Below are 56,702 nucleotides of genomic sequence, written 5' to 3'. Positions count from 1 at the left end.
GTCTCGGTGTCGAGGCTCAGCCCGACCAGCTGCCCCGGGCCGCTGCGGAGCCACGCCTCGAACGGCGCCCACTCGGTTTTGACGACCGGAATGGTGAAGAGCGCCCCCATGCTCGCCCGCACCGCCTCGACCGAGAACGGATCGACCGACTCGCCGATCAGGATCAGCCCGCCCGCACCGACGGCATCGCCGGTCCGCAGGATCGTGCCGAGATTCCCTGGATCCCGCAGTCGCTCGGCAACCAGCCAGATCCCCGCACTGGTCCGGTCCAGATCCTCGAGTGCCGCGTCGAACTCATCGAACACGCCGACCACTGCCTGCGGATTGTCCTTGCCCGACAGCTTCGACAGGATGTCCGGCGTCGTCTGGATCGATTCGCCGCCCGCCTCCTCGACATCCATCGACAGCGCATGGACCAGCGGGTGGTTGGCACTCGCCGCAGAGTAGAAGAGCGTGCGGGGCAGCCGGCCGGTCTCGCGAGCCTCGGTCAAGATCCGCAATCCCTCCGCAAGGAACTGGCGTGCAGCCTTGCGATGTCGCTTGTCGCGAAGATCGCGGACATATTTGATCAACGGGTTCGAAAAGGCGGTAATTTCGCGAGGCATTTATCGGCCCTTCGGCGCGCGGAAACAGGGGAGGTTGGTCAGCACGCGCCGCTCATGCCCGCCGCAACCCGGCGCGGCAAGCGCTGCGGGGAAGGGGGCTCAATCCTCGCCGAACTTGGCTTCGACAAGCTCGACCAGCCGGGCAACGGTTTCATCCGCGCCATCGCCGGTCGCCGATATGACGATCGAGTCGCCCATCGCGGCCCCGAGCATCATCAGCCCCATAATCGACGTTCCCGTCACGCTGCCCGCGCCGTCCTTTTCAACCAGCACGTCGCAAGGTTGCGAGGAGGCAAGCGTGACAAATTTTGCGCTGGCCCGGGCATGCAATCCTCGGCGGTTGGTGATCAGGACCGTGCGCGCGACCGCGGTCACGCTGCCGCCTCGCCGAGAACCTCGGATGCGACGGAAATATATTTCCGGCCGGCTTCGCGGGCGGCAGCGACCGCCGCCACGACCGTCATCGCCTTGCGCGCCGACCCCAGACGGATCAGCATCGGTAGGTTCATTCCCGCGATCACCTCCACCCGGCCCCGCTCCATCAGGGAGATGGCAAGATTGGACGGGGTACCGCCGAACAGGTCTGTCAGCACGATCACGCCGCGCCCCGCATCGACTTCGGCGATCGCCGTCGCGATATCCGCGCGGCGTTCCTCCATATCGTCATCCGGGCCGATCGCGATTGCCGCGACACGTTCCTGCGGGCCGACGACATGGACCATTGCGGTCACGAACTCGTCGGCGAGCCGCCCGTGGGTCACCAAAACTAGGCCGATCATATCAGACGCTTCATACTCATAAGCCGACCGGTGGTCCCTCAAGCGAGTCCTGCGGCGCGGCCCCCAGGTCGCGATGGTTTACCGTGGGCGAAAAACCCTCTGCGCGCAACCGTCCGGCGATCCGTTCGGCGACATGAACCGATCGGTGTCTCCCTCCGGTACACCCGATCGCAACGCTGACATAGGACTTGCCCTCCGCTTTGTAGCGCGGCAGCAACAGGAGCAGCAGATCCTCGATGCGGCTGACAGCGGCTTCATAGGCCGGATCGGCCATGACATATTGCGCAACCTCCGCATCCAGTCCGGTCCCAGGACGCAGCTGCGGATCCCAATGCGGATTTCGCAAAAACCGCATGTCGAAGACGAGGTCAGCGTTGCGCGGTAGCCCGCGCGCGAAGCCGAACGACTGGATCGACAGCGTCGGAGCACCCTGATCGTCCTGCGCGAAGCTGTGGCGGATCTGTTGCGCCAGTTCGTTGGCCGCCAATGTCGTCGTGTCGATCAACCTGTTCGCCCAGTCGCGCAGCGGCCGCAGCATTTCACGCTCGCGCGCGATCCCGTCGCCCGCGGGGCGATCGGGGGCTAGCGGATGCCGCCGCCGCGTCTCGGAATAGCGTCGCTCGAGTTCTACCCCCGAACAGTCGAGAAACAGCGTCCCGATTTCCAGACCGTGCCGATCGCGCAGATCGCGGATACGCCCGATGATGCGATCGGCATCAAAATCGCGCGTTTGCGAGCCAATACCAATCGCCAGGGGGGTGGAATCATCCATTTGTCCCTGTGCGCGCGGCGTATCCAGCAGCCGATCGAGCAGCAGGAGCGGCAGGTTGTCGACGATCTCCCAGCCCAGATCCTCAAGCGTCTTGAGAACGGTCGATTTGCCCGCGCCCGACATGCCGGTGATCAGCAGGATCGGCTTTGATTGGCGCGTCATGCGGCGAGAATTCCGTGTGTCAGAGCCAGTTCAACCTTCAGTGGAGCGGACGCCTGGCGTGGTTCGAGCAGGAGGACCGGGATATCGACACCAGCGATCCGCCGCGCCTCAAGTTCGGGCATCCGCGGAACCTGTCCTCCTAGCCGTACGAGCAGGGCGATGGGTATGTCGACAACATAGGGCATGGCGATAATGCCCAGACCCCGAACCTCGATCTGGCCAGCGATGGAAGCGGGCGCGTGCGCCAGCAGCCGGGTCCCCGACCGCACGACGATGGTCTGGTCGTCACTGACCAGCATTGCGCCGCGGTCGATAAGGCGAAGGGCGAGGTCGGACTTGCCGATGCCGGAAGGTCCTTCCAGCAGGACGCCCTGGCCGCCGATCGAGACGGTCGTCGCATGCAGGCGATCGGACGAGAGGACAGACAGAACTAGAGCTCCCTCATCGTGCATATAGCGGCAGATGGATTACGAACCGGGCACCGCCCAGCCGATCCTCGCGCGATTCGACGGTGATCGTGCCCTGATGCCCCTCGACGATGGTGCGCGCAATGGCGAGCCCCAATCCGGAGTGACGGCCGAAGGCTTCGCCGTCAGGTCTGACCGAGTGGAAGCGGCGAAAGATCGCATCGCGTGCGTCTGGAGGGACGCCCGGGCCCTCATCCTCGACACGAAGGACGACCTCGTAAGCGCCGCGGATTGCGGACAACGTGATCAGGCCACGGTCTGGCGAGAAAGACAACGCGTTGTCAATCAAGTTCTCGATCACGCGCTCTAGCCGGGCGCCTTCGCCGAGCACAACGAATGGGCCATCGTCGCTGCGATCGAAGCGAAAGCGGATATCACGTTCGACGTCGCGAGCGAGGCGCTGCGACAGCAAGCCGTCGATCAGGCTGACCATGTCGATCGGTTCGAACTTTGCCCGGCTGAGCTGTGCGTCGAGTCGCGACGCGTCGGAGATGTCGGAGATCAGCCGATCTAGTCGATGGACATCATCTCGCACGATCGCCATCAGCTGCTCCTGGAGGGCGGGATCCTGCACGCGTGACAGCCCTTCTACCGCAGACCGTAACGACGCCAGCGGGTTCTTCATTTCATGCGTAACATCGGCAGCGAAGGCTTCGGTCGCGTCGATGCGAGCCCGGAGCGCCAGGCTCATGTCCGACAGCGCGCGGGCGAGCATCCCCAATTCATCCCGGCGCGACGGCAGCCGAGGGACAACGACCTCGCGCGCGCGTCCGAGCCGTACCCGCACCGCCGCCCGAGCAAGACGGCGCAGGGGCCGGACGATGGTTCGTGCGAGGAACAGCGACAGCAGCACGGACACGATCGAGACCAGCAACAGCACCATGCTCAGGCGGAAGCGTTCGATACGCACGGTGCGCGTGATGTCGCGCGCGTTCACCGTCGTCATCACGACGCCGCCGCCCGGCACGCGGGCCGCAGCCGTTATCACCGGGGTGCGGTCGGGCGCGCGCCAGACCGTCGTGGAGATGCCATGCCGCAGCCGCACGTCCTCTACATCGGGCCAGCGTTGGCGCGGGCCGCGTTCGCGGTAAAGCGGTGCGCGGGGCGCCATCACGACCACGTCGATGACCGCGTCGAGAAAGCGCGCCGCATCCTGCCCCCAGTCTTCCTTGTCCGGGTCGTGCAGCACGAAACTGCGCAGCCCCAGTGCGCGACTGTCCTTGATGATCTGCCCGTCGCGGTCGAAGACCCGGATCTGCGAGCCCGTATCCTGCGCCAGCCGAACGATGAGCGGCTCACGCAGCGCCGGATCGACTGCGGCGATTGCCTCACCAATCAGCCGCGCCTCGCGTGCGGCCTGCGCGACGCGGCTGTCGACGATCCGGCTGCGATAGGAATCGAGGTAGAAAAAGCCGCCTGCGAGCAGCAGGAGCGCAAAGATATTGACGGCGAGGATGCGCCGCGTGAGCGAGATCTGACCCGACCAGCGTAATGTCAGATCGCGACCGTCATCCTCGGTTCGATCGCCCACGTCGTCGCCCGGATCGCTCCGTCCCATGCTAATCTTCGGAGAACCGATAGCCTGCCCCATACAGCGTTTCGATCGCGTCGAAATCTGGATCGACCTGTCGGAACTTGCGACGAAGCCGCTTTATGTGGCTGTCGATCGTCCGGTCGTCGACATAGATGTCGTCCTGATAGGCGGCGTCCATCAACTGGTTGCGCGTCTTGACGATACCCGGCCGCTGCGCGAGCGTTTCGAGGATCATGAATTCCGTCACCGTCAGCGTCACGGGCTCGCCTGCCCATAAGGTCCGGTGGCGCGCCGGGTCCATGCTGAGCCGTCCCCGGTCGAGCGGCCCGGCCGCCTCGGCCTCCGTCTCCGTGCCAGGCGACCGGGTCAGTTCCGCGCGCCGCAGGATCGCCCGGACCCGCGCAATCAGCAACCGCTGCGAGAAGGGCTTCGCGATATAGTCGTCCGCCCCCATCGCAAGACCAAGCGCCTCGTCGAGCTCGTCGTCCTTGCTGGTCAGGAAGATGACAGGAATCTGGCTCTTTTCGCGCAGCCGCCGCAACAGTTCCAGACCATCCATACGGGGCATCTTGATGTCGAAGATTGCCAGGTCGGGGGGATTGTCCGTCAAGGCCTTCAGCGCGGTCTCGCCATCCGAATAGACCCGCGTGACAAACCCTTCGGTCTGAAGGGCGATCGACACGGACGTCAGGATGTTTCGGTCGTCATCGACGAGCGCGATCGTTGCCGTCATGGTCTGGCTGTCATCTTCTTGGCGCCCGCCGGGATAAATCTCGGGCTGCGTAGGGCAAAGTGCTAGCGTACTCAACCGGGGTACACCAGACCGCGGCGTGAGTTGCACGCCCTCCGGTCGAATTGACCCGGATCACAGGCCCGCCTAGATCGAGCCTCAACGATATACATACGTATGCGCAAGTGTCTTATGGAGAGATGCCGTGTCTGATTTGCGAACCCCTGCCTCAGGGCTCGATGCGCAGGGAATTGAAACACATGCGGAGGTGCACTGGAATCTGGTGACCGCGCAGCTGGTCGAAGCCGCGCTCGACCGGGGTGAGGGGCGTCTGTCCGCCGACGGGCCCCTGGTCGTCGAAACGGGCGCCCATACCGGACGTTCGGCTCAGGACAAGTTCATCGTCCGCGACGCGGAAACCGACGCGACCGTCTGGTGGGGCAAGAGCAACAAGCCGATGGCTCCGGCGCACTTTGCCGCACTGAAGGCAGATTTCTACGCCGCGCTGGCGCAGAAGAATACGCTGTTCGTTCAGGACCTATATGGCGGATCGCAACCCGATCACCGGGTGAATGTTCGCGTCGTCACGGAACTCGCCTGGCACAATCTCTTCATCCGGACGATGCTTGTCCGTCCGGAAGCGGCAGCGCTGAAAGGCTTTCAAGCCGACTATACGATCATCGATCTGCCCAGCTTCCAGGCCGATCCTGCGCGGCATGGCTGCCGCAGCGAAACCGTCATCGCCGTCAATTTCACCGATCGGCTTATCCTGATCGGGGGTACGAAATATGCCGGGGAAATGAAAAAGTCGGTCTTCGGCCTTCTCAACTACCTCCTGCCGCCGGCCGGCGTGATGCCGATGCATTGTTCGGCAAACATGGGCGCAAACGGCGATACCGCGGTGTTTTTCGGGCTTTCTGGCACCGGCAAGACGACATTGAGTGCCGACGCCAGCCGAACGCTGATCGGCGACGATGAACATGGCTGGTCCGATACCGCCGTCTTTAACTTCGAAGGTGGCTGCTACGCCAAGATGATCCGTCTGTCGGCCGATGCCGAACCCGAGATCTTCGCGACGACGAAGCGGTTCGGAACGGTTCTCGAGAATGTCGTGATGGATCCCACGACGCGCCTGCTGGATCTTGACGATCACACGCTGGCGGAGAATAGCAGGGGTGCTTATCCGATCGACTTCATTCCAAACAGCTCGGCGGAAAATATGGGTCCGGTTCCACGGAACATCGTGATGCTGACCGCCGATGCCTATGGTGTGCTCCCACCTATAGCTAAACTGACCCCGGATCAGGCAATGTATCATTTCCTGTCGGGCTATACGGCGCGCGTCGCCGGCACGGAAATCGGCGTGACCGAGCCCGATGCGACGTTCTCGACGTGTTTCGGCGCTCCGTTCATGCCGCGGCATCCCTCGGTTTATGGTAATCTCCTGAAGGCGCGGATTGCCCGCGGCGGGGTCGACTGCTGGCTGGTGAATACGGGTTGGACCGGGGGCAAATATGGCGTCGGCAGCCGGATGCCGATCAAGGCGACGCGTGCGCTGCTCAACGCCGCGCTGGACGGAAGTCTGAAGACTGCCGAATACCGGACGGACCCGAACTTCGGGTTTCAGGTTCCGGTGAGCGTACAAGGCGTCGACGATGCCATCCTCGATCCGCGGACGACATGGGCAGATACCGATGCCTATGACGCAACAGCGGCTAAGCTGGTCGATCTATTCGTCGAGAATTTCGCGCAGTTCTCGGATCACGTCGATGCCAGTGTGATGCAGGCGGCGCCGAAAGTGACCGAAGCCGCGTAACCGAATGCGCAGCCTGATAGAACTGCGCGTGCCGGATCGGGATTCGGCGTTGAGCCATTCCTGGTCCGGCCATTGAAATTGAACGGACCATCCGAGACGTTGCGACAATCGTCTACTGAGGTTCCACAGCCACCGCGCCGTCCATCACCGCGACAATCCTGACCCGCGTGCCGACCGCCGCGTCGGGCCCGCGTGCGGGCCAGCTGCCGTCACCGACGAGAACACGGCCTTGGCCACCAACGAGCGCCGTCTCGACGATCACGATCTGGCCGATCAATCGCGCCGCGCGGTCGTTCAACAGTGGATCCCCGCCCTCGACCGGATAGTCACGATACCATCGTTTGCCGATCGTGACCGCGACCACACTCCAGACCGCGAAGGCGCCAAGCTGTACGGCGACCGGCAGGTCCGGCAGCGCGAACGCCATCACCCCGGTGAACGCTGCGGCGATCGCCAGAAAGACCAGGAAAACCCCCGGAACAGCCAGTTCCGCGATCCCCAACACCAGCGCAGCGATCAGCCATGCGACGGCCGGTCCGATCCCATACATCAGCTTTTCGGCACCTCGTTGGCGTTCGACAGTTCAAATGGTCCCTTAGGCGCGGGCTTCGCTTGCGAGGTGGTCGGCGGCACCGTGTCGCGCAGGGCATCCTTCGCAATCTCGCCAATGCCACCCAGCGTTCCCATCAACTGGGTCGCCTCGACGGGAAACAGGATTGTCTTCGCATTGGGCGAGGTGGCGAATTTGCCGATTGCTTCGACATATTTCTGCGCAATGAAATAGTTGATCGCCTGGGCACCGCCCTCTTCGATCGCCTGCGACACCGCCCGGGTGGCCGACGCTTCGGCAACGGCCGCGCGCTCGCGGGCCTCGGCATCGCGAAAGGCCGATTCCTTGCGGCCCTCCGACTCCAGGATCCGTGCCTGCTTCTGGCCCTCTGCCCGAAGGATTTCTGAGGCGCGTGCCCCTTCCGCGTCGAGGATGTTCGCGCGCTTCTCGCGCTCGGCTTTCATCTGGCGGCCCATGGCGTTGACGATGTCTGCTGGCGGACGAATGTCCTTGATCTCCACCCGGGTGATCTTGACGCCCCACGGCGTCGTTGCGTGGTCGACGACGCTCAACAATCGCGCATTGATCTCGTCGCGCTTGCTCAACGTCTCGTCGAGATCCATCGAGCCCATAACGGTGCGAAGATTGGTCGTCGTGAGCTGCAGCAGCGCCTGATACAGGTCGGACACTTCATAGGCGGCCTTGGCCGAATCCAGCACCTGGAAGAACACGACCCCGTCGGTCGATATCATCGCATTGTCCTTGGTGATGATCTCCTGCCCGGGAATATCGATCACCTGTTCCATCATGTTCACCTTCCGCCCTACGCGGTAGAAAAACGCCGGATAGAAATTGAAACCGGGCCGCGCGACGGTTGTGAATCTGCCGAAATGCTCGATCGTGTACTGATAGCCCTGACGTACGATCTTGATACTGGTCATCAAATAGAACAGCACCAGCGCCACTGCGAGCCCGGCGACAATCAACCCCATCGGAATATCCCCCATGCGTGTAGTGCTTGGCTATAGCACGGCGTGCGCAGAGGGGCCTAGCCGTGCGCGCCCGCTTTGGTTACATGGCGCGCCACCCCACACCCAGGATCGGCAGCTTTCATGGATATCCGCCTCGGCCTCACTTTCGACGACGTCCTTCTGTATCCGGGGGAATCGGACGTGCTGCCAAGCCAGGCGGACACGCGGACCCAGGTAACGCGGGGCATAGCCCTCAACATTCCGATCCTGTCCTCCGCAATGGACACCGTGACCGAAGCGGACATGGCGATCGTCATGGCGCAGCTCGGCGGTATCGGCGTGCTGCACCGTAACCTGACGATCGAGGAACAGGTTGTCGCGGTCCGTCAGGTCAAGCGGTTCGAATCGGGGATGGTGGTCAACCCGATCACGATCAAGCCGACCGCCACTCTGGGCGAGGCGCAGGCGTTGATGGCCGGCCATCGGATCAGCGGCATTCCGGTCGTCGAGTCGGATGGCAAGCTGGTCGGGATCCTGACCAATCGCGATGTTCGCTTCGCCGGGAACCCGCAGCAGCCGGTCAGCGAGCTCATGACGCACGAGAATCTTGCAACCGTGTCGACCGAGGTCGGCAAGGAGGAAGCGCGCCGGCTGCTGCACCAGCGTCGCATCGAAAAGCTGCTGGTCGTCGATGCCGAGTATCGTTGCGTCGGCCTCATCACGGTCAAGGATATCGAAAAGGCCGTCATGTTCCCCGATGCGACCAAGGACGAAGCGGGCCGCCTGCGTGTCGCAGCGGCGACGACCGTCGGCGACAAGGGCTTCGATCGCACGGAACAGCTGGTCGACGCCGGATGCGACCTGATCGTCATCGACACGGCCCATGGGCATAACCGCGACGTGGGACGTGCGGTGGAGCGGGTCAAGAAACTGTCCAACTCGGTCCAGGTCGTTGCCGGCAACGTCGCGACGGGCGACGCCACCCGCGCGCTGATCGACGCGGGCGCGGACGGCATCAAGGTCGGCATCGGCCCCGGGTCGATCTGCACCACGCGGGTGGTCGCCGGCGTCGGTGTGCCGCAGTTGACGGCCGTGATGGATTGCGCCGAGGCCGGTCACAAGGCCGGCGTACCGGTGATCGCGGATGGCGGTATCCGCACGTCGGGCGACATGGCCAAGGCGCTGGCTGCAGGCGCATCGACCGTGATGATCGGGTCGCTGCTCGCCGGGACGGACGAGGCGCCGGGCGAAACCTTCCTCTACCAGGGCCGCGCGTATAAATCTTATCGTGGCATGGGTTCGGTCGGCGCTATGGGGCGCGGGTCTGCGGATCGCTACTTCCAGGGCGATATCAAGGACCAGCTGAAGCTGGTTCCCGAGGGCATCGAAGGGCAGGTTGCGTATAAGGGTCCGGCACGCGACGTCGTCCACCAGCTCGTCGGCGGGATCAAGGCAGCGATGGGCTATACCGGGTCGGCGACGATTCCGGATCTGCAGGCACGCGCGGAATTCGTCCAGATCACCGGTGCCGGCCTGATGGAGAGCCATGTCCACGACGTCACGATCACGCGCGAGGCCCCGAACTACCCGACGCGCTAGCATCGACGCCTCCCGATGCCGCAACGGGATCGGGAGGGCCCGCCGGCCGGGAATGTGGCGAGCGGATACCTGAAATCATTCCCTTCTGCGTCCGGGAGGGGGTAGGGGCAGGGGATGATGATGATCCCCTACCAAATCACTACCCGATATTGCGCAGTCCCGGGAGGCCGGCCTTGACCCCGTCGGCACGGACCCAGGCCGCGATCGAACTGCTTGACCAGATCATCGCCGCTGCCCGGGAGAGCGGCGCGGCAGCCGACACGCTCATCGCCCGCTACTTCGCCACGCGTCGCTATGCGGGGTCGAAGGACCGTCGCGCCGTGCGTGAGCTCGTCTATGCGGCGATCCGCAAGGCAGGGGATCGGCCTGAGGACGGTCGTGCCGCGATGCTGCTGGTCGCTGATGCCGACCCCGCGCTGGCCGCGACCTTCGACGGCTCTACCCATGCACCAGCGCCGATCGGCAAGGACGAACCGCGCGCACGCGCCGGCGTCGCGCCGCAATGGCTGACCAAGGCGTTGCGGGCATCGGGACTCGACGGCGCGGCGCTCACCGATCTTGCCGGGCGTGCGACGCTCGACCTACGCGTCAACACACTCATCGCGGATCGTCCCGCCGTGCTCGCCGCATTGCCCGAGGCTGAGGCGACACCGCACGCTCCCGACGGCATCCGGCTGCCGACCGGCACGAATGTCGAGGCATTGCCGCTGTTCAATGAGGGGGCGCTGGAAGTCCAGGACGAGGGCAGCCAGATCGTTGGGCTCGCGATGCAGGCCAAGCCCGGCCAAAGGATCGTCGACCTGTGCGCAGGCGCTGGCGGCAAGACGCTCGCGCTTGCCGCGATGATGGCGAACACGGGTACCGTCCTTGCCTGCGATACCGATCGTAACCGGCTGTCACGGCTGGCGCCGCGCGCGACGCGTGCGGGGGCCGTGATCATCGAGACGCAGTTGCTCAACCCGACCCGTGAGATCGAGGCGTTGAGCGAATGGGCAGGCCGTGCGGACGGCGTGCTCGTTGATGCGCCTTGTTCGGGAACAGGCACGTGGCGACGCAATCCCGAGGCGCGCTGGCGCCTGACGCCCGACCGCGTGTCCAGATTGCAGTCGACCCAACAGCAGGTCCTGTCGGTCGCGGCAACGCTAGTGAAACCGGGCGGTGCATTGGTATATATCGTCTGTTCGCTGCTCGATGCAGAAGGCACGGACCAGGTTGCGTGGTTCCTGGGCGCGCATCCCGGCTGGACGACCGCGCCGCTGTCGTTGCCCGCAGGCGCTGTCCACGGCCACGGGGTTCGCCTCGAGCCCGGCCGCGACGGCACCGACGGATTTTTTGTCGCGCGCCTTATCAGCCCATGCTAGCCAAATCCGCTGTGCCCCGCCTGGAGACCATCATGCGTTTTTCGACCGTTGCCGTTGCCGCCGCGCTGACGGTCGTGTCCGTATCGACGTCGCTGAGCGGCCAACGGCCCGATACGCAGATTGATGCGCGGTCGTTGCAACTGCTCGCACAGGGGCGCAGCCTGAAGGCGGCCGGCAATCTCGACGGTGCGACCGACATGCTCGAAACCGCGGTCGCGGTGGATCCGCGCAATCGCGCGGCATTCGTCGAACTGGGCAGGGTCGCAGAGGCACGCGAACTGCCGGGCAAGGCGATCCGCCTTTACCGCGAGGCGCTGCTGCTCGAGCCCAACGACGTCACCGCGTTGCAGGGGCAGGGCAGTGCGTTGGTGATGAAGGGCGCGGTCGTCCGGGCCCGCGACAACCTTGCCAAGATCCGCACCATCTGCAAGGGTCAGTGCCCTGAAGCCGTGCAGCTTGCCGCGATCATCGCCAAGGGGCCGCCGATCACGACCGCGCAGGTCGTAAAGCCCACGACCCCCGCCAAGGACTGAGCGGGACGACCTCAGCCGCTGACGGTGAGCGGCCGTGTCTTCGCGGCGCGCGCCAGTGCCACAAAATCCAGCACCGACAAGGTCTCCGCGCGTCGCGTCCCATCGATCCCGATCCGCTCCAGCGCATCGAGAGCGCCAGGCACCGACTTCAGGCTCTGGCGGAGCATCTTGCGGCGTTGTCCAAAAGCGGCGCCGGTCAGCCGTTCGAGCAGGGCGAAGTCGACACCCTCGGGCGCAGCCTGTGGCGTGATGTGGACGACCGCGGACATGACCTTGGGTGGCGGCGTGAAGGCCGACCTGTGGACCGGCATCGCGATCCGCGACGCGCTTCGCCATTGTGCCAGCACCGCCAGACGTCCGTAATGGTCGCTATTGGTGGTCGCGACAATCCGTTCAGCGACCTCCTTCTGGAACATCAGCGTCAGCGACTGCCACCATGGCACCCAGTCCGCCGACAGCCAGCCGACCAGCAAGGCGGTACCGACATTATAGGGCAGGTTGGAGACGATGTGTGGCTTTGTCTTGAACAACGCCGGTGCGTCGATCACCAGCGCATCGCCCTCGATGACCGTCAACTGCCCCGGGAACGCCTCGCCCAGTTCGGCCAGCGCCGGGATACAGCGGTGATCCCGCTCGATCGCCGTCACGCGCGCACCCGCCGCAAGCAGGGCGCGGGTCAGTCCACCGGGACCTGGGCCGACTTCGAGGACTTCAGCGTCGTGCAGGTCACCCGGCACAGCGGCGATGCGCGACAGCAGTTGCCCGTCGAACAGGAAATTCTGCCCCAGCGCCTTGCTGGCGTTAAGGCCGTGCCGCGCGATCACCTCGCGCAGCGGGGGGAGGACCGTTGCCGGGGCGATCATCGACTTTCGGCGCTTTGCGCGGCACGCCGATCGGATGCCTGGCCGGCCATCGCGATCGCCGCAATCATGGCACCCGGTTCGGCAAGGTCCTTACCGGCGATCGAGAATGCCGTGCCGTGATCAGGCGAGGTGCGCACGATCGGCAGCCCGAGCGTGATGTTGACGCCTTCGTCGAAATGGATGGTCTTGAGCGGCACGAGCGCCTGGTCGTGATAGCAGCAGAGTGCCGCGTCATAGGTCGCGCGCGCGCGCGGGTGGAACAAGGTATCTGCCGCAAAAGGCCCGGTCGCGTCGATGCCCTCCGCGCGCAGCAGGTCGATCGCTGGGGCGATGATATCAATCTCCTCACGGCCGAGCGCGCCCTGTTCGCCCGCATGCGGATTAAACCCGGCAAAGGCGAGCCTTGGAGCCGCAATCCCGAAATTGCGCGTCAAGCCGCGCGCCGTCGCCCGCCCTTTTGCGACGATCAGATCGACCGACAGCAGGGACGCGACGTCGCCGAGCGGTACATGCGTCGTGATCGGCACGACACGGAGCGACGGGCCGGCGAGCATCATCACGGCATTCTCGCCCGCGACGCCGAACCGTTCAGCGACGAACTCCGTCTGCCCGGGATGGGTGAAGCCAATCGCATAAAGCTTTGCCTTCGATACCGGCCCCGTGACCAGTGCGCGTGCTGCTCCGGTCTTGACCAGTCCCACCGCAAGCTCGAGCGCGTGCAAGGCGCAACGGGCGCCCTCGACATCCGGATTCCCTGGCACGATCTCGCCCGCGTCTTCGACGCTCAGCACCGGCAGCGCGCCTGCGAATACCGTGGCCGTTTCGGTAGGATCCGCGATCCGGACCACGGGCCCGGACCAGACCCGCTCGATCGCCCGGATGTCGCCGATCGCAACGAAAGGAGGCAGGTCGTGCGCAACACGCGCGGCCCAAGCCTTGGCGATGATTTCAGGTCCGATCCCCGCAGGATCGCCCATCGAGACGGCGAGGGGGCGCGACTGCGGCATGCCAGGATCAGCGATATTCGACGACGGCGTCACGACGCAGATCGCGCAGCTTCTGCTGGGCGCGCAGATTGACGCGCTGTTGCTCGAGCTGTCCCTGGATCTGTTCCGAACTTGGCAGATTGCCTGACTGCGGATCGTCGCGTCCGCACAGGACGAGGGCACGTACGCCCTGTTCGGCTGACCCGAATGGCGGGCTCGATTCGCCGACCTGCAACTTGAGCATCACTTCCTGAAGCTGCGGCGGGAGATCGCGGATCCGGACCGTGTCATTGTCGACAACGTCGGCGCCGATGCCCGCGGCGACCTTTTCGACGGTGCCACACCCACGCAGATCCTTTGTAGCTCTTGCAAACGCCTCGGCACGGGCTGCGGCCTGCGCCTGCGAGGTATTAGGGGGGAAGCGCAACGTCAGCTGCTTCAGGCTGAGCCGCGCGTCGCGTGGGTCGGCGGTCAGCACCTGGCGCTTGTCGGTCAGGTACAGAATGGAATAGCCGCCCGACACCTCGATCGGACCGGCGACCTGGCCGACCTGCATCGACTGCGTCGCCTGGGCGAGCTCCGGCGGCAGCGTCGATGCACGAACCCAGCCGAGATCGCCGCCGACCGCGCGGGTTGACGCCTCAGAGAATTGCCGCGCATAGGTTTCGAACGGCTGCGTGCCCTTCTGGATTTCCTGGATCAACTGGCGGGCATTGGCATAGACCTGTTGCCCGTTCGTCGCATTCCCGGCGAGATAGATTTCCTTCAGGTTGAACTCGTCCGTACCCTTGGCCGCCTCGAGGCGGTCGATGATGCCTTTGACCTCCTCGTCACCGACGTTGACGAAGGGCTCGACACGCCGCCGCAGATAGCGTTGCCAGGCCAGTTCGCCTTCGATCTGACGCTTGAGCGAGCGATCCGACGAGCCGGTCTGCCGCAGATAGGCCGCCATGGTGGCAGGGGTCCGGTTGAACCGCTTCGACACCGCGTCATAGCTCTGCGTCAGTTCGGCGGGCGTGATCGTGATGTCGGCGGTCTTTGCCTCCTGGATCTGCAGCGTCTCGTCGATCAGCTGCCGTAGGACCTGGAGCTTCAACCGGTCGCGGTCTTCGGGGGAGAGCTTGGCGCCCTCATTGGCCATCGCGATCAACGCAACGCGCTGATCGACGTCGGTGCCGGTGATCACGGAGTCGTTGACGATCGCCGTCGGCTTGCGGACGTTCGGATCAACCTTGCCGAAGATCTGAAGGTTGGTCGGCAGATTCAGCCCGGTATTGTCGGGCACGCTCTGATCGGACACGGTCTGGCCGGATCCTCCAGCGGGCGCGGGCGTTGGCGCGGTCTGGGCAATGGCGCTTGCGGTCAGTGCGGCAAGGACCACAGCGCCGATTACGCGGCCACCACGCGCCGTCAGTCGAACATCATGCTTCAAGGTGTCGGTATCCCATCATCGCGTATCATCGCACGTGCCGCGCGGCCTACCCTGGCTTAGCTGAATGCGGGCTTAGCGGCCAAGATTGGTGAAGGCCAGCGTCAGCAGGAAACTGTTCCCCTTCCGCGCATCACCGGTATCGTTGTACGTCCGCCGCCACGTCGCGCCAAGCCGCAGGCAATCATCTTCGTACTGAACGCCGACACGGTGGCGGATCGGGCTGAAACCGTCGCTGACGGACAGCGGATCTTCCGACTTGTTTGTCAAATCGACGACCCCCGATCCAAAGGCGGACCAGAACCGGGCAAACTGGACACGGCCGGCGACGCGGATCTCCTCGCGGTCGCGCAAATCCTCGATCGCGGCGTCGATGTTGCGGTTCAGCTTGAGATAGCCGACGAGGACATAGGTTGCGCGCGACCCGATCGTGGCGTCGACTTCGTTGCGGCGGATCGCCAGGCTGTCCTTGTCGAGCCGGTAGCGGTGCACCACCGAGACAAAGTCGCGGAATCGCAATTCGCTGCGGCCTACAATATCGGAGAACCGGTCGCTGAGCCCGGTACCGTCGGGCAGGATCGTCGGCCGCGTACCCAGGCGATAGCTCTGTCCGATATTCGTCGTGAAGGCGATCCCCGGAAGGTCGAGCGCCCATTCGCCGCCATAGGTGGCGCGCGAGGAATCCTCGAACCGGTCATACCCAGCAAAGCGGTTCAGTGCGAACAGGTTGGTATCGTCGAGGTCGACGGCGCGCGAATCCTCGTTGGGAATGCGCGTGTTGGCAATGCTCGGTGCGGCGACGAGCTGGACACGCGGCGTGAACCGCTGCGTGCCGCCGAGGAACGTGCCGATGAACGGCCATTTCACGTCGACGGCCGCTGCGCCAATCGCCCGCTTGTGAAACCCTTCGAGTCCGCGATAACTGACGATCGAGGTCGCGTCCGTGTTGTTCGTGTTATAGGCGTCGGCGCGGGCGAATGCCGTGAAGGTGACTTCCTGACCCCAGTTCGTCAGGCGCCGAAGATCCCATTGCGCGCTGGCGAACGCGCGCTGCGTGTCCTGCCCGTCGGTGCGTGTCAGCGCGAGCGTGTTGAGCTGGAGCTGGACGCGGCCCCCGACCAGTCCATCGTCGAAGCGCTTGCGATAGTCGATCTCGGGAAGCGCGATCGGCTGCTGACCCTGGCTGTCATTGACGCGCAGCGTTTGGACGTACCAGCCGGTCAGCGCGAAATAGCTGCTGTCGTCGATCCGCTCGAGGCTGGCCGTGCTGCGCAACCGGTCGTCGCGCGAGATGTCGTAGCGCCGCAGGAACGTCCGGTCGGTCGTCAGGCGGAGCGAGCCGCTGACACTCCAGTTGGGCGTCAGCTGATAGCGTGCCATGCCGTCAAGATAGCCGCGGAACGCCATGCTGGTGTCCGCTGAATTTGCCGTGGTCAGATCGTCGCTCCGGCGGCTTTCGGTCGCATAGGCGCGCAGGCTGAACGCGCCCCTGGTGCTCAGCGCGGAATAGTCTGCCTGGAGCATCGGCAGGACGCTGGTGTAGAGATGCGGCGTGACGACCAAGCCCTGGTTGGGCGCAAGCTTCAAATAATAGGGAATGCTGACTTCGAAACCGTTGACCCGGCTATAGCCGCCATTGGGCGATAGCAGCCCGCTGTCGCTGCCCCCGCCGACGGGATTCGAGAATTTGGGTAGCGGCAGGCTGGGAAGTCCGAACAGGTGCAGGCGCGCGCCGGCGTAATAGATCCGCTTGCGATTGGGTTGATAGGTGACGCTGACCGCGGTTATCTTCCACGTTGGCTCCTTGGGGCAACCGGCCGAGTTGACGACGGCGCAAGGCGTATACGCGGCACTGCGCAGTTCGACCGTGCCATCGGCCTCGCGCGTCCCCTGCTTGGCGGCCAGCCTGCCGCCCTGTTCGAGAACGACGAGCATGTTGTCGACGACGCCGTCTTTCAGCGAGTCGGTCAGCTCGATCGAGTCGCCATAGGCAATGTCGCCCTGGGGGTTGGTGACCGCGATATTACCTGTCGCAAGAACCTTGCCCGTCTTGCGGTTCCACACCACCTTGTCGGCGCGCAGCCGATCGCCCTGGCGGAACATGCGGACCTCGCCAGTTGCCGTGACGATGTCGGCGTCAGTGTCATATTCAAGACCGCTGGCGCTGAACTGCACCTGATCCGGATCCGTTGGGGTCGACGATGTCGGCGTTTCCGGTAGGGGCGGCGCTGCCGGACGCGCCTGGAGATCCTGCGCGCGCGCGGACGCTGGCAGCAGTCCCGATGCGAGCAAGGCGAGCGACAGGGCGCAACCCGCCATAAGGTCGATACGCAACACGATCCGAACCAACCCCTTTTGGAACTGCGGCCGGTCGCCGCCATACCGCGCCGCCTATCGCATCGTCCGCGCGTTGCTGCAATCGCCGTGCGTCGGATCACGGCTATCCACAGGCTTGATCGGCCGCGACCTTGCTTTGCCGGCCTCGCAGCATCAGCTTAGGGGCATCTAGCCCAGTCTATTCAATGTTCTTCGAGGTCCCCATGCAGATCGATTTCACCCCCGTCGCCAAGCCCGATGCGGCCATTCTCGCCGTGCCCGTTGCCAAGGACGCATTGTCCACGACGCGATGGACCGCGATCGGTGACGGCGTCGAGGCGGTCGCAATGCAGGCGGCGGCCGCTGCCCGCTTCACCGGCGAAGCGGGGGCGATCATTGAGGTCTTCGTGCCGGTCGCGGACGCTGTTCGCCAAGTCCTGTTCGTTGGCGTCGGCGCAGGCGGCGATGCGGATTGGGGGAAAGCGGGCGGTGCGGTCACCGCGCGCCTGCTGACGTCGGGCGCCACCGCGGTGACGATCGACCTGGGTGCCGCCTCGACGCCCCCGAGTGCTGCGGCTGCCGCCCGGTTCGCCGCAGCGGCCCTGCAGCGCGCATGGCGTTACGACACGTATCGCACCAAGCTTGCCGAGACGTCGAAGCCCAGCTTGACGACATTCACGATCGCCGGTGCGCCCGAAGGCACCGACGCGGCATGGGCCGAGCAGGCCGCGGTGAGTGGTGGCATGGACCTGACGCGGTGGCTCGTCACGTCGCCGCCGAACATTGTCTACCCCGAGAGCTTTGTCGAGAAGGTGACGAAGGACGTCGAAGGGCTGGGGCTCGAAATCACCGTCCTCGACGAAGCGCAGATGGCGGAACTCGGCATGGGTTCGCTGCTGAGCGTCAGCCAGGGCTCGCGCCGCGAGGCCCGCCTGCTGGCGCTGAAGTGGAACGGAGCCGCTTCCGACGTCCCGACGCTTGCCCTTGTCGGCAAGGGCGTGACGTTCGACTCGGGTGGTATCTCCATCAAGCCGGGCGCGGGCATGGAAGACATGAAGTGGGACATGGGCGGGGCAGGGGCCGTCGCCGGCGCCATGAAGGCGCTGGCGGCGCGCAAGGCCAAGGCCAATGTGGTCGGCGTGATGGGGCTGGTCGAGAACATGCCCGATGGCGCGGCGCTGCGGCCTAGTGACGTCATCACGTCGATGTCGGGCCAGACGATCGAAGTCCTGAACACCGATGCCGAAGGACGGCTGGTGCTTTGCGACTGCGTAACCTGGGTGCAGAAGATGCATCAGCCTGCGACGATCGTCGATCTCGCGACGCTGACGGGTGCGATGATCGTCGCGCTTGGCACCGAGAATGGCGGCATCTTCGCCAATGACGACGCGCTGGCGGACCAGTTGCTTGCGGCTGGTACGGCCAGCGGCGACACGCTGTGGCGCTTCCCGCTGTCGCCCGCCTATGACAAGCTGATCGACTCCCCGATCGCGGACATGAAGAATGTCGGCCCGCGCGGCGCAGGGTCGATCACTGCGGCGCAGTTCATAAAGCGCTTCGTCGACGAAGGCGTGAAATGGGCGCATCTCGACATCGCCGGCATGGTTTGGTCCGACAAGCCGGGAACCCACCACGACAAGGGCGCGACCGGATATGGTGTGCGCCTGCTCGACCGGTTCGTTGCCGACAATTTCGAAGGCTGAACGGCACCTATACCGTCATCCCGGCAGAGGTCGGGATGACGGGGTGCACTTGGGTGGCAGTCTGATTTCGGGGGAGCAACACAATGCAGGTCGATTTCTACCACCTGACCAGCCCGCTCGACCGTGTCCTGCCGCGGATCGCCGAGCGCGTCGTGCAGACCGGCGGTCGCCTGTTGATCGTCGCCGAACCCGAGGCGCAGCGTGTCGCGCTCGATCGGCTCCTCTGGTCCTATGCGCCGGAGAGCTTCCTGCCGCATGCGCATATCGGCGCAGGTGACGACGCGGCACAGCCCATCCTTATTGCCAGCGACGTGACGACGGCCAACGCCGCGCGCAACGTCGCGATCGTCGATGGTCGCTGGCGGGACGCGGCGCTCGATTTCGAGCGAGTTTTTCATGTTTTTGACGAAGAGGCGATTCGCGAGGCGCGGCTGGCTTGGAAGGCGCTGGGTAATCGTGACGGTGTCGAGCGTCGGTACTGGAAACAGAACGATGCCGGCCGCTGGGAACAGGCTGCCTGAAATTGGACGGCATAGGCGTTGCCTTGGGGCCGATCCGCGCCTAAGCGCCGCGCATCCAATTCCCGCCAACACAGGAGCCCGTGACCATCATGGCCGCGAACCGTACCTTTTCGATCATCAAGCCCGATGCCACCCGCCGCAACCTGACCGGTGCGGTCACCAAGATGCTCGAGGAAGCCGGCCTGCGCGTCGTCGCGTCGAAGCGCATCCAGATGACCCGCGAGCAGGCCGAAGGCTTCTACGCGGTGCACAAGGAGCGTCCCTTCTTTGGTGAGCTCGTGTCGTTCATGATCTCGGGCCCCGTCGTCGTCCAGGTTCTCGAGGGCGAGAACGCGATGCAGCGCAACCGCGACATCATGGGTGCGACCAACCCGGCGAACGCCGAGCCCGGCACGATACGCAAGGAACTCGCCGAGTCGATCGAAGCGAATAGCGTTCATGGTTCGGATTCGGACGAGAATGCCGAGATCGAGATCGCCTATTTCTTCAAGCCCGAAGAAATCGTCGGCTGATGCTCTGGCGGCTGCGACGCGCGACGGTTGGCGATGCGCCCGCCCTCTCGCTCGTCGGAGCCGCCTCGTTTCTCGACGCCTACGCAACAGCCTTTGCGGGGGTCGACATCGTCGATCATTGTACCCGGAACAACAGCGTCGCGGTCTTCGAGGCATGGCTCGACGATCCGGCAACGATCGTGACGCTCGCCGAATATGAGCCGGGCCATGCCCCGATCGGCTATTCCGTACTCACGAAGCCTGCATTTCCTATCGACACCGGCCCTCGCGATATCGAACTGCGCCGCATCTATCTCATGAAGCAGGCGCACGGATTAGGTCTCGGCGCCGCGTTGATGGACCGGGCGCTCGCTGACGCGGCCGAGCGCGATTACGCCCGTGTGTTATTGGGTGTGTGGGGCTTGAACGCCCGCGCCCGCGCATTTTACGAACGCCAGCATTTCTCCGTGATCGGCACTCGGCCCTTCAGGATCGGGACGACACCGTACACCGATCCGGTCTACGCCCGCGAAATTTGACGGTCTCAGGGGCAGCGTGGCTCGCTAGCGTTGTTGGCGTGTCCATAACGCGTCCAGCTTTGCCTGATCGCCACCACGTTGCCTGAGCTTCAGGCCTTCCAGTTTCAGTGACCGGCCAAACGAGAACATGCCGGCTTCCGTACGCCAGATCACGTCGTAGATCCCGCTTGCCGAGCCCGAGACGTCGCCATCGGTATAGGTGACCGCAATGAGGACCGGCAGCCGCCCGGTCTGATCGTCCTCGCCCCCATCGGTGGCTTTCAGCAAGGCCTTTTTGAACCAGTCACGCTGGATCTGATCCGTCAGGGCATCCTTGCGCTCGACGCTCAGCGCCGAGGGGAACGCGATCGTCGCCGTCTGGATGTCGTGCTTGTCGTCGCGCAGCAACATCAGCGAATCGCCATCCTCCGCCGCGACGGCACGAATTTCGAAGCGTCGGCTTTCGCGCTGTTCGCTGGCACGCGCGCTCGCCTTCTCGGCCTTGTCCGCGTTGCGTTCGGACCAGTTGCTCCAGAGCGTGAGTGCCGCGATGAGCACACCGGCGACCGCAAGGACCTCTGCCAGCGTTACCCAGCGGCGGCGCGTTTCGGCGGCTTCACGCCGTTCGGTCGGTGTTTCGCGGCTCATCAGATGTCTGTTTTCGGCAGGGCGTTCATCGTTTCACGAACTCGGCAAGCGTCTTGGGGTATAGCGCATGTTCCGCGGCCAGCACGCGATCTGCCAGCGCGTCGGCGTCGTCGCCTGGCAGAATCGGGACTTCGGCCTGACCCAGCACGACGCCGCCATCGAGTTCCTCGGTAACCAGATGGACCGAGCATCCTCCCGTGGCATCGCCCGCCGCGATCGCCCTAGCATGCGTGTCGAGCCCCTTGTATTTGGGGAGCAACGAGGGATGGATATTGACGATCCGATCGCGCCATGCGGCGACGAATTCGTCGGAGAGCAGCCGCATATAGCCGGCCAGCGCGATGACCTCGACCGCGGCGTCCCGGAGCGCCCGATCGATCGCCGCCTCATAAGCCGGTTTGCCCAGCCCGCGGGGAGACAGCGCAAACGTCGCTATCCCCTCGGCCTTTGCCCATGCGATGCCGGCCGCCTCCGGCTTGTCGGACGCGACGAGCACCACCTCATAAGGGCAGTTCGCAGCGCGCGACGCCTCAATTAGCGCGATCATGTTCGATCCGCGCCCCGATAGGAGCACGCCGACGCGCATTCTGTCAGCCATGAGTCGCGGTCCAGTCGGCGCGCGCGCTCCACGTGCCCGCCGAACCGCGCACGGTGCAGCCATGTGTCCCCGCCTCGATCCGCCCGATCGGGAATACCGTCTCGCCCGCGGCTTCCAGCGCAGCGGTGATCATTGTCACATCGTTAGCGTCGACGATAGCGACCATGCCGACGCCGCAATTGAAGGTCCGTGCCATCTCCTCGGGTTCGATAGCACCCTGCGCCTGAAGGAAGGCCATGAGCCGGGACTGCTCCCAGGCATCTGCATCGACGATCGCATGAACGCCTTGCGGCAGAACCCGTGGAATGTTTTCGAGCAAGCCACCGCCCGTGATATGCGCGAGGCCCTTGATGCGGCGCTCACGCAGAAGTGGCAGGAGGCCGGCGACGTAGATCCGAGTCGGCGCCATCAGATGGTCGATCAGCAGCTTGTCCTGATCGAACAGCGCCGGCCGGTCGAGTTTCCACCCGCGGTCGCTGGCGAGCCGGCGGACGAGCGAAAAGCCGTTCGAATGCACCCCTGACGACGCCAGCCCGAGCATGACGTCGCCTGCCGCGATATCGCGGCCGGTCAGCATGTTGGTCCGCTCGACCGCGCCGACGCAGAAGCCGGCAAGATCATAGTCGCCGTCCGCGTACATGCCCGGCATCTCCGCGGTTTCGCCGCCGATCAGCGCACAGCCGGCCGTCTTGCAACCCTCGGCGATCGACGCGACGACGCGCTCTGCAACTTCAGCGTCGAGTTTGCCGCTGGCATAATAATCCAGGAAAAACAGCGGCTCGGCGCCCTGGACGATCAGGTCGTTGACGCACATCGCGACGAGATCGATGCCGACGCCGTCATGTCGGTTCCATTCGATCGCCAGCTTCAGCTTGGTGCCCACACCATCGTTCGCCGCGACCAGCAAAGGGTCGACGAAGCCCGCCGCCTTCAGGTCGAACAGGCCACCAAAGCCGCCGAGATCGGCATCGGCGCCGGGGCGTCGCGTCGAGCGGGCAAGCGGTGCAATCGCGCGCACCAGCGCGTTGCCGGCGGCGATCGAGACCCCCGCTTGAGCGTAGGTATAGGGCGTGGCGGAGTCTGGCGTATCGGTCATGATCGGTGCTGCTAGCCACATCGCGCTTGGATTTCCACGTCTGCTTCGCCAAAAGGCCCGCGTGATGCGTATCCGTGCCCTTCCCACCGCGCTTGCCGGCGCCGCGCTGCTGCTTGGCGGCGGGGCCGTGCTCGCACAGATCGAGGGCGGCAGCCGCGGCGCAGCGCCCGTCGATAGCGGGAGTGCGTACGAGGTCAGCGGCGTCATTGTCGACGTCGCGGGCCCGTCCGCCGATGCTGCCCGCTATGGCGGCTGGCGACTGGCGCAGCGCAAGGCCTGGGTGCAATTGTCGAATCGGCTGGGCGGGGGCGGCGCGCTGGTGTCCGACGGCACGCTCGATTCGCTGGTTTCGGGTATCGTCGTCGAGAACGAACAGATCGGGCCGCAGCGTTATGTCGCCAAGCTCGGCGTCCTGTTCGATCGTACCCGGGCGGGATCGCTGCTGGGCATCTCGAGTTATGCGGATCGTTCGCAACCCATGCTTGTGATACCCGTCCAATGGTCGGGTGGCGTTGGACAGGTCTTCGAACAGCGGACGGAATGGCAGCAGGCCTGGGCACGCTACCGGACGGGCAACAGCAGCATCGACTATGTCCGCCCGTCGGGGTCGGGTCCCGACGCGCTACTGTTGAACGTCGGTCAGACGCAGCGGCCCGGCCGCGGATGGTGGCGGACGATCATCGATCAATATGGCGCCAGCGACATTCTCGTTCCGGTCGTCACGCTCTATCGCCAATGGCCGGGTGGTCCGGTCATCGGAGTGTTCGAAGCACGTCATGGCCCCGACAATGCGCTGATCGGCCGTTTCACGCTGCGTGTCGGTACCCCTGACGGGCTGCCGCAGCTTATGGACACCGGCGTCAAGCGGATCGACGACCTGTACCAGCAGGCGCGGCGGAACGGCACGCTGCGGGTTGATTACAGTCTTTCGCCGCCACCCGCGCCCGATCCGATTGCGAGCGAAACCGCCCCCGTCGACGAAACGGCCGATGCCAATACGGCCGTCCTGACGGGTGGCACCGGCCTGTCGATAACCGTTCAGTTCGATACGCCCGCAGCGGCGGCGGTTACCTCGACGGAGGCGGCGCTGCGGGCGATTCCCGGCGTCCGGTCGGCCGCGACCACCAGCCTCGCACTCGGCGGCGTGTCGCTGATGCGTGTCGCCTATGATGGCGATCCGGCAGCGCTCAAGGCGGCGCTCGAAGCGCGCGGCTATCAGGTGTTCGGCTCGGGCCAGACCATCCGGATCCGCCGGACCGCACAACTTCTTCCGCCGGACCTGCCCGCGGACAATGCGACGACAGGGTGAGCGCGGATCGAATGACTCAAATTGCGCTGCCGCTCGGTTGGCCGGCGGATCCCCGTGACGACGCCTTCCTCGTAACCCCTTCAAATGTCCGTGCGGCGCAGACGCTGGAGCATTGGGCGACCTGGCCGGTGATGACCGCCATCCTGACCGGTCCGCGAAAGTCGGGCCGCAGCCTGCTCGCGCGGATCTTCGCGGCCAAGAGTGGCGGGACGATCATCGACGACGCAGAACGCGTACCCGAGACACAGCTTTTCCACGCCTGGAACCAGGCCCAGGAAGAGCAAAAACCTTTACTCATTGTCGCTGACGCGGCGCCGCCCGAATGGAAGGTCAAGCTTCCCGACCTGCGATCGCGCCTTGCTGCGAGCCCGATCGCGGCGATCGGTGCACCCGACGACGAGCTCATGCGCCTGTTGCTTGCGCATCTGTTCGAGCGCCGCAACGTCGATGCACGGCCCGATCTCATCGACTGGCTCGCGTCGCGAATCGAGCGTAGTCATATTACCGTCACGCGAACCGTCGATGCGCTGGATCAGGAAACCATGGAACGCCGCAAGCGCTTGTCCATTAATCTTGCACGCACCACGCTGACCGAGGCTGGCCTGATCCTACGACCGCAACTTGCCCTTGATCTGCCGCTTTTTACGTCACCTTAAGACCCCAGAGGATCGATGAACCGTCCAGCGCATATCGTCCGCCAAGCGGAAGACGACGACGATCCCATCGGCGCTCAGCCGAACGACCGATTTTTCAACCGTGAGCTTTCCTGGCTCGCGTTCAATCGGCGCGTGATCGAGGAGGCGTGCAATCCGGCGCATCCGTTGCTCGAACGGCTTAGATTTCTCTCTATTTCGGGATCCAATCTCGACGAGTTCTTCATGGTGCGTGTCGCCGGACTGAAGGGTCAGCAGACGCAGGACGTCGATCGTCGCTCGGCCGACGGCTTGACCGCCGGGCAGCAGCTGACCGCGATCATCCGCGAAGCGGACGCGCTGATGGAGAGCCAGCAGGCGGTCTGGGGTGATCTTCGTCTGCTGCTCGACGAGGCGGGGCTGTTTGTCCTGCGCCGCGATGCCGTAGAGGGCGAAGCCGATGACTGGCTCGAAACACATTTCCGCGAGCAGATCTTTCCGATCCTGACCCCGCAGGCGCTCGACCCCGCCCATCCGTTCCCATTCATCCCGAACCGGGGCCTGTCGGTAATCTTCGACCTCGTCCGTCGGTCAGACAACGAACCAGTCCGCGAACTGGTCATGTTGCCGCACACCATGACGCGCTTCGTGCGGTTGCCTGGCGAGCCCGCGCGCTACGTCGCGATCGAGACGCTGCTCAAGCGGTTCGCGCCCGTACTGTTCCCTGGCTATGAGGTTCTTGCCGCCGCGAGCTTCCGCGTCCTGCGCGACAGTGACATGGAGATCGAGGAGGAGGCGGAGGACCTTGTCCGTTACTTTGCCAACGCGATCAAACGCCGCCGCCGGGGCCGGGTAATCCGGCTCGAGCTGGAAACCGGGATACCGGACGTGCTGGCAGCCGTGCTCAAGGATGAACTGGGCGGTGCCGAGGCGATCATCACCGAAAGCGGCAATCTGCTGGGCATCGTCGATCTCGACGGACTGGTCGAGGAGGATCGCCCCGATTTGAAATTCCCGCCCTTCACGCCGCGCTTTCCGGAGCGGATCCGTGAATTTGGCGGTGACTGTTTCGCAGCGATCAAGGCCAAGGACATCGTCGTCCACCACCCCTATGAAACGTTCGAGGTGGTGCTCGCTTTCCTGAAGCAGGCGGCAAACGATCCCGACGTGGTGGCCATCAAGCAGACGCTCTACCGCGCCGGCAAGCAGCCGGCCGTCATCAACGCGCTGATCACGGCCGCCGAGGCCGGAAAGTCTGTCACCGCGGTGGTCGAACTCAAAGCACGGTTCGACGAGGAGCAGAACATGGTCTGGGCCTCCGCGCTGGAACGCGCAGGGGTGCAGGTCGTCTATGGATTTATCGACTGGAAGACCCATGCAAAGGTCTCCCTGGTCGTCCGCCGAGAGGGGCAGGCGTTCCGGACCTACTGCCATTTCGGTACCGGCAATTATCACCCCGTCACAGCCAAGATCTACACTGACCTCAGCTTCTTTACCGCCGACGCGGCGGTCGGACGCGATGCCGCGCAGATGTTCAACTACATCACTGGCTATGTCGAACCGACGGACATGGCCCGTGTCAGCCTGAGCCCGCGGGACCTCCGGAGGAATCTGATGACCCTGATCGACGTTGAGATCGCCAATGCGCGCGCGGGGCGACCGGCAGGGGTCTGGGCGAAGATGAACTCGCTGGTCGACCCTGCGGTGATCGAAAAGCTGTACGAGGCGAGCGGGGCAGGGGTCGAAATCGACCTCATCATCCGCGGCATCTGCTGTCTCCGACCGGGTGTGCCCGGCCTGTCCGAAACGATCCGCGTCAAATCGGTGATCGGCCGGTTTCTCGAACACAGCCGGATCTGGGCTTTCGGAAACGGGAAGGCTTTGCCGAACGACGGAGCGAAGCTGTTCATCTCGTCCGCCGACTGGATGCCGCGTAATTTCGATCGGCGCGTCGAATATATGCTGCCGATCCTCAACCCGACGGTGCACGACCAGATCCTCGACCAGGTGATGGTCGCCAATCTCATCGACAACGAGCAAAGCTGGGAGCTAGGACCCGACGGCGATTATTCGCGCGTCGATCCCGGCGATCGTCCGTTCAACCTGCATCGGTATTTCATGACCAATCCGTCTCTTTCCGGCCGTGGTGCATCGCTTGCCACGAGCGCGACCGTGCCGACGCTTTCGCTCCGTCGACAGCGATGAGCGTTACCAACCTCCTGTTCGGCACCGCGACGCCAAAGGTTGAGGTCGACGACCATCCGCGCACCGGGATCATCGACATTGGATCGAACTCGATCCGGCTCGTCGTCTATCAGGGACCGCCCAGACTGCCGGCGATCCGGTTCAACGAGAAGGTGCTGGCGGGCCTCGGCCGCGGATTGGCGGCGACGGGCACGATCGAAAAGTCAGCACTCAAGACCGCTAAGGTAGCACTCGCGCGGTTTGCCGCGGTCGCGCGCGAGATGGAGTGTTCGACGCTGCGGACGGTCGCGACGGCAGCGGTTCGCGATGCCCGGAACGGTGGTGACCTCATCGCCGCGGCAGAGGAGTTGGGGCTCAAGGTCGAGACGTTGTCGGGCGGACAGGAGGCGAGCGCTGCTGGCTATGGCGTGCTGTCTGCGATCCCTGAGGCGGATGGCATCGTCGGCGATCTCGGCGGCGGCAGCCTCGAACTCGTACGCGTCCGCCGTGGCAAGATTGAGGACAGCGTCTCGTTCCCGCTCGGCGTGCTGCGTATCGGACCGATGCGGGCGAAACGCGGCAAAGTGCTAGAGCGCCATGTTGCGCGGCTCGTGCGCGACGCCGGCTGGGCCGCACGCGGGCAGGGGCTGCCACTGTATCTTGTCGGCGGATCATGGCGCGCGCTGGCGCGGCTCGATATGGAGTTGTCCGACTATCCGCTGCCGATCATCCATCAATATCCGATGACCGCGGCGACCGTGACGCGGCTCAGCCGCACCATCCCGCAATTGTCCAAGCCACGCCTAAAAGCCATTCCGGGCCTGTCGTCCGGGCGGATCGCGACGCTCGGCGATGCCGCCGCGTTGCTCGGCATTCTCATGCGCCAGCTCGGCAGCAAGACGACGATCGTCTCCGCCTATGGCCTTCGTGAAGGGCTGCTCTACGGCGACCTTAAGCCGGCGGCGCGGGCCCTCGACCCCCTGATCGAAGCCGCCCGCGAGGAGGGGCGACTGCTCGGCCGCTTTCCCGAACATGGTGATCTGCTCGATCGCTGGATCGCGCCGTTGTTCGTTACCGAGCCCCCGGCGGTGGCGCGCTTGCGCCACACCGCCTGCCTCCTCGCCGATGTAGGTTGGCGCGCCAATCCGGAATTTCGGGCCGAGCGCGGGGTCGAGGTCGCGCTACACGGCAATTGGGTCGCGATCGACGCACCGGGTCGCGGTATGCTCGCCCAAGCCCTGTATACCAGCCTTGGCGGTGACCTGGCCGCCGCGGATCCCGTGGAGCGCCTGGCGACACCCGCAGAGATCCAGAGCGCAACGGCCTGGGGACTTGCGATGCGTCTCGGGCAGCGAATGAGCGGCGGGCTTGCCGGACCGCTCATTCGCTCGCGCATCACCGATGATGGCGTATCGCTGACGCTTACGCTGCTACCCGCAGATCGGGGACTCTACGGGGAAGCCGTTGAGCGGCGACACGCGGCGCTTGCCGCGGCGATCGGCCGGAAACCTGTGCTCGCGATCGCCTGACCGGAGACGAACGCGGGGTCAGGCTCAGGCGCAGGTGAAACGCTCGATCCTGCTCGCGCCGTCGACATAGACATTCAGGCGATCGGTCCGAAAGTCCATCGTCACCGCGTCGTTCGGCGCAATCCACCGCAGCGTCCGCGCGCCCGATCGGGGCAGCATCACATCCGCGCGTGCATCGCTTGCGCGCTTGCCGATCAGATCGCCCAGGGCTTCAATCTTGCACGTGGCACCGGGCGGGGTTGGCGTCGCGGCACCGGGCGGGGTTGGCGTCGCGGCACCGGGCGTGCGGTCGCGCATCTCGACTGGCATGCACCCCGCTGAAGCAAGCACGACCGCAAGCAGCGCCCGCTTCATGCCGCGTCCTCCGTACGGGTCATTTTCAACTTTCCGTTGATCACCGCGAAGGCCAGTCGGCCTTCGACCAGATCCAGCGCGTCGCGGCCGAACTGGTCGAACCGCCACCCCTCTAGCATCGGCAAGCCCGTCCGCACGCCCGCGGCCAGCGCCTCGAGTTCGTCGGTCCTCGCAAGAAGTTTCGACGCTACATCAATATCTCGCGAGCGGATTTTGAGAAGGAGCTTGAGCAGATCCGCGACCAGCGAGCCCTCCTTGCCAAGGCCCGGCTTGCGATCGTCGCGGGGCGGCAGCTCATCGTCGCCGAGCGGCTGTGCCTGCTCGATCGCGAGCATCAGCCGCGCCCCGATATCGTTGCCAGCCCAGGTGGCGGAAAGGCCCCGGACGCGGGCAAGGTCGGACTGTTTCCGCGGCGGATGCCCCGCCATGTCGCCGAGCGTCTCGTCCTTGACGATCCGCCCGCGCGGCAGATCCTTCGCCTGCGCCTCGAGCTCGCGCCACCGCGCCAGCGCCTTAAGCCGTCCGAGCACCTCGGGCTTGCGGCCCGAGATCCGCACGCGCTTCCACGCCAGATCGGGATCGTTCGCATAATTGGCGATGTCGCCGAGCCGCTCCATCTCCTGGTCGAGCCACACGCCGCGCCCGGTCTTGCGCAGCCGCTCGAGCATCTTGGGGAAGATCTTCGACAGATGCGTGACGTCGCCGATCGCATATTCGATCTGGCGTGCATCCAGCGGGCGCCGCGCCCAGTCAGTAAAACGCGCACCCTTGTCGACGGCGATCCCGAGCCAGCTGTCGACTAAGTTTGAATAGCCAATCTGTTCGCCCTGGCCGAGCGCCATCGCCGCGACCTGCGTGTCGAACAGCGGGAAGGGCGTCTTGCCCGTGAGGTTATAGACGATCTCGATATCCTGTCCGCCGGCATGGACGACTTTCAGCACGTCGTGATTCTCGACGAGAAGGTCGAGCAGCGGCTTCAGGTCGATGCCCGGGGCCATCGGGTCGATCGCGGCAGCTTCCTTGTCGTCGGCGATCTGGATCAGGCACAGCTCCGGGTAATAGGTGCTTTCGCGCATGAATTCGGTGTCGACGCACACATAGTCGGCGTCAGCCATGCGCGCGCACAGATTGGCGAGCGTGGCACTGTCGGAGATAAGCGGGTGGATATGCATGGCGTTTCCATAGCGAGGGTAGTCCGGGTTGACAAAGGCGGGTGAGGAAGGGAAGCGCGAGACACCTGTTTATCGTCCGAGAAGACCCATCATGCACGCCTATCGCACCCATAACTGCGCCGCCCTCCGCCCCGAACAGGTCGGCGAGGAGGTCCGCGTCTCGGGCTGGGTCCACAAGAAGCGCGATCATGGTGACCTGGTCTTCATCGATCTGCGCGATCATTACGGCATCACGCAGATCGTCACCGACGTGTCCGGCCCCGTCTTCAAGGTCATCGAGGGCCTGAAGAGCGAGAGCGTCGTCACGATCACCGGCAACGTGACCGCACGCGCGCCCGAAGCGGTGAACCCGAACCTGCCGACCGGCGGAATCGAGGTCCGCGCGACGGCCGCGACCGTCCAGTCGATGGCAGGCGAGCTGCCGATGCCGGTCGCCGGCGAGGCCGAGTATCCCGAGGATATCCGCCTGCGCTATCGCTATCTCGACCTGCGGCGCGAGCGGCTTCACGCAAACATCATGCTGCGTTCGAAGGTCATCACCTCACTGCGCAACCGCATGAACGATCAGGGTTTCACCGAATTCCAGACGCCGATCCTGACCGCGTCGTCGCCAGAGGGCGCGCGCGACTATCTGGTGCCGAGCCGCGTGCATCCGGGCAAGTTCTACGCGCTGCCGCAGGCACCGCAAATGTTCAAGCAGCTGCTGATGGTCGCGGGCTTCGACCGCTATTTCCAGATCGCCCCCTGCTTCCGCGACGAGGACGCACGCGCCGATCGTTCGCCGGGCGAATTCTACCAGCTCGATTTCGAGATGAGCTTCGTCACGCAGGACGACGTGTTCAACGCGATCGAGCCCGTCCTGCACGGCGTGTTCGAAGAGTTCGCCGATTGGCAGGGCAAGGGACGCCAGGTCTCCGCCCTGCCGTTCAAGCGCATTCCCTACCGCGAATCGATGCTGAAATACGGCAGCGACAAGCCTGATCTGCGCAACCCGATCCTAATTCACGACGTCGGCCACCACTTCGTCGACTCGGGCTTCGGCCTGTTCGCGGGCATCGTCGCCGGCGGTGACGTGGTGCGCGCGATCCCCGCACCAAACACCGCCGAGAAGAGCCGCAAGTTCTTCACCGACATGAACGACTGGGCCCGCGCCGAAGGGCATGCTGGGCTCGGCTACATCACGCAGAAGAACGGTGAGCTGGGCGGTCCGATCGCCAAGAACCACGGCGAGGAAGCGACGCGCAAGCTGATCGCGGAGATGGGCCTCGGCCCGAACGACGGCATCTTCTTCGCCGCCGGCAAGGAACTCCCCGCTGCCAAGCTCGCCGGCGCAGCCCGCGCGCGCATCGGCGCGGATCTCGGCCTGATCGACGAGAACCGGTTCGAGTTCTGCTGGATCGTCGACTTCCCGATGTTCGAATATGACGAGGACGCCAAGAAGGTCGACTTCAGCCACAACCCGTTCTCGATGCCGCAGGGCGAGATGGACGCGCTGGAGAACAAGGATCCGCTCGATATCCTGGCGTATCAGTACGACATCGTCTGCAACGGCGTGGAACTGTCGTCGGGCGCGATCCGGAACCACCGGCCTGAGATCATGTACAAGGCGTTCGAGATCGCCGGCTATACGCAGGCCGATGTCGACACGAACTTTGCCGGCATGATCAACGCGTTCAAGGTCGGCGCACCGCCGCATGGCGGCTCGGCACCTGGCATCGACCGGATGGTCATGCTGCTCGCGGGCGAGCCGAACATCCGCGAGGTCGTGCTGTTCCCGATGAACCAGAAGGCCGAGGATCTGATGATGGGCGCACCGAGCCCGGTCAGCCCGCGCCAGCTGAAGGAGCTCAACATCAAGCTCACCGTCGATGGGCCGAAAGACCCGGCCAAGACGGTGACGCCCGCCGCTGGCTGACGCCGAGGCGGCTCGGCCGTCTCGGTCCTTTCCGTCCCGCCCCTGGTGGCCGCCTGATCTTCTGGAGTTTGCTTATGACCATCGATCTTGCCCATTATGAAGCCGGCGACGCCTATGACGGCAAATACAAGCACGACTTGGCAAAGCTCCAGAAGAGGCTTGAGCACATCCAGGTCGCGCATATCGTCAACAAGCGCCCCGCTGTGGTGATGTTCGAAGGGTGGGATGCGGCGGGGAAGGGCGGTATCATCCAGCGGTTGTCGGCCGAGTGGGATCCCCGTACCTACCGCGTCTGGCCGATCGCTGCCCCGAGCGCCGACGAGAAGGCACATCACTTTCTCTGGCGCTTCTGGAAGCGCTTGCCGGCCGATGGGAATATCGCCGTCTTCGACCGGAGCTGGTACGGCAGGGTACTGGTCGAGCGGGTCGAGGAATTCGCCACGCGCCGCGAATGGGAGCGCGGCTATGACGCGATCAATGCCTTCGAAGCGGGACTGATCGAGAACGACACGACGCTGATCAAGATCTTCGTCCATATCACCCAAGCGGAACAGGACCGGCGGCTGGAGGCGCGGCTGCGCGATCCCTGGAAGCATTGGAAGACCGGTCTCGACGACTATCACAACCGGTCGCGACGCGAGGACTATCTCGCCGCGATGCATGAGATGTTCGCACGCACCGACACCGCGGCAGCACCGTGGATCGTCATCGACGGGAACGACAAGAAGGCGGCACGGATCGCTGCGCTGACCGTCGTCGCGGACCGCCTGGAGGGCGGAGTCGCGATGGTGCCCCCGCCGCTTGATCCCGCCGTCCTCAAGGTCGCGAAAAGGGCCCTTAAGCTCTAATCTTCGCAAGGCGCAACCCCGCTTTTGGTCGCAGTCCTCTGCAGCTATATCCATTTTGGTCGAAATTCTAACGCCTTCCGAACAACTTATGTTAGCGTGAACAGCTTCCGATGATGGTTAGGCTTACCATAAGATAATGGGCGTGTCCGAGTAGCGGACGGCCATTCAGTGGGCGTAGGTCATGACGGAACGCGGTCGAATAGGTGTCGACACCTCAGGGGCGATTGTCGAGGTGGACGCGACGTTCTGCCGCACGCTCAATGCGACAGCCGCCATTTTGCTTGGCAGCAACATGCTCGATTTCACCGCGCCTGCCGACCGCGAGCGCTGCCGGCGACTGATGCGTCGCGTGGTGCATACCGGATCCCCGATCAGCACGACCAAAAGGCTGGTCAGAACCGACTCGTCGCATCTCTGGGTGCAGGGCCATTTATCGATCGCGCCGCCAGGGACCGAGGTCTGCGTGACGATGATCTTCGAGGAAACCATGCTTGGGTCCGGCGAGGTCAAACCCGAAGCCTTGTTGAAGACGGCACAGCTGACGCTGGATGCCCGGCGCGCGCGCGGGGCAATATTCTGCCCGTCGTTATTTGCCGACAGCGCCTGGGACATCCTGCTTGCGGCCTATGTCAGCGAGGCCGAGGGCGTCCTCCTGACGCCGACCGACCTCGAACCGATGCTCGGGGTCGGACACGCCACGCTGACCCGCTGGATTCGCGCACTCGAGGTTCAGGGGCTGATCGAGTTCGAGGCGGCCGGCGACGGGCGAGCGGGGGGCGCGGCGTTCCAGCTTACGTGCGATGCGCATCAACGGTTCGAACGGTATCTGTCCGAGCGATATGCCGTCGCGGTATCGGCTGCAACGGATCTGGAACGGTTCCGCTGACCTGGTCGGTGCGGTACGATGTAGCAGGCACGCCCGGGCTGCCATCTGCCCCATCGCGGGGGCGTTGTTACCGGCTTGGCAGGATACCGGTGATATCGGGCGAAGAACCGCATGTGTGTTGTTTCGCATAGCCGGGATCGCTATCTGCCTGCCATGAACGAGATGACCCCGCTCGCCGCGCCGCGCGCTCGAAAGCCCGACTGGATCCGCGTCAAGGCCCCGACATCCGCCGGCTTCGCCAAGACCCGCGAACTGATGCGCTCGAAAAGCCTGACGACGGTCTGTGAAGAGGCCGCATGCCCGAATATCGGCGAATGCTGGTCCAAGAAGCATGCAACGGTCATGATCCTCGGCGATACCTGCACCCGTGCCTGCGCCTTCTGCAACGTGAAGACCGGTATGCCCCGTGCGGTCGACCGGATGGAACCGCAGAACGTTGCCGATGCCGCCGCGCAGATGGGGCTGAACCACATCGTCATCACCTCGGTCGACCGCGACGACCTTCCCGATGGCGGCGCTTCGCAATTCGTGAAGGTCATCCAGGCAATCCGCGCGTCGAATCCCACTACGACGATCGAAATCCTGACGCCCGATTTCCGCAACAAGGCGCAGGCCGCGATCGAATCGATCGTCGAGGCGCGGCCCGACGTCTACAACCACAACCTCGAGACAGTCCCCCGCCTGTACCCGACGATCCGGCCTGGCGCGCGCTATTATGCCTCGTTGCGCCTGCTCGAGAGCGTGAAACGCCACGACCCGTCGATCTTCACCAAGTCGGGCGTCATGCTCGGCCTGGGCGAAGAGCGCCTCGAGATTCATCAGGTGATGGACGACATGCGCTGCGCGGACATCGATTTCCTGACGATGGGCCAGTATCTTCAGCCGACGCCACGCCATGCCAAGGTGGCCGAGTTCGTCACGCCGAAGGCGTTCGATGCCTATGCGTCGATCGCCCGGGCCAAGGGGTTCATGCTTGTCGCATCGTCGCCACTGACGCGGTCGAGCTACCATGCGGGGGACGATTTCGCGCAGCTTCGGGCGGCGCGTGATGCCAAGCTCGGGGTCGCACGGATCTGATGCCCAAGCATTCCGAAACACGCCATCTTCCCTATACACCCGAACAGATGTTTGATCTGGTCGCCGATGTCGGCCGCTACGCCGAGTTTCTGCCATGGGTCAGTGCGATGCGCGTCCGTTCGAACAGTGAGACGGAGACTCTCGCGGACATGATCGTCGGCTTCAAGGGCTTGCGCGAGACGTTCACGTCCCGTGTGCAAAAGACTCGACCGACCGAGATCTTAGTCGACTATGTCGACGGTCCGCTCAAATATCTTCGCAACGAATGGCGTTTCCGCCCTGAGGAGCAGGGATGCGCGGTCGACTTCACCGTCGACTTTGCCTTCAAGAACCGGATGTTCGAGCTGATCGCGGGTCAGGTCTTCGGTGCCGCACTGCGCAAGATGATCGGCGCGTTCGAGACGCGCGCGGCCGAGCTTTACGGTGCGACATCCTCGACCGGCAGCAAGAGTTCGAGCGCGCACAGCGCAGCCTGAAGGCGGATACCGCCGCGGCCGAGATCGCCGAAATCCTTGCGATCTGCGTCGACATCGCTGCGATCGCCGCCCTTCTCGGCACGGGCGAAGACCACCGTCCCGACCGGCTTCTTCGCCGATCCACCGCCGGGCCCGGCGATGCCGGTGATCGCGACGGCAACATCCGCGCCCGACTGCTCGAGTGCGCCCTGTGCCATGCTCCACGCGACGGCGATCGACACCGCACCGAAGGTCTCAAGCACGTCTGAGCTGATCTTGAGCAGTTTCAGCTTGGCCTCGTTCGAATAGGTCACGAACCCGATTTCGAACACGTCGGAACTGCCTGGAATTTCCGTCAGCGCGGCAGCGACAAGGCCGCCGGTGCAGCTTTCGGCAACCGCGACGCGTCGTCCGAGGGCGCGATTTGCCTCGATGACCTTGCGTGCCGCGTCGATCAGCTGGGGAGGGAGAAGGGTATCCATCAGCGGCTCTCCGTCGCGGTGCAGAGCGGGAGGTCGGGCGTCGATCGATCCCCGCGGCGTGCCTTGTCAGCCTTCAAATAGCGCAGCGTCTCGACGACGATTCCGGCTGTGTTCCGCGGCGGCAGCGGCTGGAGCAGCGTCACGAGCCGATCGATCGTCCCACAGTCGCGCGCCGCGATGCGTCCGACAATCTGCGGGACGAGCAGGCTCGTCAGCAATGGCCGGGCATAGTCCGACTGGAGAAGCGCATCGACGGCGGGGTCGCTAAGCTTGACGATCGCGGCCCGGGCGGATGGCCAGGCGCGATCCGCTTCGATTTGATAGCGCGCGATCAGTGTACTGGACTGGTTGCGCACGAGGCTGGTCGCGGGAAGCCTTGCCGCGCAGACTCGGCCCGTTTCACGGATGATGTCGGGCAGCGCGACGAGCGTCATCGCCTCCGCCTCGGGGCCGGAGATGCACGGGGACTGTGCCGATACCGGCGTTGCGACGACCGCGGCGAGCGTCAGTGCGGCAGCAAACCTCATGCGCCGACACGGCCGCGATTCGAGGGGAGGCTGATCGTCGCGACCGCCTGCGCGGCAATGCCCTCGCCCCGTCCCGTGAAGCCAAGTCGCTCGGTCGTCGTCGCCTTCACGCTGACCCGGTCCGTGGTGAGGTCGAGCAGGTCGGCGATCCTGGTCGTCATCGCCGACCGGTGCGGCCCGATCTTGGGCATCTCGCACAAGATGGTCAGGTCGACGAAATCGATCCGACCGCCCTTGGCGACGATCAGCTTCGCGGCATGCTGCAGGAACTGCGCGGAGTCGGCACCTTTCCACTGTGGATCGCTCGGGGGGAAATGCGTGCCGATATCACCCGCGGCGATCGTTCCGAGCAGCGCGTCGGTCAGCGCATGCAGCGCGACATCGGCATCGCTATGGCCGGAAAGCCCCTTGTCGTGCGGGATCCGGATGCCGCCGAGCCATAATTCCTCGCCCGTTTCCAGCCGATGGACGTCAAAGCCCATCGCGGTTCGGCTTTCATAGGGCGCGCGCGCTTCGGCGGCGGCAAAATCGTCGGGGTGAGTCACTTTGTCGAGCATCGCATCGCCCTGCACCAACGCGACGCTGCCGCCAACCCGTCGCACCATCTGGGCATCGTCGCTGGCATCTTCATCGGCCGGCCAGGCCGCGTGCGCGGCGCGCAGCTTAGCGATCCGGAAGCCCTGCGGCGTCTGGACCCGGTACACGGCCTCACGCGGAACGACTTCGCCGAGAATGCGACCGGTCAGCGTCGTCGCGCCGCGCGCCAGCGTATCCGCTACCAGCAGCACAGGCACCGCAGCGTCGCTGTTCGCTAGCGCTGCCACCACCGCGCTGATGACCCCGGCAGGAAGAAACGGCCGGGCGGCATCATGAACGAGAACATGGTCCAAGTCGGACAGGGCAGCGATTCCCCTCAGGACCGAATCCCGGCGGGTACTGCCCCCGACGATCACCGTCGCGTCCGTAACGCCTCCTGCTGCCAATACTGCCTTTGCATGGCCCAGCTGACCTTCGGCAACGACGACCGTCACGGCGTCGATCGCTGGGTGCGCGGACATTGCGGTAACCGCGTGCATGAGCATCGGCCTTCCTGCGACGGTCGCGAATTGCTTGGGGAGGGTGCCGCCAGCGCGGGTGCCGGACCCGGCTGCGACGATCAGGGCGACGGTGCGGCGCTTTGTCATGGGCGCCGATTAGCGTCTTGAGCGCGGCATCGCCAGTGCAGGCAGTCGTTCCCCACGACGTCGCGCACGACGGGAACAGCTGGACCAGCCTTGCCAGTTCCGGCATCGCGGCCTATGTTCTGCCTCTTTTTTGGGCAGCTTATGCGTAATCTCTCACCTATCCAGATCGGCACCGTGCGGATTGAAAGTCCGGTCGTCCTCGCACCCATGACGGGCGTGACGGATATGCCGTTCCGTACGCTCGTGCGGCGATATGGATCAGGGCTCAACGTTACCGAGATGGTCGCGAGCCAGGCTGCGATCCGCGAGACCCGCCAGTCGATCCAGAAGGCTGCGTGGGATCGGCTCGAAGAGCCGGTGTCGATGCAACTGGTCGGGTGCACGCCCTATGAAATGGGCGAGGCCGCGCGGCTGAGTCAGGATCGCGGTGCCGCGATCGTCGACATCAACATGGGGTGTCCGGTCCGCAAGATCGTCAATGGCGATGCCGGGTCCGCGCTGATGCGTGACGTCAAGCTCGCGACGGCGATCATATCCGCGACTGTGAAAGCGGTCGATGTCCCGGTCACGTTGAAGATGCGCATGGGCTGGTGCCACGACAGTCTCAACGCACCCGAATTGTCGCGGATCGCAGAAGATCTCGGTGTGAAGCTGATCACCGTCCATGGCCGGACGCGGAACCAGATGTACAAAGGAAGCGCCGATTGGGGCTTCGTGCGCCGGGTGAAGGACGCAGTGTCGATCCCCGTGATCGTCAATGGCGACATTTGCTCGATCGAGGATGCCGAGGCGGCGCTCGACCAGTCAGGTGCCGACGGCGTGATGATCGGACGCGGCGCCTATGGGCGGCCTTGGCTGCTTAATCAGGTCATGACCTGGTTTGCGACCGGCCGCCGCGTGGCCGATCCGTCAATCAACGAACAATATGAAGCGATCGCAGGGCATTACGAAGCGATGCTCGAGCACTATGGGATCGAGACGGGTGTCAACATGGCCCGCAAGCATATCGGGTGGTACACCAAGGGCCTGCATGGCTCGGCGGAGTTCCGGAACCGGGTGAACCAGGTGGCTGACCCGAACCAGGTCAAGGCGATGCTGGCCGAGTTCTACGCGCCCTGGCGTCACCTTGAAGCCGCCTGAGCCGGATCGGCGCGACCATCCGGGGTTCAACGACGTCTTCGCGGCGCTGCCGGTGGCGGTGGTGGTGGTCGATCCGGACGACCGGATAGCCCATGCAAATGCACTTGCTGAGCAATTGCTCAACCTCTCGGAGCGCCTCATGGTCGGGCAGCCGATCGCGGCGATACTCCCGCCCCCCGACGAATCCCGCAAGCACGACAATCGCGGCCTTGCCGTTTTCGATACCGAGATCGCGACCGCCCGCGGCGTGAAGATCCGCGTTGACTTTGCCGAGACGATCATGCCCGATCATTCCGGCTGGCGCGCGATCACACTGCACGTTCCCGCCATCTCGCGACGGCTGGGCTATTCGGCGGACCGTACTGCGGGCGCGCGCGCGGCAGTTGGGGCCGCGGCGATGCTCGCACATGAGATCAAGAATCCCTTGTCCGGCATCCGCGGCGCGGCGCAGCTGCTCGATGCTGGAGAACTGACCACGCTGATCACGACCGAGGTCGACCGGATCGCGGCGCTGATCGATCGCATGCAGGACTTCAGCGATACGCGTCCGCTCCCGCTCGCCAGCGAGAATATCTACCCGTTGTTGACGCACGCGCGTCGCCTCGCGCTCGCCGGTTTTGCGCGCGGAATCGCGATCGAGGAGCGATTCGATCCGTCCCTGCCGCCCGCCCAGATCAATCGGGACGCGGTCCTTCAGATTGTCATCAACCTTCTGAAGAACGCACGCGAAGCCGTTGCAGAGCAGCCAAATCCGCTGATCATCATGACCACGGCCTATCGCCACGGGATCACCGTCAGCAGCGCGCCGGGCAAACCGCGTCTGCCGTTGCCGATCGAGATCTGTGTGTTCGACAATGGCCCCGGCGCGCCGCCCGATATCGCCGACCACCTGTTCGACCCGTTCGTGTCGGGGCGCCGTGAAGGGCAGGGGCTGGGCCTCGCCCTCGTCGACAAGCTGACGCGCGATATGGGCGGGATCGTGCAATATGCGCGTGAGGGGATTCCTGAAATGACCGTTCTTCGCCTGCTGCTACCAAGAGCCACATCATGAGCACTGTGCTGGTCGTCGATGACGACGCCGCGATCCGCACCGTCGTCGCGCAGGCGTTGCGGCGCAGCGGCCACGACGTAACCGTCGCCGACAGCCTCGCGCAACTCGAACGCGCCCTGGCTGTGGCGATACCCGACGTGCTGATCACCGACGTGGTGCTGCCCGACGGCGACGGCATCGATCATATCCGCAATGTCGCCGAGCGCCACCCCACGCTGCCGATCATCGTCCTGTCGGCGCAGAACACCCTGACCACCGCCGTACGTGCGGCGGAGGTCGGTGCGTATGAATATTTGCCCAAGCCCTTCGATCTCGATGTCCTGTCGCGCGCGGTGACGGGAGCGCTGGCGCGGGGCGGGGTGCTGTCCGATGACCGGATCGGCGACGAGGATCGTGCACTGCCGCTGATTGGCCGGTCCGCGGCGATGCAGGACGTCTACCGGGTCATCGCACGCGTCATCTCGAACGATCTGACCGTGTTGATTTCCGGCGAATCGGGCACCGGCAAGGAGCTGGTCGCCCGGGCGATTCACGATCTCGGCCGGCGAAGTGCTGCGCCGTTCATCGCGATCAACATGGCCGCGATCCCACGCGAACTGATCGAGGCCGAGTTGTTTGGCCATGAGCGCGGCGCCTTTACTGGTGCCGCAACGCGAAATGCCGGCCGGTTCGAGCAGGCGACGGGCGGCACGCTGTTCCTCGACGAAATCGGCGACATGCCGATGGAGGCGCAGACCCGGCTGCTTCGCGTGCTGCAGTCGGGGGAGTTCACGAGCGTCGGCGGTGCGCGCACGATCCGGGTCGATGTCCGCATCCTGGCCGCGACAAACCGCGATCTGGCGGCGCAGGTGGCAGCCGGGCATTTCCGGGAAGACCTGTTCTATCGTCTTAACGTCGTGCCCGTCACGTTGCCTCCGCTCCGCGAGCGGCGGCAGGACGTCGCCTTGCTCGCACGACATTTTCTCGATCATGCGGCGATCCAGGGTCTGCCGCGACGTCAGTTGGCGGGCGATGCGATCACCGCACTCGGCGCGTATGACTGGCCGGGTAATGTTCGCGAACTCGAAAACCTCATGCGCAGGCTCGCGGTGCTCGCGCGCGACGAGATCATCGGCGCGGACGCGATTCACGCGATGCTGGGCGCGCGAACGCCGACCACCACTGCAACCGATCTCGACATCGCCGGCGCGGTGAAGGCGCTGATTGGGCGGATCGAGCGCGAAAATCCGGCAGCGCTCGACGATGGCAGTCTGTACGACCGCGTCATCGGCGAGGTCGAGCGTCCGTTGATCGAACTGATGCTTGCCCGGCATGGGCATAACCAGCTTCGCGCCGCGCGTGCGATGGGGATCAATCGGAACACGCTGCGCAAGCGTCTCGACACGCTCGGGATCGATATCAGCGGCGACATGACCGAGCTGGACGCGGCAGGGTCACGCTGACCCGGCCATTATGTGGTTTCCCGGCAACAATTGTCGTTGTATCACGGCAACGATGATCGCCCCCGCGACGCTTGCCATCGAAGACGACGTGCCATCGCACCGGTTCGCCGTGACGCCTGCGCTTGAGGCGCTGGTGGTCGCGCTGGCGATTACCGTCGCGGTCGCGAGCTATGTGCTCATCAGCGGCGCCAATTCACCCCAGCGTTTGATGCCGCCACCGCTGATTGCGCTGCTGCTGATCGCCAATCTCGTCCCCGGCATCGCATTGCTGATGCTGCTCGGCCGGCGGGTCGCGATGCGCCGCGCCGCCCGGTCTCCGGTTGGCGGGGGCGGCCGCCTGCACGTCCGGCTCGTCGCCCTGTTCTCGATCGTCGCCGCGGTGCCGATGCTGCTTGTGACGATCTTCGCGTCGCTGCTGTTCCAATATGGCGTGCAATTCTGGTATTCCGACCAGGCGCGGGGCATGCTCGAAAACGCCACCGAACTCGCCCAGTCGTCCTACGCGCGCCAGCTCAGCCGCTGGGAAGAGGCGAGCGTCACGATGGCAGCGGACATGTCCAACTACCTGCGGGAGCGATCGCTGGAGAGCCCGGGCTTTTCAGGCTTTTTCTACCAGCAAGTCTATTTCCGGAGCCTGTCCGAAGCCGCGCTATTCAAGGTCACGCCACAGAACGAGATCCAGACCTTCGCGGTGGTGAACCCCTATGAAATCGACTTTACACGACAGGTGACGCCCGAGGCGATCCGCGAACTCCGGAGCGGCAAGCCCGCCGCAGTATCGGTGACGGGGGATCGTATCCGCACGATAACGATGCTGCCCGGCGCCGACGAACTCTTCCTTTACGCTGGGCGCGTCGAGGATACCAAGCTCCTGTCGGAGCAGACGACGCGTGCCAACGCCGTGCTGGCAAGCTATCGCCAGCTGCTTGCCCGGTCGCGCAGCCTCCAGCTCCTGTTCAACGCGGCCTTGCTGGGCATTTCCCTGCTCATCGTTGGCGTCGCTGTCTGGATCGCGCTGGCTGTCGCGGATCGTCTAGTACGCCCCGTCGGCGAGCTGGTCGATGCGGCGCGTCGGGTGGCCGAGGGTGATCTGACCGCGCGCGTGCCAGATCCGCGCAGCCGCGACGAGGTCGGGACGCTGGCGCGCGCGTTCAACCAGATGACCGGTCGGCTGCAGGAGCAGAACAGCGATCTGATGACCGCGAACGACCAGCTCGAGACCCGTCGTGCGCTGATCGAGGCGGTGATGGCCGATGTTTCGGCGGGCGTCGTCGCGACCGCGAAAGACCGCGTGATCCGGATTGCGAATCGTTCGGCGATCCAGCTGCTGGGTGCGGAGGGTCTTGTCGGCAAGCCGTTGCACGAGGTTGCGCCCGAACTCGACGCGCTTGTGCAGGAGGGAGGGCGCGAAGCGATCGTCCAGGTCGGCCAGGCCGGCGATGCGCGGACGCTCGCCGTCCGGATCGCACATGCACCGACCGGCCCGATCCTCACCTTCGACGATATCACGCAGCAACTGCTCGACCAGCGCCGCGCTGCCTGGTCGGACGTCGCCCGCCGGATCGCGCACGAAATCAAGAATCCGCTGACGCCGATCCAGCTTGCCGCGGAGCGACTGCAGCGGCGCTATGGGGGCAAGATCCCCGCGGAGGACGGGACATTTGCGCGGCTCACCGACACGATCATCCGCCAGGTTGCGGACCTCCGCCGGATGGTCGATGAATTCTCGTCATTCGCACGGATGCCCAAGCCCGTCTTCCGCGAGGAATCGCTACTCGACGCCGCACGCCAGGCGATGTTCCTCCACGAGGTGGCGCATCCGGGGATCCGTTTTCTGCTGGTTCATGACGACCCCGGTCCGATGCTCGTGTGCGATCGCCGGCAGATTGGGCAGGCTCTGACGAACATCGTCAAGAACGCGGTCGAGGCGATCGAGACGCGGGGCGACGACGCGGGCGGGGCGGTTACCATGACCCTGACCGAGACGCGCCGCGATGGAACGGCGCACTGCGTCGGGATCGAGGTCGCCGACACCGGTATCGGTCTGCCGGTCGAACGCGACCGGCTCATCGAACCCTATATGACGACGCGGGCGCGCGGAACCGGGCTCGGGCTTGCCATCGTCAAGAAGATCATCGAGGAACATTGCGGGACGATCGCATTTTCGGATCGCCCCGGTGGTGGCACCATCGTCACCATGAACTTCGACGCCAGAGCGCTGGTCGCGCTTGATCAGGGGGCATCCGCACCCGAGCCGGCAGGGGATGGCCAGCTCGTCGCAATGACTCGCAATCGGACATGAATTGATGGCGCTCGATATTCTCGTCGTGGACGACGAACGTGACATTCGCGAACTGGTGGCCGGCGTCCTGGAGGACGAGGGCTATCAGACGCGCGATGCGGGCGACAGCGACGCTGCGCTCGAAGCGATCGCGGCGCGGCGTCCGTCGCTCGTGTTGCTCGACGTCTGGCTGCAGGGGTCGCGCCTCGACGGGCTCGAACTGCTCGACGAGATAAAGCGGCGGGATCCATCGATCCCGGTGCTCGTGATATCTGGCCACGGCAATCTCGACACCGCGGTTGCGGCGATCCGGCGTGGCGCGTCGGACTTCATCGAGAAGCCGTTCGAGGCCGAGCGACTGTTGCTCATGGTGGCGCGCGCGACCGAAACCGAACGGCTGCGCCGCGAGGTCGCTTCGTTGCGGGCCACGGTCGGCCGCGAGACTGATCTCACCGGCAATTCGGGGGCGATCAACGGCGTCCGGGCAACGCTCAAGCGCGTCGCCGCAACCGGCAGCCGTGTGCTGATAATGGGTGGGGCAGGGGTCGGCAAAGAGGTCGCTGCACGCCTCCTGCACGGCTGGAGCCTGCGCACCGATGCGCCGTTCGTAATCGTCAGCGCCGCGATGATGACCCCTGAACGTGTCGACGAAGAATTGTTCGGCGCGGAGGAGGGCGGGGACAAGATCCGCCCCGGGCTGCTCGAGCAGGCGCATGGCGGAACGCTGTTCCTCGACGAGATCGCCGACATGCCGATCACGACGCAAGCGCGGATCTTGCGGGTCCTGACCGACCAGAGCTTTACGCGGATCGGCGGTACCAGGGTCGTCAAGGTCGATGTGCGTGTGGTGTCCGCGACGGCGCGCGACCTCGTCCACGAGATTGCCGAGGGTCGGTTTCGCGAGGACCTCTATTACCGGTTGAACGTCGTGCCGGTGGCTATCCCGCCGCTCGCGGATCGCCGCGATGACATTCCCGCGCTGGTCCAGCATTTCATCGCGCATTATGCGGCAGAACGCCGGGTCCGGACACCGGAAATCGCGCCCGATGCGATGGTTGCGCTGCAATCCTACGACTGGCCAGGAAATGTTCGTCAGCTTCGCAACGTGGTCGAACGGACGATCATCCTTGCGCCGGGCGATCGATTGGGGCGCATCGATCTCGACTTGCTGCCGGCCGAAGTCCTGGGCGATCAGGGCGACATGGGCAGCGCCGGGGGCACCGCGATCATGGGCTCGCCGCTACGCGAGGCCCGTGAAACCTTCGAACGGGAGTATCTGCGTGTGCAGATCCGTCGGTTCTCCGGCAACATTTCGCGCACCGCGAGTTTTATCGGGATGGAGCGATCGGCGCTGCACCGGAAGCTGAAGCTGCTCGGGATCACCGAGACGCGGGACGATTGATCGCATATCTGTCGCCCGCCCCTATGGACGAAGCGGTACCGGGAACATAGATTAGACGCTCGCCCGGCAATCGGGTGATCTCCGACGCCGGGAAACGGCGCCACGCGGGCAAAGTCCCGCCAAAAACAAGGGTTATCCCATTGGCCGAAAAAATTGGCTCGCTACAGGACCTGTTCCTCAACGCACTGCGCCGCACTAAGACCCCTGTCACGATGTTCCTCGTCAAGGGCGTCAAGCTCCAGGGTATCGTCACCTGGTTCGATAATTTCTCGGTGCTGTTACGTCGCGACGGTCAGTCGCAGCTCATTTACAAACACGCAATTTCAACGATCATGCCCGCGGGACCGATGGACGTCGCCGCGATCGTGAACGCCGTCGCAGAAACGCAGAAGAAGCAGCCGCTTTTGCAGGAAATTTTTCTGAACGCGGTCCGCAAGTCGGAAGACAGCGTGACCATGTTCCTGATCAACGGCGTCATGCTCCAGGGCCAGATTGCCGGCTTCGACCTGTTCTGCATGCTGCTCCAGCGCGAAGGCATGGCGCAGCTCGTCTACAAGCACGCGGTGTCGACGATCCAGCCTGCGCGGCCCTTGAACCTTGCCGAGGATCCCGACGACAGCGATGAGACGGATGCGGTGGACGACGCATGATCATGACGGCCTGGGGCAATGCGCATGACTAGTGGTTTCGACCGTGACCGCGACGAGTTCGCCCGCGGCACGAAAGCGATCGTCGTCTTGCCCGACCAGGGCGATGCGGCACGCGATGTCGACGCACGGCTCGAAGAGACGGCGGGCCTTGCCGCCGCCATTGGCGTGGAGGTGGTTGAGCGGATCGCCTATCGCGTCCGCCAGGCCAAGCCCGCAACGTTGATCGGCAGCGGGCAGGTCGAGCTCCTCGCGACACAGGTGCGAATGGAGGAGGCGGGGCTCGTCGTGTTCGATGCGAGCCTGAGCCCGATCCAGCAGCGCAATCTCGAAAAGGCGCTGGCGACGAAGGTCATCGACCGCACCGGGCTGATCCTCGAAATCTTCGGGGAGCGCGCGGCGACGGCCGAAGGGCGGCTGCAGGTTGAACTCGCGCATCTCGACTACCAAGCTGGCCGGCTCGTCCGGAGCTGGACCCATCTCGAGCGTCAGCGCGGCGGGTTCGGCTTTCTCGGCGGGCCTGGTGAAACCCAGATCGAGGCGGATCGCCGGCTCATCCGGGACCGGATGGCGCGGCTCCGGCGCGAACTCGAGCAGGTGAGCCGCACCCGCGGCCTGCACCGGGAGCGACGCCAGCGAGCCCCTTGGCCCGTCATCGCGCTCGTCGGCTATACCAATGCCGGAAAGTCGACGCTGTTCAATCGGTTGACCGGTGCCGACGTCATGGCCGAAGACCTGCTGTTCGCGACGTTGGATCCGACGCTTCGGCAAATCCGGTTGCCCGGTATCGACAAGGCGATCCTCTCCGACACGGTGGGGTTTGTCTCGGACCTGCCGACCCAGCTCGTCGCGGCGTTCAAGGCGACGCTCGAGGAAGTTGTGTCCGCCGATCTGCTGATCCACGTCCGTGACATCGCGCATCCCGATACTGAGGCGCAACGTGCCGATGTCGAGGCGGTGCTGGCGGACATCGGCGTCGACGATATGACCCCGCGGTTCGAAGTCTGGAACAAGCTGGATCTGCTCGATCCTGCCGACCATGACGAGATTGCCGGGGAGGCTGCGCATCGCGAGGATATCGTGGCGATCTCGGCGCTGAGCGGGGAGGGGGTGGACCATCTTGTCGAGCAGGTCGCCGCCAAACTGACGGATGCGCATCGCCGCTATCACATTACGCTCGATGCGACGGACGGCGCAGGCGCGGCATGGTTGCACGCGCATGGCGAGGTGCTCAGCAGTCTCGCGGACGGGCTGGCCACCACCTATGACGTACGGCTGTCCGACACCGATTACGACCGGTTCAGCCGCCGCGACGCTTGACCGCCTGCCAAAGCGCTTCCTTTTCCTCGAGCGACAAAGCTTCGAAGCCCGCACCGGCGATATGCTCCATCGCCCGAAACCTGGCTTCGAACTTTGCGTTGCCCGCGCGTAACGCCACTTCGGGATCGACACCGAGGTGGCGGGCATAATTAGTCACCGAGAATAATAGGTCGCCGACCTCTTCGGCCAGTGTGTCGGCGGTCGCTGTCGCAATCTCGTCGAGTTCTTCGTGTACCTTGGCCAAGGAACCGGCTGAGTCGGGCCAGTCGAACCCGACGCGCGCAGCACGCTTTTGCAGCTTGTCGGCACGCGCCAGCGAAGGCAGCGCCGTGGCGACGCCGGCGAGGGCACTCTGGTCAGGCTTGCTCGCGCGCTCGGTCGCCTTGATCGTTTCCCAACCGGGCGATGTCTTCGCCGGACCGAAGATGTGCGGGTGTCGGCGCTCCATCTTGTCACTGATCGCGTCGATGACGTCGGGCAGGGCGAACGCGCCCGCTTCCTCTGCAATGCGGGCGTGGAATACCACCTGCAACAACAGGTCGCCGAGTTCGTCCTTCAGATCGGCAAGATCGCCGCGTTCGATCGCGTCGACAACCTCATAGGCCTCTTCGATCGTGTAGCGGGCAATCGTCTTCGATGTTTGAACACGGTCCCATTCGCATCCCGTATCCGGATCGCGCAGTCGCGCCATGATGGTCGTGAGGCGGTCAATCATGGCGGCGCTCCGCATAAAGTGAGAATGACGTGGAGATCACCGACGCTACGACGAAATCAAAAGGTTCATAACGTACCACGCCCGATCCGATAATATACATTATGTAAAACGGCATGGCACGTATGCCGGTCAGGCCTGGAGGATCTGTCCATCAAAGCCAGGCTCCACTGTGTCAGGCAGTTCCGCCCTCAACGCTGCATAGTCCATGCTGTTGTCCATATGGATAAGCGCGGTCCGCCGCGGCTTGAACGCATCGACCCAACCCAAGACGGCTGAGAGTTGTGGATGCGTCGGATGCGGACGACGGCGCAGTGCATCGACGACCCACACGTCCAGCCCCGTATACATCGCGGCCATATCATCAGTCATGATGTTGAAATCGGTCGCATAACCGATTGCCTTGCCATCTGCCTCGAAGCGCAGCCCAGCGGCGTGGATCGATCCGTGCGGCTGATCGGTAACACGAATGTCGATCGCGCCGATTGTCAGTCGGTCCGGCAAGACCGCCCCGGCGATCGTCGACGGATAACCGCTGCGGCCCCGGAACGCATAGGTGAAGCGATCCTCAAGCGCGGCGAGCGTGGCCGGCCGCGCAAAGCCGATCACGGGCGCGCCCATCGCGTGATAGAGCTGCCGGAGGTCATCAATGCCGTGGCAGTGATCGGCGTGATCATGCGTCCAGATGACCGCATCCACCTCGGAGACGTTCGCCGCGAGCAACTGCTCACGCATGTCCGGCCCCGTATCGATCAGGATACGGGTGCCGGCATGCTCGACGAGCGCAGAGACGCGGGTGCGGCGGTTACGAGGTTCGGCGGGATCGCATGCACCCCAGTCATTGCCGATCCGGGGCACGCCGGAGGACGTACCCGAGCCGAGGATCGTGATTTTCACGCGCGGTACGCCGCAGCCGACGTAGCGACCAGTCGTGTCTTGGCGAACAGCGTATGGAAATTCTCGGCCGTCCGCTGGGACAGCTCGCCGACGGAGACGCCGCGCAGGTCTGCCACAAACTGAGCGGTATCGGCGACGAAGCTGGGCTCCCCCGTCCTGCCCCGATTGGGCACGGGCGCAAGAAAGGGCGCATCGGTTTCGATCAGCAGTCGTTCGATCGGCAAGCGCGCAGCGATCGCCTGAAGGTCGCGCGCGTTCTTGAACGTGACGATTCCCGAGAGCGAGATATAAAGGCCGAGTTCGAGTGCCTTGTCAGCAAATGCTGAGCTTGCTGTGAAGCAGTGGATCACGCCGCCATAGGCCCCCTTCCCCATCTCGTCCGAGAGGATCGCCGCGGTATCCTCTTCGGCATCGCGGGTATGCACGACGATCGGCAGGCCGGTTTCACGTGCCGCGTCGATATGCGCGCGGAAGCTCAGCGCCTGGCGTGCACGATCGGAGGTCTCGCGGTAATAATCGAGCCCGGTCTCGCCCAGGCCCACGACCCGCGGGTGACGTGCGCGCTCGACCAAACGCGTCGCGTCGATCGCGGGATGGGCATCGGCTTCATTTGGATGGATGCCGACCGTCGCCCATACATCGGCCTCACGGTCCGCCGTGGCGATCACCGCATCCCACTCGCTCTCCCGCGTCGAGATGTTGAGCATCGCCGTCACACCGCGCGCCCGCGCGCGATCGAGGACCGCCTGCTGATCCTCGATCAAGCCGGGGTAATTCAGGTGGCAATGACTGTCTGCAAGCATCAGGCGTCGGTCTCCGCGGGCATCTCCAGCCGTGGGAACGCGCCGGTCGGCGCGACGATCCGGAAGTCGCTCGCGGACTGCCGGTCATACCAGCCGTCATCGTCAAGCGCTGCATGGTCGCGGCCCTCTGCACCGATCTGGTCGAGGACCTTGCCCGCTGCGCTCGGCACGACCGGAAGAATCGTGATGGCGAGCATCCGGATTGCGCGCACCAATGTCGCCAGCACCGTGTTCATCCGTGCCGGGTCGGTCTTGCGCAACGCCCAGGGCGCCTGCACGTCGATATACTGGTTGCAGGCAAAGACGCCCCGCATCCACGCCTCGATGGCGTGCGACAGTGCGAGCTCCGCAAAGCCGGACCTGTACGCGGCGCAGGCCGCGGTGACGTCTTCGAGCAGCGCCGCGTCGGCCGGTTCGATCGCAGTCGCCATGGGCAATGCACCGTCCAGGTTCTTGGCAATGAACGACAATGTCCGCTGGGCCAGATTGCCGAAGCTGTTCGCGAGCTCGGCGTTGACCCGCGTCACGATTGCCTCTGCCGAGTAGCTGCCATCCTGCCCGAAGCTGACGTCCCGAAGGAAGAAATAGCGCAGGGCGTCGACGCCGAACGCATCCGCCAGCACCATCGGATCGACGACATTGCCGACCGACTTCGACATCTTCTCGCCGCGGGTCAGGAGAAAGCCGTGGCCAAAGACGCTTTTGGGGAGCGGGATGTTCGCGGACATCAGGAAAGCAGGCCAGAAGACGGCATGGAAGCGGACGATGTCCTTGCCGATCAGGTGAAGGTCCGCCGGCCAGAAACGCGCAAGATCTGCGTCATCCGGTCCGGTGTTCGGATAGCCCGTCCCTGTAAGGTAATTAGTGAGCGCGTCGACCCAGACATACATGACATGGCCCGGGCTGCCTGGCACGGGCACCCCCCAGTCGAAGCTCGTCCGCGACACAGAGAGGTCGGACAGGCCCCCTTCGACAAAGCGCATGACCTCGTTGCGGCGGCTCTCGGGCCGGATGAAGTCAGGGTTCGCGGCGTAGAGGTCGAGCAGCGGCTGCTGGTATTTCGACAGCCGGAAAAACCAGGTCTCCTCGGCGGTCCATTCGACCGGCGTGCCTTGCGGAGACCGGCGATCGGCGCCCTCCCCCGTCAGTTCGGACTCGTCGTAAAAGGCTTCATCGCGGACCGAATACCAGCCCTCATAGCGATCGAGATAAAGGTCCCCGGCATCCGCCATCGCCTGCCAGATCGCCTGACTCGCCGCGTAATGATCGGTGTCGACGGTCCGGATGAACCGATCATAGGAGATATCAAGACGGTCGGCCATCCCACTGAAATAGGCCGACATTTCATCAGCGAATTCGCGAACGGGGACGCCGCGGTCGCGTGCGGCTTGAACCATCTTCAGGCCGTGTTCGTCGGTACCGGTCTGGAACAGCACGTCGCGTCCCGCCTGGCGCTGAAACCGGGCGATCGCGTCGGCTGCAACCATTTCATAGGCATGGCCGATATGCGGTCGGCCATTGGGATAATGGATTGCGGTGGTGATGTAGTAAGGGTCGGCCATGTCGGCGCTCCTAGAGCATCCCCCCGAGGAGGTGAAGCCCATGTCGCCCGCTTCGTCAGGTGCGCAGCGTCGCGAGAATTCCCGCAAGCTCGAAGACCGTCGCCTGCGCATCGAGCGACAAGCCGATGGCAGCGGCGGACAGGTCACGGGCCGCGGCATGCGCGTCGAGCGCGGTCTTGAGCCGGGCGCCCGACCGGTCCCGCGCCGCACGCGCGATGAACACCGGCACGCGATCGAGAAACGCCTCATAGCGGGGTTGCGACGCCTTCCCAGCAAGGGACTTCGCCAGCCGGAGCCGATGCCCGTTATCGCGATCGCCTTCGTCGGCGATCCGCGCAATCGCTTCGTCGAGGCTCGCAATATCGAGACCCGCGTAGCGCAGCGCCCTGCCCGGCGCTCCCTCACTCGCACGTACGAGGGCAGATATCTCGTCGTGGTCGAGGTCCGGCTGCGCCAGTCGCAACGTCACCGCGACCTCGTCGGGCGTCAGTGCCTCGAACCGCAAGACCCGGCACCGCGACCGGATCGTTGGCAACAACCGTCCCGGCGCGTGGCTGACCAGGAGGAATATCGTCCCGGCGGGTGGTTCCTCAAGGTTCTTGAGCAACGCATTGCTGCCGCCGCGCTCCAGATCGTCGATCGCGTCGATCATGACGACCCGGCGCGGGCTCATCGATGGCGTCGTCGCAAAGAGCGGCTGGAGCGTACGGACCTGCGCGATCGTGATACTGCGCGCGAGATCCTGGTCGGGCTTTTCAGGATCCTTGGGCAGACGCGTCAGCAGGCGGAAATCGGGGTGCGAACCCGCCTCGATCAGCGCGCGCGTGGGGTCGCCGGCCGGCACGGCAAACCCGCGCGGCTCGGTCGACCCGCCGCGCGCATCGGCCAGCATGCGCATCGCCGCCAGCCGTGCGAAGCTTGCCTTGCCAACGCCCTGCGGGCCGGTGAACAGCCACGCATGGTGAAGCGCGCCGCTGTGCATCGCCGCGGCGAAAGCGGACTGCGCCGCGGCATTGCCGATTATGTCGGTCATGCCGGCGACGGGCTCACCCGAACGATGCGCACGCGCGCCGGCACGCCAAGCCTCAACCGAACAGCCCGGTCAGCCCAGACCAGGCACGCCCGAAGAACCCGGCTTCGGCAACGTCCTTTTCCGCGACAAGCGGCATACGCTGCTCGACCCCGTCAGGCATCGACACGACGAGATCCGCGATGTGCTGGCCCGCCTTGATCGGCGCCTTGACCGGCCCCTGATAGACGACCTTGGCGTTCAGGTTCGGCGATGTCCCCGCCGGTACGGTGACGGTCAGCGCCTTGGGCGCGATAAGGCCGACACTCGATGAGCCGCCCATCTGCACGCTGGCCTCCTCGACCTTTCGACCCTTGGCGACGATCGGCTTGGACTGCCACGCGCGGAAGCCCCAGTCCATGAACCGTACCGACTCGTTCGCGCGCTCGGTCGAGCTCTTCAGGCCTGCGACGACCAATACCAGACGGCGACCACTCTGCTCGGCCGACCCGGTGAATCCGTATCCGGCTTCCTCGGTATGTCCGGTCTTCAACCCGTCGGCGCCCGCGACGCGGCCGAGCAGCGGATCGCGATTGGCCTGGGTGATCGCGCTGCCGCCCATGGTCTTGCCCCAGGTAAAATCGCGCTTTGCATAGAATTGCTTGTAGAGCTGGGGATGGTTCGTGATCGTCGCCGATGCCAGCTTGGCCAGATCATGCGCAGTGACATAGGTCACGCCGTTGTCTGGCCACCCGTTCGACGTCCCGAAATGACTGTCCTTGAGGCCGAGCTGCGCAGCGACGCGGTTCATGCGCTCGGTGAAGGCGGGCTCCGAGCCCGAGATCGATTCCGCAAGAACGACGCAGGCGTCATTGCCCGACAATGTCACGATGCCATACAGTAAATTGGCCACGCTGACGCTCTCGTTCGCCGACAGGAACATCGTCGAACCTGCTGACGGACCATGCCATTTTGCCCAGGTCTCCGGCCGGACGGTGACCATGTGATCGAGCTTGAGCTCGCCCTTTTTGAGCATGTCGAACGCGACATAGACCGTCATCATTTTCGCCATCGACGCCGGCGGCATACGGCGATCGGCATCGCGTGCGAACAGGACCGCGCCCGACGACAGATCTTCCATATAGGCGATCGGTGCACTGGTCTGGAACTGTGGCGCGGCTGCGATCGACGGCGTCGCAAGCGCGATCATTGCCAGCGGTGCGACGGTGATGCGGCGCCGGACCATTTGAGTAAAGGGCAGCGTGTTCATGGGCAGCTTCGTCATGATATCCGTTACGTCAAAGAGGAACGCGATGGGAGGCAGGCTCGCGGCGCCGCCGGGACCTTATCGAAGTCATAGCCGGGCTTGGCAACCGCGTCACGCCTGGCTTTGAGTCTATCAGGCACGCCGGTCAGCGCTCGACTGCATCCGCCAGCAGCCCCACCGACAGCGCATAAAAATTCGAGCAATTATAGTCGAGGATTACGCGGTAATTGCTCGTGAGCAGATACGCCGTGGCGCCGGGACCGTCGGGTTCGAGCAGCGTCGCCATGACATGGTCGGCCGGCCACGAGGCGCCTTGCGTCATCACCCCCAGACCGCGCCACTCCGCGATCGTTCGCCAGCCGCTATGCCGTTCGAACACGCGCGGGCACCGCGGCGACACGAGCCGATTGCGTACCTGCGACCGATCGAATCCCTGCGGCACGGAGACCGCGACGCCCCAAGGTTGGCCACTGCGCCAGCCGGCATTGGTGAAATAATTGCCGATCGACGCCAGCGTATCGGCCGGACTGTTCCAAATATCCGCGCGGCCGTCGCCATCCCCGTCACGGGCCAGTCGAAGATAGATGGACGGCAGAAATTGGGGATTGCCCATCGCGCCTGCCCAACTGCCCTTGAGTTGTTCGCGCGAGATGCCCCGGTCGACGATCTTCAAGCCGGCAATGAACTCGCCCGCAAACAGTGATCGCCGACGCCCCTCATAAGCGAGGCTCGCGAGTGACCGCAGAATGTCGAAATTTCCGGTATAGCTACCGTAATTGGTCTCATGCCCCCAGATCGCGACCATGATCGATTCGGGCACACCTGTTTCGCGCTCGATACGCTGCAGCCTGCCCCGCTGCGCCCGATAGGTTTCCCGACCGCGTCCGATCCGCGCCGCGTCGACATGCTGCGCCTTGTACGGCGCGAAGGCCGGAATGGCGCTGCTCGTGCCGCTGCCCGGCTGTGCACGATCGAGCGCGATGACACGCTCGTTCAGCGTCAATGTAGGAAAGACGGAGTCCACCGTACGCGCCGTGACTCCGGCCTCAAGCGCCTGCGTGCGAAGCTGGCCGAGATAGGCCTGAAACCCCGCCTCGTCCTGCGCACATGCGGGGGTGGTGACCGCGGTCATCGCCGCGATGGTCAAAGCGCCACGTCGCAACGCACTCGATAGGATAGATTTTGCCCACATGCCGCTTGCTCTGCCATAGGGGCGCCCGCATCGGAACCTCGCCCTGACGCAAGCACGGCTCGCACCGACGCTTGGACCGCCCGCTGCGCTGCTACCCTTCCCCGCCAAGGCTATCGTTCGGGTGCCAGCCCCGTCCTTCAGCGACGACTTTCCCTGCCCGCCGACACGAAGCTGCTTGCCTTTCGTCAACCGCACCCGCTAAGGGCTGCGGCGTCGGGGAGTGGCGCAGGCTGGTAGCGCACCTGGTTTGGGACCAGGGGGTCGCAGGTTCGAATCCTGTCTCCCCGACCATCATCCGCTAAGTAATTGATTTCTCGTCGCCAACATGGCGATCGGGAATGGTTGTACCCACGACTGTACCCATCGTTGTACCCATTTGGGGGCGATGGATTGGGACTGCCGAACCTCAAGCTGCGCGGTGGCAGCTACCACTGGCGCAGGAAGATCACCGTGGCCGGCGTGGTCATGCCGCTCTCCCTGTCACTCGGCACAGGGAATTTTCAACGCGCCCGGTGTATGGCAGACAGACTTGCTGCGACGGTCGAGGGTTTGCGTGTGGCCTATGGTCAATCGACGGGGATGACCCCCGATCAGCTGAAACAGGTTTTCAGCGATGCCCTACGCTGGCAGTTGAAGCGCATCGAGCAAGATCAGGTCGGCAGCCCGGCCCGGCCGGAAGATCACGCAACGATCAATTCCATCTATGCCGAAGCTTGGGCTTTCCTCGGCCGCAAGGGCGTCGACGCGCGCTGGTCGTTGGACGAACATGACCGATTAATCGATACCGGCTGGAGCGAGGAGCGCGCGAAGGCGGTGGCAAATCTGGTGTTCGATCTCCAGAACGGTGATCCGGTCTCGAAGGCGCAACTCGACAGTTATAGCGAGGGGTTCGGCATCCCATCCACCCGAGACAACGTCGCTCGGATGGCCCGGATGATCTGCTCGGCGCGTGCGTCGGCATGCCGCGAGGCAATTGCTCGCCTCCCAGTTGGCGACGAAGACATGAGGCGATGGATTGACGAGGCATTGGCCGATGATGCGCCTTTCGCCTTCCAACAAGTCGAGCGACCGTCCGTGTCGTTGACTGCGTTGAATTCGATGCAATCCGCGCCGACGGCCCGGGAGGCTGTCGACATCGATGAAGCGCCCGCATTACCCGTCCCCGAGCGTTCGAAGAAGCGCCTGCTCGAAGCGGCCGAAGAGTGCATCACGGCCTATCAGAGTGAGGACGCCTGGGATGCGGACTCGATGAAGCAGGTGCGCACAGCATTGCGGCTTTTCGATCATGCCTGCGGCAGCGGCATATTCATTGAAGACCTGGAGCAATCGCACGTCCGCCGTTTCACGACCCTGTGTCGGTCGTTGCCGAATCGCTGGGGCCGCACCCGCGAGGAACAAGCAGGCGGCATTGCTGCCAGCTTAGCCCGAGCAGCAACCATGCCACCGGCCGACATCGGCATCAGCCAGACGACCATCAACAAGCACCTGACATGGGTCACCGCCGTTCTGGCCCATGCAGCGGGCGAACATGACGATCCGCAGACGCATCGGCCGGCCAAACCGCTTTCTTTCAAAGTGGCACGAGCGGGCATAGGCAAGACATCACGTAAGGCGCTGACGCGAGATCGCGACAAGCGCGCCAATTGGACAATACAGGAGGTCGCTAAGCTCTTGTCGGCGCCTATTTGGACAGGAACTGCCGGTATCGACCGCCGACTTCAGCCGGGCACTAAGATCATTCACGACGCCTGGTATTGGATGCCGCTTATGTTGCCCCTCTACGGCGGTCGCAGTTCGGAACTCGCCGGACTGGGGCTTGCGGAGGTGCACGAACTGGAGCCGATCCCCTACTTCCGGATCGACTTTACTGAAGAGCGCGCGCTGAAGAATATCCAGTCGATCCGTAGGCTGCCTATTCATTCTGAGCTGATCCGCCTTGGGTTCATTGACTATGTGGCGGAATTGCGAGCAGCGGGTTGTACGCTGCTGTTCCCGGAAATGAAGTCGCCGAGCTCGACCACCTTCGCCGGGACGTTCTACAAGTCGATCTTCCGACCGCTGCGAAAGTGGGCATTCCCTGAGGGCACCCCATGGCTCCACCGTGTTGGCGGCGCATGGATAGACAAAGACGTGCACAGTTTTCGCGGTCTGGCGACGACGATGCTGAAGGGACGCGTCGCGAGCGAGGTCCGCTGCGATCTATTTGGCCATGAAGGCGAAACGGAAACCGCACGCACCTATGACGAAGAGGTGGAGCTTTCGATCAAGCTTGACGCCCTGCAACTCTTGACGCCGATAACCGCGCACATTGCTCCTAGGGTCAGGACCCATTGATGTTAAAGGCGCGATCTGATTCAGGCTCCGTGAGGAGACTG

53 protein-coding genes and 1 tRNA gene (1 of these 54 running past the window's edge) are annotated in these 56,702 nt (G+C 64.5%); 26 read left to right on the top strand and 28 right to left on the bottom strand.

Features of this window, described 5'->3' with window-relative positions:
* From ASE89_RS09695 to ASE89_RS09665, 7 genes are all read right to left on the bottom strand, one after another.
* A protein-coding gene (locus ASE89_RS09695; protein ID WP_056676767.1) for a TrmH family RNA methyltransferase crosses the window boundary here: on the bottom strand, positions 1–605 show its 5' portion. The gene continues 193 nt to the left of window position 1, outside the view; the window shows 605 of its 798 coding nt (coding positions 1–605); the start codon lies at positions 603–605; the stop codon falls past the left edge of the window.
* Positions 606–704: 99 nt separating this feature from the next.
* Positions 705–980 carry an HPr family phosphocarrier protein gene (locus ASE89_RS09690; protein ID WP_031393409.1) on the bottom strand — a complete coding sequence of 92 codons (276 nt, stop codon included), beginning with the start codon at positions 978–980 and terminating at the stop codon, positions 705–707.
* The gene (locus tag ASE89_RS09685) at positions 977–1,384 is read right to left on the bottom strand and encodes a PTS sugar transporter subunit IIA (RefSeq protein WP_031393408.1); all 408 of its coding nucleotides are present in this window, start codon (positions 1,382–1,384) and stop codon (positions 977–979) included. Before ASE89_RS09685 ends, ASE89_RS09690 begins: the two co-directional genes overlap by 4 nt.
* Positions 1,385–1,400: 16 nt before the next feature.
* Positions 1,401–2,318 (bottom strand): RNase adapter RapZ, encoded by a 918-nt coding sequence (gene rapZ / locus ASE89_RS09680; protein WP_056676764.1) that lies wholly within the window; start codon positions 2,316–2,318, stop codon positions 1,401–1,403.
* Complete coding sequence (locus tag ASE89_RS09675; RefSeq protein ID WP_056676761.1) at positions 2,315–2,770, bottom strand: HPr kinase/phosphorylase; 456 nt, start codon at positions 2,768–2,770, stop codon at positions 2,315–2,317. Before ASE89_RS09675 ends, rapZ begins: the two co-directional genes overlap by 4 nt.
* Positions 2,760–4,343 (bottom strand): sensor histidine kinase, encoded by a 1,584-nt coding sequence (locus ASE89_RS09670; protein ID WP_056676756.1) that lies wholly within the window; start codon positions 4,341–4,343, stop codon positions 2,760–2,762. The genes ASE89_RS09675 and ASE89_RS09670 overlap by 11 nt, the downstream gene beginning before the upstream one ends.
* A gap of 1 nt (position 4,344) precedes the next feature.
* Positions 4,345–5,052, bottom strand: a complete 708-nt coding sequence (locus tag ASE89_RS09665; RefSeq protein WP_031393404.1) for a response regulator transcription factor — start codon at positions 5,050–5,052, stop codon at positions 4,345–4,347.
* A gap of 202 nt (positions 5,053–5,254) precedes the next feature.
* Between ASE89_RS09665 and ASE89_RS09660 the strand changes: the two genes are divergently transcribed.
* A complete protein-coding gene (locus ASE89_RS09660) occupies positions 5,255–6,865 on the top strand; it encodes a phosphoenolpyruvate carboxykinase (protein WP_056676750.1) in 1,611 nt (536 codons plus the stop codon).
* 112 nt (positions 6,866–6,977) lie between these two features.
* Here the strand turns inward: ASE89_RS09660 and ASE89_RS09655 are convergent, their stop codons facing one another.
* Positions 6,978–7,415, bottom strand: a complete 438-nt coding sequence (locus tag ASE89_RS09655) for an NfeD family protein (protein ID WP_056676748.1) — start codon at positions 7,413–7,415, stop codon at positions 6,978–6,980.
* Complete coding sequence (locus ASE89_RS09650) at positions 7,415–8,407, bottom strand: SPFH domain-containing protein (RefSeq protein WP_056408332.1); 993 nt, start codon at positions 8,405–8,407, stop codon at positions 7,415–7,417. Before ASE89_RS09650 ends, ASE89_RS09655 begins: the two co-directional genes overlap by 1 nt.
* Before the next feature lie 120 nt (positions 8,408–8,527).
* On the opposite strand from ASE89_RS09650, the gene guaB reads away from it, so the two are divergent.
* The 3 genes from guaB to ASE89_RS09635 all read left to right on the top strand — a co-directional run bounded on the left by guaB (position 8,528) and on the right by ASE89_RS09635 (position 11,879).
* Positions 8,528–9,985: an IMP dehydrogenase gene (guaB, locus tag ASE89_RS09645; RefSeq protein ID WP_031393400.1), complete on the top strand. Its 1,458-nt coding sequence runs from the start codon at positions 8,528–8,530 to the stop codon at positions 9,983–9,985.
* A 173-nt stretch (positions 9,986–10,158) separates the two neighbouring features.
* Entirely contained in the window at positions 10,159–11,346 is a 1,188-nt protein-coding gene (locus ASE89_RS09640) for an RsmB/NOP family class I SAM-dependent RNA methyltransferase (RefSeq protein ID WP_056676745.1), read from the top strand.
* Between the two features lie 32 nt (positions 11,347–11,378).
* Positions 11,379–11,879: a tetratricopeptide repeat protein gene (locus tag ASE89_RS09635; RefSeq protein WP_156363403.1), complete on the top strand. Its 501-nt coding sequence runs from the start codon at positions 11,379–11,381 to the stop codon at positions 11,877–11,879.
* 11 nt (positions 11,880–11,890) lie between these two features.
* Here the strand turns inward: ASE89_RS09635 and rsmA are convergent, their stop codons facing one another.
* From rsmA to ASE89_RS09615, 4 genes are all read right to left on the bottom strand, one after another.
* Positions 11,891–12,742: a 16S rRNA (adenine(1518)-N(6)/adenine(1519)-N(6))-dimethyltransferase RsmA gene (rsmA, locus tag ASE89_RS09630; RefSeq protein ID WP_056676736.1), complete on the bottom strand. Its 852-nt coding sequence runs from the start codon at positions 12,740–12,742 to the stop codon at positions 11,891–11,893.
* On the bottom strand, positions 12,739–13,749 hold the full coding sequence (pdxA, locus tag ASE89_RS09625) for a 4-hydroxythreonine-4-phosphate dehydrogenase PdxA (protein WP_082451376.1): 1,011 nt from the start codon (positions 13,747–13,749) through the stop codon (positions 12,739–12,741). Before pdxA ends, rsmA begins: the two co-directional genes overlap by 4 nt.
* 7 nt (positions 13,750–13,756) lie before the next feature.
* On the bottom strand, positions 13,757–15,160 hold the full coding sequence (locus tag ASE89_RS09620) for a peptidylprolyl isomerase (RefSeq protein WP_082451375.1): 1,404 nt from the start codon (positions 15,158–15,160) through the stop codon (positions 13,757–13,759).
* A gap of 72 nt (positions 15,161–15,232) precedes the next feature.
* Positions 15,233–17,476: an LPS-assembly protein LptD gene (locus tag ASE89_RS09615; protein ID WP_192003343.1), complete on the bottom strand. Its 2,244-nt coding sequence runs from the start codon at positions 17,474–17,476 to the stop codon at positions 15,233–15,235.
* Positions 17,477–17,697: 221 nt separating this feature from the next.
* Between ASE89_RS09615 and ASE89_RS09610 the strand changes: the two genes are divergently transcribed.
* The 4 genes from ASE89_RS09610 to ASE89_RS09595 all read left to right on the top strand — a co-directional run bounded on the left by ASE89_RS09610 (position 17,698) and on the right by ASE89_RS09595 (position 20,727).
* The gene (locus ASE89_RS09610; RefSeq protein ID WP_056677265.1) at positions 17,698–19,176 is read left to right on the top strand and encodes a leucyl aminopeptidase; all 1,479 of its coding nucleotides are present in this window, start codon (positions 17,698–17,700) and stop codon (positions 19,174–19,176) included.
* Positions 19,177–19,259: 83 nt separating this feature from the next.
* The gene (locus ASE89_RS09605; RefSeq protein ID WP_056676734.1) at positions 19,260–19,697 is read left to right on the top strand and encodes a DNA polymerase III subunit chi; all 438 of its coding nucleotides are present in this window, start codon (positions 19,260–19,262) and stop codon (positions 19,695–19,697) included.
* 89 nt (positions 19,698–19,786) lie between these two features.
* Positions 19,787–20,209: a nucleoside-diphosphate kinase gene (gene ndk / locus ASE89_RS09600; RefSeq protein ID WP_031393391.1), complete on the top strand. Its 423-nt coding sequence runs from the start codon at positions 19,787–19,789 to the stop codon at positions 20,207–20,209.
* Positions 20,209–20,727, top strand: coding sequence for a GNAT family N-acetyltransferase (locus ASE89_RS09595; RefSeq protein WP_056676730.1), 519 nt, complete (start codon positions 20,209–20,211; stop codon positions 20,725–20,727). The genes ndk and ASE89_RS09595 overlap by 1 nt, the downstream gene beginning before the upstream one ends.
* A 24-nt stretch (positions 20,728–20,751) precedes the next feature.
* On the opposite strand, the gene ASE89_RS09590 is transcribed toward ASE89_RS09595, so the two are convergent.
* The 3 genes from ASE89_RS09590 to purM are packed head-to-tail and all read right to left on the bottom strand — an operon-like array spanning position 20,752 to position 23,048.
* Entirely contained in the window at positions 20,752–21,354 is a 603-nt protein-coding gene (locus tag ASE89_RS09590) for a hypothetical protein (protein WP_056676728.1), read from the bottom strand.
* A gap of 25 nt (positions 21,355–21,379) precedes the next feature.
* A complete protein-coding gene (purN, locus tag ASE89_RS09585) occupies positions 21,380–21,952 on the bottom strand; it encodes a phosphoribosylglycinamide formyltransferase (protein ID WP_056676723.1) in 573 nt (190 codons plus the stop codon).
* Positions 21,945–23,048 carry a phosphoribosylformylglycinamidine cyclo-ligase gene (gene purM, locus ASE89_RS09580; protein ID WP_031393387.1) on the bottom strand — a complete coding sequence of 368 codons (1,104 nt, stop codon included), beginning with the start codon at positions 23,046–23,048 and terminating at the stop codon, positions 21,945–21,947. Before purM ends, purN begins: the two co-directional genes overlap by 8 nt.
* 64 nt (positions 23,049–23,112) lie before the next feature.
* Between purM and ASE89_RS09575 the strand changes: the two genes are divergently transcribed.
* The 4 genes from ASE89_RS09575 to ASE89_RS09560 are packed head-to-tail and all read left to right on the top strand — an operon-like array spanning position 23,113 to position 28,702.
* Positions 23,113–24,357 carry a heavy-metal-associated domain-containing protein gene (locus ASE89_RS09575; protein ID WP_056676721.1) on the top strand — a complete coding sequence of 415 codons (1,245 nt, stop codon included), beginning with the start codon at positions 23,113–23,115 and terminating at the stop codon, positions 24,355–24,357.
* A gap of 11 nt (positions 24,358–24,368) precedes the next feature.
* Positions 24,369–25,013 (top strand): DnaA ATPase domain-containing protein, encoded by a 645-nt coding sequence (locus tag ASE89_RS09570; protein ID WP_056676715.1) that lies wholly within the window; start codon positions 24,369–24,371, stop codon positions 25,011–25,013.
* Positions 25,014–25,028: 15 nt separating this feature from the next.
* Positions 25,029–27,194 carry an RNA degradosome polyphosphate kinase gene (locus ASE89_RS09565; protein ID WP_056676712.1) on the top strand — a complete coding sequence of 722 codons (2,166 nt, stop codon included), beginning with the start codon at positions 25,029–25,031 and terminating at the stop codon, positions 27,192–27,194.
* A complete protein-coding gene (locus ASE89_RS09560) occupies positions 27,191–28,702 on the top strand; it encodes a Ppx/GppA family phosphatase (RefSeq protein ID WP_056676709.1) in 1,512 nt (503 codons plus the stop codon). Before ASE89_RS09565 ends, ASE89_RS09560 begins: the two co-directional genes overlap by 4 nt.
* A gap of 24 nt (positions 28,703–28,726) precedes the next feature.
* Here ASE89_RS09560 and ASE89_RS09555 read toward each other — a convergent pair whose 3' ends face one another.
* Together ASE89_RS09555 and rnd are read right to left on the bottom strand one after the other, a co-directional pair.
* A complete protein-coding gene (locus ASE89_RS09555; RefSeq protein ID WP_056676706.1) occupies positions 28,727–29,056 on the bottom strand; it encodes an I78 family peptidase inhibitor in 330 nt (109 codons plus the stop codon).
* The gene (gene rnd, locus ASE89_RS09550) at positions 29,053–30,228 is read right to left on the bottom strand and encodes a ribonuclease D (protein ID WP_056676703.1); all 1,176 of its coding nucleotides are present in this window, start codon (positions 30,226–30,228) and stop codon (positions 29,053–29,055) included. The genes ASE89_RS09555 and rnd overlap by 4 nt, the downstream gene beginning before the upstream one ends.
* A 91-nt stretch (positions 30,229–30,319) precedes the next feature.
* On the opposite strand from rnd, the gene aspS reads away from it, so the two are divergent.
* From aspS to ASE89_RS09525, 5 genes are all read left to right on the top strand, one after another.
* Complete coding sequence (gene aspS, locus ASE89_RS09545) at positions 30,320–32,143, top strand: aspartate--tRNA ligase (protein WP_192003314.1); 1,824 nt, start codon at positions 30,320–30,322, stop codon at positions 32,141–32,143.
* Between the two features lie 74 nt (positions 32,144–32,217).
* The gene (locus ASE89_RS09540) at positions 32,218–32,991 is read left to right on the top strand and encodes a polyphosphate kinase 2 family protein (RefSeq protein WP_056676700.1); all 774 of its coding nucleotides are present in this window, start codon (positions 32,218–32,220) and stop codon (positions 32,989–32,991) included.
* A 181-nt stretch (positions 32,992–33,172) separates the two neighbouring features.
* Positions 33,173–33,877: a PAS domain-containing protein gene (locus ASE89_RS09535; RefSeq protein WP_082451374.1), complete on the top strand. Its 705-nt coding sequence runs from the start codon at positions 33,173–33,175 to the stop codon at positions 33,875–33,877.
* 153 nt (positions 33,878–34,030) lie between these two features.
* Positions 34,031–34,954: a lipoyl synthase gene (lipA, locus tag ASE89_RS09530; RefSeq protein ID WP_031393377.1), complete on the top strand. Its 924-nt coding sequence runs from the start codon at positions 34,031–34,033 to the stop codon at positions 34,952–34,954.
* Complete coding sequence (locus tag ASE89_RS09525) at positions 34,954–35,430, top strand: type II toxin-antitoxin system RatA family toxin (protein WP_031393376.1); 477 nt, start codon at positions 34,954–34,956, stop codon at positions 35,428–35,430. Before lipA ends, ASE89_RS09525 begins: the two co-directional genes overlap by 1 nt.
* On the opposite strand, the gene ASE89_RS09520 is transcribed toward ASE89_RS09525, so the two are convergent.
* Genes ASE89_RS09520 through ASE89_RS09510 form a run of 3 tightly spaced genes read right to left on the bottom strand, consistent with a single transcriptional unit; the run spans position 35,373 to position 37,602 of the window.
* A complete protein-coding gene (locus ASE89_RS09520; RefSeq protein ID WP_031439016.1) occupies positions 35,373–35,891 on the bottom strand; it encodes a CinA family protein in 519 nt (172 codons plus the stop codon). The two genes, ASE89_RS09525 and ASE89_RS09520, sit on opposite strands and share 58 nt — an antisense overlap.
* Positions 35,891–36,418, bottom strand: coding sequence for a hypothetical protein (locus ASE89_RS09515; protein WP_056676694.1), 528 nt, complete (start codon positions 36,416–36,418; stop codon positions 35,891–35,893). The genes ASE89_RS09520 and ASE89_RS09515 overlap by 1 nt, the downstream gene beginning before the upstream one ends.
* A complete protein-coding gene (locus tag ASE89_RS09510; protein WP_056676691.1) occupies positions 36,415–37,602 on the bottom strand; it encodes a bifunctional 2-C-methyl-D-erythritol 4-phosphate cytidylyltransferase/2-C-methyl-D-erythritol 2,4-cyclodiphosphate synthase in 1,188 nt (395 codons plus the stop codon). Before ASE89_RS09510 ends, ASE89_RS09515 begins: the two co-directional genes overlap by 4 nt.
* Before the next feature lie 141 nt (positions 37,603–37,743).
* On the opposite strand from ASE89_RS09510, the gene dusB reads away from it, so the two are divergent.
* The 7 genes from dusB (at position 37,744) to hflX (ending at position 46,885) form a co-directional block, all read left to right on the top strand.
* A complete protein-coding gene (gene dusB, locus ASE89_RS09505) occupies positions 37,744–38,742 on the top strand; it encodes a tRNA dihydrouridine synthase DusB (protein ID WP_056676688.1) in 999 nt (332 codons plus the stop codon).
* Complete coding sequence (locus ASE89_RS09500) at positions 38,729–39,793, top strand: two-component system sensor histidine kinase NtrB (RefSeq protein WP_056676686.1); 1,065 nt, start codon at positions 38,729–38,731, stop codon at positions 39,791–39,793. Before dusB ends, ASE89_RS09500 begins: the two co-directional genes overlap by 14 nt.
* Positions 39,790–41,235: a nitrogen regulation protein NR(I) gene (gene ntrC, locus ASE89_RS09495; RefSeq protein WP_056676683.1), complete on the top strand. Its 1,446-nt coding sequence runs from the start codon at positions 39,790–39,792 to the stop codon at positions 41,233–41,235. The genes ASE89_RS09500 and ntrC overlap by 4 nt, the downstream gene beginning before the upstream one ends.
* 52 nt (positions 41,236–41,287) lie before the next feature.
* Entirely contained in the window at positions 41,288–43,537 is a 2,250-nt protein-coding gene (locus ASE89_RS09490) for a sensor histidine kinase (protein WP_056676681.1), read from the top strand.
* 4 nt (positions 43,538–43,541) lie between these two features.
* Positions 43,542–44,918, top strand: coding sequence for a nitrogen assimilation response regulator NtrX (gene ntrX / locus ASE89_RS09485; protein WP_056676678.1), 1,377 nt, complete (start codon positions 43,542–43,544; stop codon positions 44,916–44,918).
* A 74-nt stretch (positions 44,919–44,992) separates the two neighbouring features.
* Positions 44,993–45,568 (top strand): RNA chaperone Hfq, encoded by a 576-nt coding sequence (gene hfq / locus ASE89_RS09480; RefSeq protein ID WP_261362599.1) that lies wholly within the window; start codon positions 44,993–44,995, stop codon positions 45,566–45,568.
* A gap of 24 nt (positions 45,569–45,592) precedes the next feature.
* On the top strand, positions 45,593–46,885 hold the full coding sequence (gene hflX / locus ASE89_RS09475) for a GTPase HflX (protein ID WP_056677261.1): 1,293 nt from the start codon (positions 45,593–45,595) through the stop codon (positions 46,883–46,885).
* Here the strand turns inward: hflX and mazG are convergent.
* The 7 genes from mazG to ASE89_RS09440 form a co-directional block, all read right to left on the bottom strand.
* Positions 46,866–47,600, bottom strand: a complete 735-nt coding sequence (mazG, locus tag ASE89_RS09470) for a nucleoside triphosphate pyrophosphohydrolase (RefSeq protein WP_156363401.1) — start codon at positions 47,598–47,600, stop codon at positions 46,866–46,868. The genes hflX and mazG overlap by 20 nt on opposite strands.
* 129 nt (positions 47,601–47,729) lie before the next feature.
* Positions 47,730–48,494 (bottom strand): MBL fold metallo-hydrolase, encoded by a 765-nt coding sequence (locus ASE89_RS09465; protein ID WP_056676675.1) that lies wholly within the window; start codon positions 48,492–48,494, stop codon positions 47,730–47,732.
* Positions 48,491–49,297: a TatD family hydrolase gene (locus tag ASE89_RS09460; protein ID WP_056676671.1), complete on the bottom strand. Its 807-nt coding sequence runs from the start codon at positions 49,295–49,297 to the stop codon at positions 48,491–48,493. Before ASE89_RS09460 ends, ASE89_RS09465 begins: the two co-directional genes overlap by 4 nt.
* Positions 49,297–50,859, bottom strand: coding sequence for a methionine--tRNA ligase (metG, locus tag ASE89_RS09455; protein ID WP_056676668.1), 1,563 nt, complete (start codon positions 50,857–50,859; stop codon positions 49,297–49,299). Before metG ends, ASE89_RS09460 begins: the two co-directional genes overlap by 1 nt.
* A gap of 55 nt (positions 50,860–50,914) precedes the next feature.
* On the bottom strand, positions 50,915–51,892 hold the full coding sequence (locus ASE89_RS09450; RefSeq protein ID WP_056676665.1) for an AAA family ATPase: 978 nt from the start codon (positions 51,890–51,892) through the stop codon (positions 50,915–50,917).
* Between the two features lie 52 nt (positions 51,893–51,944).
* Complete coding sequence (locus ASE89_RS09445; protein ID WP_056677258.1) at positions 51,945–53,114, bottom strand: D-alanyl-D-alanine carboxypeptidase family protein; 1,170 nt, start codon at positions 53,112–53,114, stop codon at positions 51,945–51,947.
* Positions 53,115–53,280: 166 nt separating this feature from the next.
* On the bottom strand, positions 53,281–54,267 hold the full coding sequence (locus ASE89_RS09440; protein ID WP_156363416.1) for a lytic murein transglycosylase: 987 nt from the start codon (positions 54,265–54,267) through the stop codon (positions 53,281–53,283).
* Positions 54,268–54,541: 274 nt separating this feature from the next.
* On the opposite strand from ASE89_RS09440, the gene ASE89_RS09435 reads away from it, so the two are divergent.
* Positions 54,542–54,618: transfer RNA gene (locus ASE89_RS09435), tRNA-Pro, on the top strand.
* Positions 54,619–54,717: 99 nt separating this feature from the next.
* Positions 54,718–56,661 (top strand): hypothetical protein, encoded by a 1,944-nt coding sequence (locus ASE89_RS09430; protein WP_156363400.1) that lies wholly within the window; start codon positions 54,718–54,720, stop codon positions 56,659–56,661.
* Positions 56,662–56,702 lie beyond the last annotated feature (41 nt).

The sequence above is a fragment of the Sphingomonas sp. Leaf30 genome, from assembly GCF_001422525.1.
In the GTDB taxonomy this organism is placed as follows: Bacteria; Pseudomonadota; Alphaproteobacteria; order Sphingomonadales; family Sphingomonadaceae; genus Sphingomonas; species Sphingomonas aerolata.
This window is presented reverse-complemented; position numbering and strand designations above follow the sequence as displayed.

Bases quoted from the DNA above. Each gene is read 5' to 3' on its own strand.
- ntrX (WP_056676678.1), top strand. From the start codon at position 43,542: ATGGCGCTCGATATTCTCGTCGTGGACGACGAACGTGACATTCGCGAA.
- ASE89_RS09440 (WP_156363416.1), bottom strand. From the start codon at position 54,267: ATGACCGCGGTCACCACCCCCGCATGTGCGCAGGACGAGGCGGGGTTT.
- ASE89_RS09565 (WP_056676712.1), top strand. From the start codon at position 25,029: ATGAACCGTCCAGCGCATATCGTCCGCCAAGCGGAAGACGACGACGAT.
- hflX (WP_056677261.1), top strand. From the start codon at position 45,593: ATGACTAGTGGTTTCGACCGTGACCGCGACGAGTTCGCCCGCGGCACG.
- pdxA (WP_082451376.1), bottom strand. From the start codon at position 13,749: ATGCCGCAGTCGCGCCCCCTCGCCGTCTCGATGGGCGATCCTGCGGGG.
- ASE89_RS09520 (WP_031439016.1), bottom strand. From the start codon at position 35,891: ATGGATACCCTTCTCCCTCCCCAGCTGATCGACGCGGCACGCAAGGTC.
- ASE89_RS09635 (WP_156363403.1), top strand. From the start codon at position 11,379: ATGCGTTTTTCGACCGTTGCCGTTGCCGCCGCGCTGACGGTCGTGTCC.
- mazG (WP_156363401.1), bottom strand. From the start codon at position 47,600: ATGATTGACCGCCTCACGACCATCATGGCGCGACTGCGCGATCCGGAT.
- ASE89_RS09525 (WP_031393376.1), top strand. From the start codon at position 34,954: ATGCCCAAGCATTCCGAAACACGCCATCTTCCCTATACACCCGAACAG.
- ASE89_RS09490 (WP_056676681.1), top strand. From the start codon at position 41,288: ATGATCGCCCCCGCGACGCTTGCCATCGAAGACGACGTGCCATCGCAC.
- ASE89_RS09510 (WP_056676691.1), bottom strand. From the start codon at position 37,602: ATGACAAAGCGCCGCACCGTCGCCCTGATCGTCGCAGCCGGGTCCGGC.
- ASE89_RS09675 (WP_056676761.1), bottom strand. From the start codon at position 2,770: ATGCACGATGAGGGAGCTCTAGTTCTGTCTGTCCTCTCGTCCGATCGC.
- ASE89_RS09575 (WP_056676721.1), top strand. From the start codon at position 23,113: ATGCGTATCCGTGCCCTTCCCACCGCGCTTGCCGGCGCCGCGCTGCTG.
- ASE89_RS09615 (WP_192003343.1), bottom strand. From the start codon at position 17,476: ATGGCGGGTTGCGCCCTGTCGCTCGCCTTGCTCGCATCGGGACTGCTG.
- ASE89_RS09540 (WP_056676700.1), top strand. From the start codon at position 32,218: ATGACCATCGATCTTGCCCATTATGAAGCCGGCGACGCCTATGACGGC.
- ASE89_RS09560 (WP_056676709.1), top strand. From the start codon at position 27,191: ATGAGCGTTACCAACCTCCTGTTCGGCACCGCGACGCCAAAGGTTGAG.
- aspS (WP_192003314.1), top strand. From the start codon at position 30,320: ATGCACGCCTATCGCACCCATAACTGCGCCGCCCTCCGCCCCGAACAG.
- rapZ (WP_056676764.1), bottom strand. From the start codon at position 2,318: ATGACGCGCCAATCAAAGCCGATCCTGCTGATCACCGGCATGTCGGGC.
- ASE89_RS09590 (WP_056676728.1), bottom strand. From the start codon at position 21,354: ATGAGCCGCGAAACACCGACCGAACGGCGTGAAGCCGCCGAAACGCGC.
- ASE89_RS09670 (WP_056676756.1), bottom strand. From the start codon at position 4,343: ATGGGACGGAGCGATCCGGGCGACGACGTGGGCGATCGAACCGAGGAT.
- guaB (WP_031393400.1), top strand. From the start codon at position 8,528: ATGGATATCCGCCTCGGCCTCACTTTCGACGACGTCCTTCTGTATCCG.
- ASE89_RS09610 (WP_056677265.1), top strand. From the start codon at position 17,698: ATGCAGATCGATTTCACCCCCGTCGCCAAGCCCGATGCGGCCATTCTC.
- metG (WP_056676668.1), bottom strand. From the start codon at position 50,859: ATGGCCGACCCTTACTACATCACCACCGCAATCCATTATCCCAATGGC.
- ASE89_RS09605 (WP_056676734.1), top strand. From the start codon at position 19,260: ATGCAGGTCGATTTCTACCACCTGACCAGCCCGCTCGACCGTGTCCTG.
- ndk (WP_031393391.1), top strand. From the start codon at position 19,787: ATGGCCGCGAACCGTACCTTTTCGATCATCAAGCCCGATGCCACCCGC.
- ASE89_RS09515 (WP_056676694.1), bottom strand. From the start codon at position 36,418: ATGAGGTTTGCTGCCGCACTGACGCTCGCCGCGGTCGTCGCAACGCCG.
- ASE89_RS09685 (WP_031393408.1), bottom strand. From the start codon at position 1,384: ATGATCGGCCTAGTTTTGGTGACCCACGGGCGGCTCGCCGACGAGTTC.
- lipA (WP_031393377.1), top strand. From the start codon at position 34,031: ATGAACGAGATGACCCCGCTCGCCGCGCCGCGCGCTCGAAAGCCCGAC.
- ASE89_RS09650 (WP_056408332.1), bottom strand. From the start codon at position 8,407: ATGGGGTTGATTGTCGCCGGGCTCGCAGTGGCGCTGGTGCTGTTCTAT.
- ASE89_RS09570 (WP_056676715.1), top strand. From the start codon at position 24,369: ATGACTCAAATTGCGCTGCCGCTCGGTTGGCCGGCGGATCCCCGTGAC.
- ASE89_RS09450 (WP_056676665.1), bottom strand. From the start codon at position 51,892: ATGACCGACATAATCGGCAATGCCGCGGCGCAGTCCGCTTTCGCCGCG.
- ASE89_RS09460 (WP_056676671.1), bottom strand. From the start codon at position 49,297: ATGCTTGCAGACAGTCATTGCCACCTGAATTACCCCGGCTTGATCGAG.
- purN (WP_056676723.1), bottom strand. From the start codon at position 21,952: ATGGCTGACAGAATGCGCGTCGGCGTGCTCCTATCGGGGCGCGGATCG.
- dusB (WP_056676688.1), top strand. From the start codon at position 37,744: ATGCGTAATCTCTCACCTATCCAGATCGGCACCGTGCGGATTGAAAGT.
- ASE89_RS09655 (WP_056676748.1), bottom strand. From the start codon at position 7,415: ATGTATGGGATCGGACCGGCCGTCGCATGGCTGATCGCTGCGCTGGTG.
- rnd (WP_056676703.1), bottom strand. From the start codon at position 30,228: ATGCATATCCACCCGCTTATCTCCGACAGTGCCACGCTCGCCAATCTG.
- ASE89_RS09665 (WP_031393404.1), bottom strand. From the start codon at position 5,052: ATGACGGCAACGATCGCGCTCGTCGATGACGACCGAAACATCCTGACG.
- purM (WP_031393387.1), bottom strand. From the start codon at position 23,048: ATGACCGATACGCCAGACTCCGCCACGCCCTATACCTACGCTCAAGCG.
- ASE89_RS09535 (WP_082451374.1), top strand. From the start codon at position 33,173: ATGACGGAACGCGGTCGAATAGGTGTCGACACCTCAGGGGCGATTGTC.
- ntrC (WP_056676683.1), top strand. From the start codon at position 39,790: ATGAGCACTGTGCTGGTCGTCGATGACGACGCCGCGATCCGCACCGTC.
- ASE89_RS09555 (WP_056676706.1), bottom strand. From the start codon at position 29,056: ATGAAGCGGGCGCTGCTTGCGGTCGTGCTTGCTTCAGCGGGGTGCATG.
- ASE89_RS09445 (WP_056677258.1), bottom strand. From the start codon at position 53,114: ATGGTCCGGCGCCGCATCACCGTCGCACCGCTGGCAATGATCGCGCTT.
- ASE89_RS09595 (WP_056676730.1), top strand. From the start codon at position 20,209: ATGCTCTGGCGGCTGCGACGCGCGACGGTTGGCGATGCGCCCGCCCTC.
- rsmA (WP_056676736.1), bottom strand. From the start codon at position 12,742: ATGATCGCCCCGGCAACGGTCCTCCCCCCGCTGCGCGAGGTGATCGCG.